This window comes from Collimonas sp. PA-H2 (assembly GCF_002564105.1).
GTDB lineage: Bacteria > Pseudomonadota > Gammaproteobacteria > Burkholderiales > Burkholderiaceae_D > Collimonas.
This window is the reverse complement of sequence record NZ_PDBX01000001.1, coordinates 3,325,141-3,382,811: the sequence shown is the minus strand read 5'-3', so window position 1 is coordinate 3,382,811 and position 57,671 is coordinate 3,325,141. Positions and strand designations below refer to the sequence as shown.

The following is a 57,671-nucleotide window of genomic DNA, read 5'->3' as shown; positions in this document are numbered from 1 at the left end:
AGGGCTACCTGTCTTGATAACACGATCTGGCAACAATCCTTCGCGTAACAGATATTCGCGGGCGATAGCGCTATAGGTAAGATTAATGTCGGCCGTGTGATCTACGATCTTGCGGTTAGTTTCTTCTGGCACCCGCTGATCAAAGCAGCGGTTGCCAGCCTCCATGTGAAAAATAGGAATCTTCCGGCGTTTGGCTGGAATCGCGGACAAACAACTATTCGTGTCTCCCAATATAAGCAGCGCATCGGGTTGCTCCTGAGCCAAAACAGCATCGACGGCAATAATTACCTTGCCGATGGTCTCTGCCGCATTGGCGCCCGCTGCGTTCAGGAAATGGTCCGGCTTGCGAACTTCCAGATCCTGGAAAAAGATCTCATTTAGTTCGTAGTCGTAATTTTGTCCGGTATGGGCGATCACATGCTCGCAATATTCATCCAGTTTCGCCATCACGCGGGACAAGCGAATAATTTCTGGCCGCGTTCCGACGACCGTCATGACTTTCAATTTCTTCATGGTTAAACCTTGTACGTAATCGTATCTGGATGCTGGCGATCAAATATCTCGTTCGCCCATAGCATGACAATCATTTCTTCATCGCCGATATTTGTAATGTCATGCGACCAACCGGGAATGGTTTCCACCACTTCCGGTGACTTGGCGCTGGTCCGATGCTCGTGAACCGCCCCGGTTTCAATATGGCGGAAACGGAAACATGCTTCGCCCTTGATGACCAGGAACTTCTCCGTTTTCGTATGATGATAGTGCCCGCCCCGGGTAATGCCGGGATGCGCAGTAAAGTAGGAGAACTGACCGGAATCGTGGGTTTTCAACATTTCAACGAACACGCCGCGCGGATCCTCATGCTTAGTCAAAGGATAAGAAAATTGTTCCGGCGTGAAATAGGTAATGAAGGTCGAATATAAGGCGCGCGTCAGCCCAACGCCGACGGGTTCTGTAACAAGCGATTTTCGGCTATCCTTGAATACACGCAAACGCTGGGCCAAATCGCCAACCGTAATACTATAAATCGGCTGAACTTCTCGGTATCCGCCACTTGGCGGGCATTTATCCAGGACACGTAAAAAATCGGCGACAACATCATCCACATACACCAATTGAATCTCCGCTGCGGGATCATTGATTTGAATTGGTATGTCATGAGCGATATTGTGGCAGAAAGTCGCAACAGCTGAATTGTAGTTTGGCCGGCACCATTTGCCGAAAACGTTCGGCAAACGATAAATAAAGACTGGCGCGCCAGTTGCAGTGCCTAGTTCGCGCAAGACATCCTCAGCTTTGAGTTTGCTGGCGCCGTACGCATTGTTTCGCTCGGCCTGGATAGAGGACGTATACAGGATAGGTATCTGGCGGCCACTGGATTGGACCGCCTCGCACAAGGTACGAGTCAAATCCTCATTTCCCATGGTGAACTCGGCTTCTGTCAACGGGCGGTTTACACCAGCCAGGTGAAAAATAAAATCAGCCCTGAGCACTTTCTCAGCCAATATCTGGAGCGACTCGCCTTTCAGGAAAGTAAGAACATCCACTCCTGCTCGCTCGCGCAGGTGAATCAGCAAATTTTTCCCAATGAAGCCATTCGCCCCGGTTACCAGTACTTTCATCGCATCACCCTTCCGCGACAGCGTTCTCGCCACGCTCTATAGAACGAATAAAGTCTAGTTTCATCAGCAAGGTTTTCATACCCTCAACATCCAAACGTTCTGTGTTGTGTGAATTGTAGTCATCGCAATTCGAGATTTTCTGCTCACCTTGTTCGACGAATTTACCGTAATTCAAGTCACGTAAATCCGGCGGCACTCGGAAATACCCGCCGCGATCCTCCGCAGCCGCCATTTCCTCCCGACTCAATAAGGTTTCATATAGCTTTTCACCATGACGGGTGCCTATGACATTCACCTGATGAGCCGGCGTCTTCAAAATGGCTAACAGCGCAGCAACCAGCGTTTCAACCGTAGCCGCGGGGGCCTTCTGCACAAAAATGTCGCCATTCGTACCATGTTCGAAAGCGTACAGCACTAAATCAACAGCGTCTTCGAGCGTCATCATGAAACGCGTCATCGCGGGATCGGTGATAGTAATCGGCTGTCCTGCCCGCACCTGATCCACGAACAAGGGAATCACGGAGCCGCGCGAGGCCATCACATTGCCGTAGCGCGTGCCGCAGATAACGGTCTTCGCATCATCGACGTTACGCGACTTTGCAACCATAACCTTTTCCATCATTGCTTTGGAAATACCCATGGCGTTGATAGGATACGCTGCCTTGTCCGTACTCAGGCAGACAACTCGCCGCACGCCATTCTGGATTGCCGCCTCGAGAAGATTATCGGTACCGATAATGTTGGTCTTCACTGCTTCCATCGGATGGAATTCACAGGATGGCACTTGTTTTAGGGCTGCCGCATGAAAAATGTAATCCACGCCGCGTGTTGCATTCAAGATGCTCGAATAATCGCGCACATCCCCAATATAAAACTTCAATTTTGGGTTGTTATACTTCTTGCGCATATCATCCTGCTTTTTTTCATCGCGGCTGAATATACGGATTTCTCTGATATCCGTATCCAAAAAACGTTTCAAGACAGCGTTTCCGAAAGAACCTGTACCGCCGGTAATTAATAGTAATTTATTTTTAAACATTTTTAATATATATTGGTATCGAACTATCGATGATCAATTAATTCACGAGAAAAGAAATATATATTTAAGAAAATTATATTTTCAAATATACAGATTTTCCCACCCAAGAAAATTCGGAGTTTATCGTTAATTGTGCAAAATAGTTGCATCAATTTTTCAAAAATGACAGGAAATAAAAACAATAAAAATTTAAATCCGTTACAATTTCCGACGGAGCAATTATTGGATTTTATATTTCCTCCAAAAATAATCGTTAGCCGCAAGAAGAAGATATAAAACAACAAAAAGCAAATACATATATCTAGCCATAAACAAACTAATAATAAACGAGGCTTGAAAGCAAACTATAGAAATTATAAAAACAATACAAGCAGCCCAAGAATTTCTTGAATTGAGAAGTTGATAAAAGAATCCGTGAATTATCAATCCAAGCACAAACATGAACAATAATGTTCCTACACCGCCAAAGTCATATATAAGCCCGCGGAATATCGTATAAAGATTAGTGGTAAATATTCCCCTATACGAAAAATATTCCTCATAAATTCCCGCGGGAAATGTTTTTTCGCTTCCTAAAAAATCGAATATGGACTGAAACGTATAATTTCCGTATGAATAAAATCCATCGGTATAACTCTGTTCAGAACTCCTGCCTAAATAATGAGAAAACCAATCCGAAAAGGCATACAAATGTCCAAATGTATAAGAAAAGAAAGAACTGGATATGCGATCCAGCATATCTTCATTACCAGACAACTCCCGCGACAAAAATGAAATTGCCAGAAGCGGCAGCAAAATCAAACCATATCCGACCAAGCGAATAAAAAGTGCATTATTGACAAATTTAAGCTGATTTGAATATATTTTCCTGACAAAAATAGATGCGTAGAAAAAAGCAATGGAAAGAAATAATATAAGCTTGGCGGATTGGGTTAGCATCACGAACAAAGAAGGTGCAAACGCCATCAAAACAAGAATAAATTTCCGAATTCCCTTCTTTTCGTTATAGCTTACAAATCCGCCTAGTACAGCCGTAGTATATGTAAAAATTATACTCAGCCGCCCCCACGCACCGTAATCCAGCTCGCCCTGTCCTCGCATGGCGGCATATTTTCCACTAGTATCCAGAAGATCGAATATCATCGAATACAGGCTGAAACCATTAGAAATTACGCTAGCTATTGTAGATATAATAGCTAAGAAGCAAGAAAAATAAAACATGCCATAAATGAATCGGCTATCGAATCTGGCCGCATCATTGTCATTTTTTTTCTTGTTATTTTTAAATGCCTTTTTCCAGTTAAATGGTACTGCACTCAAGGAAAAAGAAAAAACGCAAAGAACTATAAATAAAACGGATAGCGGCTCAACTGGCACGTTAAATAATATGACCAGCGGGAAAAAAGTGAACACAAACCAAGCCAAAGAAAACAAACAGGCCGGGAAGATCCATGTGCCAATTATTTTCCGAATGAAATAAGCCTGCGCAAAAATAAGTATGCTGAAGAAAATCGCAAATAACTTATCAAGATTTTCAAGCATAATGCACTTTCATAAAACCATCCTTTTCCAGTATTTATTTACACATTCCTTCATCAATAAAAAATATGAGTGAAAACAAATATTCAATTTAATATTGCAATGCGTTTATTTCACCAAGATTGATCTTCGTCGCGCGGTTTATATGTTGCATCTTCAAGATCCAAATTACGATTTCAATTTCAAAAATGCATCAATTCAATTATTTAGTCTCTGTTTTCAATATTTAACGAGAAAGAAGATAATTATTTTAATGAAGATCACACAAATTCAAATTTTCCACATATCTCTATTTTGTCTATAGCTCGAGAGATAGACTAGCAATCTGGAAAAATTTGCAAACCGATTCGGACCAAGAGTTCTCAAAATCAAGCGCATGCAAAAATTCACAATCGCAAATTTATCTTTATGCTGCCCTATGTCGTTAAAGCTGCTGGAGACGTAAGGCACAGGCTTCTTTTCGAGAAGAAAATTCTTTTTCGCAAACTTTCCGACAGGACCGTCTGAACTAAATGGATCACATCCCTGTTCCAGTTCAGCCGAAACGCAAGCATAAGCCCGACGGAGAGTCGGTGAAATGTAATCACCATTTGACATATAATCGAAACCATATTTCTGCTTGGACGCAGCGGTTGTATGTTTCAGCAGTGCTGCCTTATATGCCAGACTCAATTCCAGTAAAGCACCTTTGTTTTCACCTCTTTGGGGAAAAGGCCTTTTACTTAACAAATCAGGTTTTTTCTCATCAAACGAACTGAAGTGAAAAAATATCAATGGATATTTTTCATTCACAACATAATTCCCATTTCCGTCTTTTGACACATCTCTTTCCTGCATGTTCCAGAACGCAACGTTATATCCCAGATTGAATGAAACGTAGAGATGTTCAAAGAAACAAGGTGCAATACTTACCCATTTTTGGTCCGTAGATAAGCCAAACTGCGTTTCAAAATAACAAAAACGGAAACAACGATCACTCCACCATTTCAGGAAATCGATTCCCTCAGAAGATTTGTTAATGGCAAAAAAACCGAGGTTAAAAGATCCGAAACGCATCATGCCGACATCACTACCAGGCCAAGCATTATCATGCGGTTTCGTATAATGTGGTGTAAGCACAATAGGATGTGCCTCAAGATCCGCCAGTATTGGATCGAGAGATTGATAAACGCACGTATCAGGATCTAAAAAAATAACATTATCAAATTTCTCCAATAATTTCAACGCAAGGAATGGTTTTACAGAAGTACTAAATTCTGTAATATCATATTTAAATGCCAGATCATAAAGATTCGGCACTTCAGCATCTTCGATCCAAATAAACTCAGCCAGTGAATCCGGAAGTGCGACATCGCATCTTTTTTCAGTTAAATATATTTTTAATTTTTTTTGCTCATGCTTTAGCAAGGATTCCGCCAAAACCAACGCTTTCGGCAAATAGGCTAAATTGCAGACTGTAAACGCGGCATATTTTTTGCTATTAGAAACATTCATCATCAAACCTTCTCTTCACCTGCTGCATTAAAAAATCTGGCACATATTTGACTGGCAATATAAATCAAAAGAAGTTTACCTATATTCAGAGAAAATTTTATTTCCCCGGATGCCAATGCGGTAAATATCAATCTTATACTCGATATCGACACATCCGTTACCCGCGACAATGGATATGCTCTCATGACGTAGATTTTTCCAAAAATTTTGTAATTCTTGTCGGCCTGTTCGGTAACATGGTCAAATCCGGGAGTGCACGAATACTGGCCTATTAAAAAATTATTTATCTTTGATCTCAGGCAAAACTCATAATCGACACCGTCGACAAAATATTTTTCACTATGCCAGTTTATTTTTTTCAGATTTTTCAAATAAAACAAACTGCCACTATTGATTGCCAGCGACACGTTCTTAAAACATGCTTCATTATTTTTCTCTTCGCTTTTTTTTGCCTTAAAAACAATCGCGCTATGTGTAGTTGCCAGCTCAGGATGCTGCGAATTGTAATTCTCGACGCATTCCAGCGTGTCTTTATTAAAAATCGTATCTTGATCAAAAAAAATCAAAGCTGATTTATTTTCATAAAAAGCTTGGGCGCAAACAGAAGCAATACCTAATCCCAGACCAAGATTTTTTCCGACAGTAAAATATCGTATTTCTTTTTTGTTTTTACAAAATTCCCTGACAGTACTTTCCTTCGGAGAATTATCAAATATATAAACCTGATAATTCGACTCAATTGCCATTTGAACTCTGTCCAAAAAACTATTTTCCGGGTTATATATCACAAACCCAATTGCTATCTCACGAGTCATTTTTATCTTTTCAAAACATTTTTTGCAATCCCTTGCAGAATGAACCAGTCCATTCCGACTCGCAGCACCCATATCCCGGCAGCACCTTCCAGGCCGAAAAATTTCAGCGCAATAAGCAAAAGAGGGATATATGTAACTAATTCAAATATATGCACCAATGCAGTAGCCCTGACGTTCCCAGATGCCTGGATCACGGCAAACGGTACCTGCGCAATGCCATTGAAGAAGATTCCAAAAGCCAGAATGGAAGTCAACATCCATGATTTTTTGGCAAAATCAGCACCAAGCCACAGGGACAAGCCGAGGTATGAGCCCAATATAACTGTCAGACATACCGGGCCCATGACTTTTGCAATGATCAGGACTGATTTTGAGTATAAATTTTTTGCAGCAGGCACATCCGTTGAAATCAATGATGCCAGTCTAGGAAACAGCGCAGCTGTTAACGCACCAGGAATGATCAGCATTCTTATCAGGGAATCAAATGGCACTGTGTAGTATGCAACCGACGCCGCCCCGATAACCGAAGAAATCAAGAAGCGGTCTGCCGTAACCATCAAAGGGCTGATCACATTCGACACTGTCATCCACACCCCGAATTGCCATAGATCGCGGACGTGGGAATAGTTCAATTTTGCTGTTGCCCATGCCCAACCTAATTTCTCATTGATCGGGAAAATATGCAATAGCATGTTTAATAAACGAGCAACTACAAGGCTCGCAACAGCGATCTCAAGTACAGGCCCGAATATTATTATGCTAACTACGGGTAATCCAAAATTTGCGATACCCAATAATATTTTCAGAATATTTATTTTTTTAAAATCTTCAAATCCTTCCAGTACGCCTCGCAGACCTGTCGTAATCGTAGTTAGAGGTATGCCAAGCGCTGCAATCGCCAACGAATATACGGCGCTCTTTTGCAAGCCGGCACTCACATTTAACCAGGAATTGCCGAGAGGAGTAGCGAGTACTGCCAGGATGAATCCCCCGACTATCCCGGCAATTGCAGTAAACACCAGCCCCGCTTTAACCAACTGCGGGAGCTTGTCCAGCGCTCCCTGCGCCCGCTGCGATGCCACTTTTTGGGTAAGAGCGCGGCCAAGGCCAAAATCAAATAAGCTGAAATAACCGATCAGAGCCCATATCAACGTTAATATGCCGAAGGATTCAATTCCCAGTTTTCTCATTAAAAAGGGAATCGAAAAAACGCCAACTAAAAGCGGCGCTCCTGTGCCCAGCAAATTCCATAAAGTATTTCTCTTAAGAGACATTAATAAACCTGTAAAATGGCAAAAATAATACTTTTTTTATGTTCGTCTCTCTGGATGCCATAAAAATAGCTGATTGGCTTCATTCACTGCCCTAGGCCAGATAACCGTCTTTTGTTTATGAGCGGCATACAAATAAGATCAACAACAATCCCGACTCAAGCTCGAATCGAAATCATTGCTGACATAATTTGAGCGCTTGGTCCCAGGTCGGCAAATCACAGAATGCATTAATCAGGCGCTGGCAATTCAGCACGGAATTGCCAGGTCGTTTTGCGGGTAACGGATACTCTTGTGTTGCTATCGGGATAACTAATGGCTTTCTGGTGACCGATGGATGGTCAATAATGGTTTTGGTAAATCCATGCCAAGTGGTTTGGCCTCGAGCGGTCAGATGATATAAGCCGGATCTGCTTTGTAATTTATCAAGAAATTTATGCGCGCCTTCGCTCCGGAGTTGCGCGACGATGTGCGCCGTAGTATCGGCGATGGTACGTGACCATGTCGGCGAACCATGCTGATCAGCGACGATCCGCAACTCTTCGCGTTCTTGTGCCAACCGCAAGACAGTCAGCAAAAAATTCTTGCCATGCATCCCATAGACCCAGCTGGTGCGCAGTATCAGATATGGAATATCTGCTGCTTGAATAGCCTGCTCGCCGGCCAATTTTGTTTTTCCATACACATTGATCGGACACGTAGCGTCGTCTTCTGTGTATGGTGTAGTCTTGGCACCGTCGAATACATAATCTGTTGAATAGTGAATCATCCCAGCGCCAAGCTTCCTGGCTTCTTCTGCCATGACAGCCGGAGCGTCTGCGTTAATCCGCTGCGCCAGGTCAGGTTCGCTTTCAGCTTTATCGACAGCCGTATAGGCGGCCGGATTAATTATCAACGCCGGCTTGATTTCACGAATCACGTCGCGCACCTGAACCAGGTTGGCGAGATCCATCTGGCTGCGGTCAAGAGCAATGACTTCGCCCAGACCTTGCAGACTTCGTTCCAGTTCAAAACCTACCTGCCCGGTTTTTCCGGTAAGGAGTATCTTCATGCGAATATCTCCGCATCAGCCAGTAGCTTGCCAAGTTGATCTTTTCCCGAAAGCAAAGGCGCATCTTGGATCGGCCAGTTGATGGCAATGGCGGGATCATTCCACAGGATACTGCGCTCAAACTCCGGCGCCCAGTAATCCGTGGTCTTATAGAGAAATTCCGCCGACTCGCTGGTAACAACAAAACCGTGCGCAAACCCTTCCGGAATCCACAGCTGTCGCTTATTTTCAGCCGACAGCGTTACCCCAACCCATTGACCGAAAGTAGCTGAGCTTTTACGCACATCGACCGCTACATCGAAAACTTCTCCGGCAACCACACGTACCAACTTACCTTGCGGCTGACGAATTTGATAATGCAGTCCGCGAAGAACATTTTTAGCAGATTTGGAGTGATTGTCTTGGACGAAACTAGCGTTGATCCCAGTCAGTTCATTGAAACGACGTTCATTGAAACTCTCATAAAAAAAACCGCGATCATCGCCAAAAACCTTGGGCTCGAAAATCAATACTTCGGGAATACTCGTGGTTTGTACTTGCATAATTAAAATACCTTATCTTTTAACAGGCCCAGCAGATATTGGCCATATCCATTTTTCTTCAGCGGTTGCGCCAGTTGCTCCAGGTCCGCGACATTAATGTATCCCTTGCGATAGGCGATTTCTTCTGGACAAGCGACTTTCAAGCCTTGGCGATTCTCGATGGTGGCAATGAACTGACCTGCTTCCAGCAATGATTCGTGGGTACCGGTGTCCAGCCATGCCATACCGCGTCCCATCAACTCGACGTTCAGACGTTTGCGCTCCAGGTACACACGATTTACATCCGTTATTTCTAGTTCTCCGCGTGGCGAAGGTTTGATGCCAGCCGCGATGTCACAGACTTCGCAGTCATAAAAATACAAACCGGTTACGGCGTAATTGGATTTCGGCTGCAGGGGTTTTTCTTCAATACTGACCGCCCGGCGCTGAGCATCGAACTCAACCACGCCATAACGTTCCGGATCGTGCACATGATAGGCAAATACGGTGGAGCCCTCGGTACGCGCCGAAGCTGCACGCAACTGGCTTTCGAAATCATGACCGTAATAAATATTGTCGCCTAAAATCAAGGCAGAAGGCGCATCGCCGATAAACTCCCGACCAATGATAAACGCCTGTGCCAGGCCATCCGGCGTCGGCTGTACAGCGTAACTGAGCTCGATTCCCCATTGCCGTCCGTCCCCCAGCAATTCTTTAAAGCGCGGCGTGTCTTGCGGCGTCGAAATGATCAGAATCTCGCGTATCCCTGCCAGCATCAGCGTGGTCAAAGGATAGTAGATCATCGGCTTGTCATACACTGGCAGCAGCTGCTTGGAGACCGCCATGGTCACTGGATACAGTCGTGTGCCGGAACCACCAGCGAGAATAATTCCTTTACGGCTTTGGGAAGTCGGCCCGCTCATTGGACGCCCCCTGTCGAACTCTGGCGCTGATCGTAGTTTTGCTCGACCCACTTCAGATAATCGCCAGACTGGACATTTTTGACCCACTCCTGATTGTCCAGATACCAACGGACCGTCTTACGAATGCCTGTATCAAAGGTTTCTAGTGGCTTCCAGCCAAGTTCGCGTTCAATCTTTCGCGCATCAATGGCATATCGCCTGTCATGGCCAGGACGATCAGTAACGTAGGTGATCTGGTCACGATAGCTACCAGCCGCCTTGGGGTCGAGTTCATCCAGAATGTCGCACAGTGTGTGCACCACATCCAGATTGGCCATCTCGTTCCAGCCACCAACGTTATATACCTCACCGGGCTTGCCAGCTTCCAGCACACGGCGAATCGCGGCGCAATGATCGCTCACGTAGAGCCAGTCGCGCACCTGCTGCCCATCGCCATAGATAGGTAATGATTTGCCGGCGCGCGCGTTGGTGATGATCAAGGGGATCAGCTTTTCCGGAAAATGGTAGGACCCATAATTGTTGGAACAATTAGTGGTCAGCGTAGGCAGTCCGTAAGTATGATGATAGGAGCGAACCAGATGATCCGATGCAGCCTTCGATGCCGAATAAGGGCTATTAGGAGCGTACTGAGTCGTTTCAGTAAACGGCGCATCGTTCGGACCCAGTGTGCCATACACTTCGTCGGTCGAAACATGGAGGAAGCGGAATGCCGCTTTTTCAGCTTCCGGCAAAGTCCCCCAGTAAGCACGCGTTGCCTCCAGCAAGCCGAAAGTGCCATTGACATTGGTCTCGACAAAAGCGGCAGGCCCATGGATAGAACGGTCAACGTGACTTTCCGCCGCAAAATGCACAATTGCACGCGGCTTGTGCTTGGCTAGTAAAGCAGCCACCTGAGCCGTATCGCCAATATCTCCCTGTACAAAGATATGGCGCGAATCCTGGCGGACACTCGCTAGGTTATTTATATTTCCAGCGTAAGTCAGCTTATCGAAATTGATCACCGGCTCGTCATTCTGCGCCAGCCAGTCCAGTACGAAATTGGAGCCGATAAAGCCGGCTCCTCCAGTGATAAAAATCATGAGGTCATCCTAAATGCAATGCAAAAATTAAAAGCGATATTTTATATTGATTATATTTTTGCAATAAAAATATCCGAGCAGTTCGAGATTATCCCCCATTATTCGTAGAAATCCGACCTTTGCAGCACATTTCGGATTAGTCCGACCGGAAAATCGGTGGGATTTATATACATTCAGGCAAGTATTTTCTATCTAAATAACTGGAAATGATCACGATGGACCATTAGGACCACCATTGCGACGGAAAGTGCCAAAAATCAACTTATCTCAATTACACAACCGCCGTGTGGCCGGAAACCCTTCAAAACATCTATCTCTGCGCTGAAACCTGCTACCGATCTACAATGGCAACCGTCACCCCGCCAACTCATACTTCCATTTATGCCAATCGTTAGTCCATTGACATACGCCATCGGCGACCTGCAAGGCTGTTACCAAAGCCTGATAACCCTGATAGACAAGATCGAGGCTGCAACTCCCGACGCCACGTTCATTTTTGCCGGCGACTTGGTCAATCGCGGCCCGCAATCGCTACAGACCTTACGCCTGATACGTTCCTTGGGTGGGCGCGCCCAGGCTGTGCTTGGCAATCACGACCTGCATCTGCTGGCAGCCGCCCACGGCATCCGCAAACTCCATCGCAGCGATACCCTGGATGAAATTCTGAATGCCCCCGATCGGGGGGAGTTGCTTGATTGGCTAAGACGCCAACCGCTGGCTCTATATCAGCAAGATCATCTATTTGTACATGCCGGCGTGCTGCCGCAATGGTCGGCGACAAAAACATTGGCATTGGCACAGGAAGTAGCCAACGTGCTGCAAGGACCGGACTGGGTAGACTTCTTACGCGAGATGTACGGCAATCAACCCTTGCACTGGGACGATGAACTCAAAGGCAACGAACGCCTGCGCTGCATCGTCAATGCCCTGACCCGTCTGCGCTTTTGCGACAAAGACGGGACGATGGAACTGGCGGCGAAGGAAAGCACCGGAATTTCCCTGCCCGGCTACCTGCCGTGGTTCGATGCGCCGCAGCGCCAGACGGAGGATGTCACCGTGGTGTTCGGACACTGGTCGACGCTGGGATTGATACAAAGGCCCAACCTGATCGGGCTGGATACCGGCTGCGTCTGGGGCGGCAAACTGACTGCCGTGCGCCTGGCCGACCGGGCGCTGCTGCAAGTCAGCTGCCCGCAAGCGCAGCGGCCCGGTTAGTCAGAAGCGGAAATGGCATCATGCCGCGGCGCTGACCTGCTCGGCCTGAGGCTGTTCCAACGCATCGGCAATCAAGGCCTGCGCACTAGCGGCCAGCTGCCGCCGGTGTGCGCCTGCGGTTTCGATCGGCGCCAGCTGGATCAGCTCGGCTTTCATCGGCTCCCCCTGCAAGATCGCGATCATGCTCTGTGCAAAAGTCATGTCGCCGATAAAATCCGCCGCCGGATGCAGCGCTCCTTGCGCATCCAGGTAGCGCAGCGCATATGGCTGCACCGGCACCTTGGCATCCAGCGCGGCTTCAAACAGGTTGGCATGAAACGGCAGCAATGCACCTTGCGCTGCGGTAGTGCCTTCCGGGAAGAAAGCCACCCGCTCACCGGCCTGGATGCTGGTGACCAGCCCCTGGAATATGCGCCGCACGTCGCGCTGCTTGCCGCGCGCGATAAAGATGGTGCCGCCCTTCTCGCATAGCCAGCCAAGCAGCGGCCAGTCGCGGATATCCGATTTGCCGACGAAACTGCAGGTCTGGATCGAGTTGATGACGAAGATGTCGAGCCAGGATACGTGATTGGCGACAATCAGCGCCCGCACCGCGGCGACACTGTCGCCGGGATTGCGCAAGGTGACTTCTACCCGGCAGATCGCCAGCAGTTCGACCGACCATTGGCGGATGCGCCAGCGCCGGCCTGTAGCATCGGCAAACGGAAACACTACCGCGCAAGTCCACAAACCGACCACCAGGTGCAGCAGCACGCGTGTCAGGCGCCAGACAAATTGCAGCCGCTTTTGCAATCTCTTCATGCGCGTTCGAATGTAATGTGCCCGGCCACGATCGTGGTTTTAACGCGTCCACTGAGTTCATACCCGAGGAAAGGCGTGTGCTTGCCCTGGCTGGCCAGTTCTTTAGCGGCGACGGTCCAGCGCACCGCCGGATCGAACAGGCAGATATCGGCGATGCTGCCGACAGCCAGCTGGCCGGCCGGCAAGCCAGCCACGCGCGCAGCGTCGGTAGTGATTTTTGCCAGCGCGCGGCTGAGGCGCTGCGGCGCTGCGTCGACGCATTCCTCGGCCCATTTCAAGGCCAGCGACAGCAGTAGTTCCAACCCGGTGGCGCCGGGCGTCGCTTCGCCAAACGGCAGCAGTTTCTCATCGTCGTCGACCGGTGTGTGATCTGAGCAGATGGCATCGATGGTGCCATCCAGCAGCGCCTGGCGGATCGCGTCGCGGTCGCGTTGCGAACGGAACGGCGGCGTCATGCGGGCATTGGAATCGAAGAAACCGATGTCGACGTCGGTCATGTGGATGTGGTGGGCGCCGACGTCGCAGCTGATCGGCAGGCCTTCTTTCTTGGCGTTGCGTATCAGCTCCAAGCCTTCGGCGGAAGAAATCCGGCACAGGTGCACACGTGCGCCGGTAGAGCGCACCAGCTCGAAAATGGTCTGCAGCCGTATGGTCTCGGCCATGGTCGGCACGCCGGACAGGCCGAGGCGCGACGCGATCGGGCCGCTGTGGGCGATGCCGCCGGCGCCGAGGTAAGGATCTTGCGGACGCAGCCACACGGTGTACGAAAAGGTGCGCGCATATTGCAGCGCGCGCAGCAGCACCGTGGTGTCCAGTATCGGCTCATCGGCCTGGGCGAAGCCGATGCAGCCGGCGTCGGTCAGCTCGGCCATCTCAGTCAGCTCTTGGCCCTTCAGTCCTACCGTCAGTGCACCGAGCGGATAGACATGCGCCTGGTTCAGGTTCCTGGCGCGGTGCTTCAACATTTCCACCAGACCCGGTTCGTCCAGCACAGGATCTGTGTCCGGCGGGCAGACCAGGCTGGTGACGCCGCCCTGCATCGCCGCCTGCATTTCCGATTCCAGCGTCGCCTTGTATTCATAGCCTGGCTCACGCAGGCGCGCGCTCAGGTCCACCAGGCCGGGCGTCACCACCAGGCCGCTGGCGTCTATGGTTTTGTTGGCGGTGAAATCGGCGGGAGCGTTGCCGACGCCGACTATCTTGCCGGCGGCAATAAACAGATCTTGCTGTGCATCGATATTGTTTGCGGGGTCGATCAGACGGCCGTTTTTGATGTGAAGTTTCATCGGTAAATGGTAAGGCGATTCTATAAATGTTTATGTGCTGTAGATCCAGCCAGATGCGGCAGCCGGATGCGGCTTCGGCGCAGCCTTAATTCCCGGCCAGAATGCTCATGACCGCCATCCGCACTGCGATGCCGAAGGTCACCTGCGGCAGGATCACCGCTTGCGCGCCGTCGGCCACCGCCGAGTCGATCTCGACGCCGCGGTTCATCGGTCCCGGATGCATCACGATCGCATCCGGCTTGGCCAGCGCCAACCGCTCGGGCGTCAAGCCATAGCTCTTGAAGAATTCCTGCGCCGACGGCAGCAGCGCGCCGCTCATGCGTTCATTTTGCAAGCGCAGCATGATGATGACGTCGACGCCCTTCAAGCCTTCGTTCATGTCGGTGAATACGCGCACGCCCATTTGCTCCAGGCCGCTCGGCAGCAGGGTGCGCGGGCCGATGGCGCGCACTTCCGGCACGCCCAGCGTGGTCAGACCGTGGATGTCGGAACGCGCCACCCGGCTGTGCAGGATGTCGCCGACGATCGCCACCGTCAGGTTGCTGAAATCCTTCTTGTAATGCCGGATGGTATACATGTCCAGCAAGCCCTGGGTCGGGTGGGCGTGGCGGCCGTCGCCGGCGTTCACCACATGGACATGATGCTGCTTGGTGTCGGTCAGGTGCTTGGCGATCAGGTAGGGCGCGCCGGATTGCGCGTGGCGCACCACGAACATGTCCGCGTGCATGGCTGACAGATTGTCGATGGTGTCCAGCAGCGATTCGCCCTTGCTGGCGCTGGAGGCGGAGATGTTCAGGTTGATGACGTCGGCCGACAGACGCTTGGAAGCAATCTCAAACGTGGTGCGGGTACGGGTCGAATTTTCAAAGAACAGGTTGAACACGCTTTTGCCGCGCATCAGCGGCACCTTCTTGACATCGCGGTCGCTGACGCCGACAAATGAGGACGCCGTATCCAGGATGTGCGTGACAACAGAAGTCGGCAAACCTTCGATCGTCAGCAGATGCTGCAGTTCGCCATTTTTATTGAGTTGAGGATTAAGCATTGGGTTGGATGTCTAAAGTGAAGCTGCCGTCGTCGGCGCGTTGAAGTTGTAGGGACTGGCCAGGCTGCAAGGTGACTGCATCGGCGACAAAATCCGCCGCCACCGGCAAATCGCGCTCGCCGCGGTCGATCAGCGCCGCCAGCATGATCTTTGCCGGGCGGCCGTAGTCGAACAGTTCGTTGATGGCGGCACGCGTGGTGCGGCCGGTGTAAAGCACATCGTCCACCAGCAGGATGGTGGCGCCGTTGACGTCGAACGGAATCTGCGTCGGCTTGATATCGGTACGCAGGCCTTTTTCGGAAAAATCGTCGCGATAGAAGGAGACGTCGATAAAGCCGAGCCGTTGCGCCGGATTCAGGTGCAAGGCCGCCACCAGGCGTTCGGCGATCCAGGCGCCGCCGGAATAGATGCCGATGACCGCCACATTGTCGGTCTGCGCCAGCGCGGCTTTTACTTTTGCCTCAAGCACCTGGTACAGTGCTTCGGCATCGAATTGGGGGGTGATAGTAGTCATTGCGTCTTCATCACAAAATCGAACAGGATCATTCAGATAAATCGTCAAAATACTGCTGCAAGATAATCGCGGCGGCCTGGTCGTCGATCACTTCTCCGCGCTGCTGCTTGATCACCGCCGACGAGTAACGCTCATCCACGAGCACCGTGGCGACCGCATAGCGGCCGTGCAGCTGATTGGCAAAACGTTGGCAGCGCACGCTCATTTCATGCTCGGCGCCATCCGGATGCAGCGGCAGGCCGACCACGCACAGCACCGGTTGCCACTCCTTGATCAACAACGCGATTTCGGCGAACTTGCCGTCATTGGTGGCGGCGCTGATGACTTGCAGGGGTTGCGCCTGCTTCAACAGGGTATTGCCAACCGCCACGCCGATGCGCTTCAGGCCGAAATCGAAACCAAGCACAGTGCCTGTCAAACCGCTCATGTCAGGCTCCCGCCCATCTTGCCGTTCAACTCACGCACGACCGGATTCCGAAGTCAGCATATACGGGGAAATACCCAGCAGATTGACAGCGGCGGCAAAACGCTCGGCGATCGGCAGATCGAAAATAATCGCCGGATCAGCGGCTACCGTCAGCCAGCCGTTATGCACGATTTCGCTTTCCAGCTGGCCCGCGCTCCAGCCCGAACACCCCAGGCTGACCAGGATGCGCTGCGGTCCGCTGCCTTGGGCGACCTCTTCCAGCACATCCTTGGAAGTAGTCATGGCGATCTGTTCCGTCACTTTCAGCGTCGATGAGTAGCTCTTGCCCGGCGTATGCAGCACAAAGCCGCGCTCAACCTCTACCGGGCCGCCGAACATCACCGGCCGCTCGCCGATCGGATCGTCAAAGCCCGGCTCCGGATTGATTTCCAGCTTCAGGTCAATGCGCTCGAACAGCAGCTGCATGGTCATATCGGTAGGTTTATTGATCACTACGCCAAGGGCGCCGTTGGCATTATGCTCACACAAATACACCACGGTTCCGCCAAAAACCGGATCCAGCATGGAGGGCATTGCAATAAGGAAATGATTTGTCAGATTCAGAAAGGGAGAATCCGGGTCGCCCGACGCCTTCGCGGCGCTTTTGCGCGCGGGAGAATCGTCCGGAGTTGTATCTAGCTTGGCCATGGGCCGCATTTTATCAGTTTTAAACCGGCGCAAGCCGCTTTGCGTAGTGTAGCTTCTCGGGTAAAGTCGCTCGCAAGCCCGCCTCGGCGCTACCTCACGCGAATTTTTTATATAGACCGCCTCCATGCCCCAGTTTGAAAAATCCCTGGTCTGGTTTCGCCGCGACTTGCGCGTATTCGACCACGCGGCCCTGCATCACGCCTTAAAGGCCAGTAAAACCGTGTTCTGCGTGTTCGTCTTCGACACCGACATCCTCCAACCTTTGCTGGATGCCGGCCTGACGGCTGACCGTCGCGTCGAATTCATCCGCGGCAGCATCGTCGAACTGGATCTGGAACTGCGCAAGCTAGGCGGCGGCCTGATCGTGCGCCACGGCGCCGCTGCCGATGCGGTCCCGGCGCTGGCTGTCCAACTCGGCGTCGATGCCGTGTTCAGCAACCACGATTACGAACCGCAAGCTCGGCAACGCGATGCCAAGGTCGCCAGTATCCTGGCCGCTGCCGGCCGCAGCTGGCACAGCTTCAAGGACCAGGTGATTTTTGAGCAAGACGAAATCCTTACCCTGTCAGGCCGGCCGTTTTCAGTATTCACGCCTTACAAGAATGCCTGGATGAAGAGACTGGCTGAGGCAGATGGACCTTTCCTCCTGAAGCCCTACCCGATCGAAAAGTACGCGGCGCGGCTGGCGTCGCCTGTGCCGGAGCATGGCAAGATACCTGACTTGGCCGAGCTCGGCTTCCAGGAAACCAATCTGCGCGCCTTGAAAATCACACCCGGCATGTCAGGCGCAACCAGTCTGCTGGAAGATTTCCTGCCGCGTATCGGCCATTACGAAGACAGCCGTAATTTCCCCGCGCTCAAAGGGCCATCCTATCTCTCAGTGCATCTGCGTTTCGGCACCATATCGATCCGCACCCTGGCCCGTGTCGCTTATCAAGCTCTACACCATGGCAGCGCCAGCGGCGCCGCGACATGGTTGTCGGAACTGGTGTGGCGCGATTTTTATTTCATGATCCTGTACCACCATCCACATGCCGCACAACGCGCGTTCAAGCCGGACTACGACGCCATCCAGTGGGAAAGCGGTCCGCATGCGCAGGCGCTGTTCCAGGCCTGGTGCGACAGCCGCACCGGTTATCCACTGGTGGATGCGGCGATGCTGCAGCTCAAGCAGAGCGGCTACATGCATAACCGCCTGCGCATGCTGGTTGCGTCTTTCCTGATAAAAGACCTGGGTATCGACTGGCGTTGGGGAGAACGCTACTTTGCCGAGCAGCTGAATGACTTCGACCTGGCTGCCAACAATGGCGGCTGGCAGTGGGCGGCGTCATCGGGCTGCGATGCACAGCCTTATTTCCGCATTTTCAATCCGGTCACGCAATCCGAGAAATTCGATGCGGAGGGTAAATTCATCCGCCGCTACCTGCCACAGCTATCCGGTCTCGGTAACAAGCATATCCATGCGCCATGGCTGGCGCCGGCAAAAGACTTGCAGGATGCCAGCATCCGCCTGGGAGAAAATTATCCGCTGCCGCTGGTGCAGCACCATGAAGCGCGCAAGCTGACCTTGCAGCGTTATGCGGTGGTGAGGAAAGTGACTGAAGAGTGAGGAGAAAGTAACGAGGAGGAATTGCGGAGGCTGGTGAAAATTGTTCTTCCACCAGCCCCCGTAATTTTATTGCAGGGTGTTTGCTTCTTTTTTGATGAACGACTTGATGCTGCGGATCAGTTCATCTTCCTGGTACGGCTTGCCCAGGTATTCGTTGACGCCCAGCTCCATCGCATAGCTGCGATGCTTGGCCGCGGTACGCGAGGTAATCATGATGATCGGGATATGGCGGGTCCGGTCATCATTGCGGATATTGCGGCTCAAGTCGAAGCCGTCCATACGCGGCATTTCGATATCCACCAGCATCACGTCCGGTGTAATCGCCTGCAACTGCTCCAGCGCATCGACGCCGTCTTTCGCCAGCACCACCTGGTAGCCTTCGCGCGACAGCAGACGCTGGGTTACCCGGCGCACGGTCAAGGAATCGTCGACCACCATCACCACGCTTTGGCTACGCAAGCCCTGTACTGGCTGAGCCGTTGGCGGCGTTGCCGATTCAGGGCTGACGCTCATCTCGGCTACCGCGCCCATGACGTCGTGAGTTGCCAGATGCGACTGGCGCGGGGCGCGATGCTCGTGCGCCGAACGCTGCAGTTGCAGCTGCATCAAAGGCACTGGATTCAGGATCAGCACGATATCACCGGAACCCAGCACCGTGGCGCCGGCAATCCCGATCATCCGTGACAGTTGCGGACCGATATTCTTGACCACGACTTCTCGGTTGCCGACGATTTCGTCGACGTGCAAGGCTACCCGGTCATTACCGCTGCGCAAAATGATGATCGGCGAATACTGCTGCGCCACCGGCACCATCTCGGCATCGCCCAGCAAAGTAGACAGATATTGCAAAGGCACCTTGTGTCCTTGCCACATCAGCATGCCATCGTTGTAAGCGGCGGCCAAAGCCTTTGCCTTCAACTGCTGCACCTGTTCCACCAGCGCCGACGGCACGGCATAGGTGCTGCCGCCTGTGGTCAGCAGCACCACTTGGGTGACCGCCAGGGTCAGCGGCAAGTGAATCGTGAAATGCGTGCCCTGCCCGGGTTCGCTGGTCACCGCAACGCGCCCGCCCAGCGATGCTGCTTCCGAGCGCACCACGTCCATGCCGACGCCGCGTCCGGCCAGTTCCGTGACATCCGCCGCGGTAGAAAATCCGGGACGGAAAATCAGGTCGGTGGTTTCCAGGTCGGACAGCTGCTCATCGTTTTCCAGCAGACCGACGGAACGCGCCTTGTCGCGGATACGCGGCAGGTTCAGGCCCTGGCCGTCATCCGACAGCTGAATCAGAATTTCATTACCGTCCTGGCGAATTTCGATTTTCAGCTCGCCGGTTTCGTTCTTGCCGGCAGCACGCCGCGCTTCCCGCGACTCGATCCCGTGCACGATGGCGTTACGCAGCAGATGCTCGAACGGGGCGATCATCTTTTCCAGCACGCTACGGTCGATTTCCACGTGGCTGCCGCGGATATCCAGGTTGACGCGCTTGTCCAGTTCCTTGGCGACCTGGCGTGTCAGCCGGTACAGACGCTCGCCGATACTGGCAAACTGCACCATCCGCACATGCATCAGATCCTGTTGCAAATCGCGCGTCAGCCGGCGTTGCGTCAGCAAGTCGACGTTGGCGCCTTCGACCGTGTTGGTCAGATTCTTTTGCAGCGAGGCGACGTCGTTGACGCTCTCCGCCATCATCCGTGTCAGTTCCTGCAGCCGGGTGAAGCGGTCGAATTCGAGCGGGTCGAATTCGCGCTCGCCGGCCAGGGTCATACGCGAACTGATTTGCGCTTCGGCCTGGATCTCGATCTCACGCAACTGGCCGCGCAAGCGGTCAACGTTTTCCGTCAATTCAGACAAAGACAGCTGCAAGGTGCCGATGCCGGATTCAAGCCGTGAACGGGTGATCGAAACTTCACCGGCCTGGTTCACCAGCCGGTCGAGAATATCCGCATTGACGCGCACCTGCGACACCAGGCCGCTGGTGCTGGCAAGCGCCGGCGCCGCCACGCCAGCCGCCTGCGAAGGCATCACGCTCGGCAGGTTGACCGGCGTATGCGCTAGCGCCGCCACCTCAGCTGCGAGCGGTGCGGCAGGAGCGACAGGCTGCGCCGCTTGCGGATTACGCAGATTATCAAACATCTGCACGCCACGGTCATAGTGCGCCAGCAATTCGTCAACCGTATGGCGCGACGAACTACCTGATTGCAGGATCACCTCGATATGGCTTTCCATCTCGTGCATGTGCTGGCCAAGCACCATCGCGCCGGCCATGCGGGCGCTGCCCTTGATGGTGTGCAGATGGCGCAGGATAGCTTGCGGCACCGGATGCGCGCTGGTCGTGCCGACCGGATTTTCCTGCCAGCTGCGCAAGGCGCTGCCGATCTGCGGCAGCATGTCGCTGCCCTCTTCCAGGAAGATCGGCAGCAAGTCTGGATCCAGCTCATCGCGCACCGCCAGCAAAGGATCGATATCTTCCTTCGGCGCTTCGAACAGGTGTGGCACTTCCACCACCGCTGCCGGTTGATGCGGAGTCACGGCGGCAATCGCGATCGGCTGCACGTGCAATACTTCATCCCAGTTGTCGGCAGGTTCGGTTACCGCTGCGATCGGGGTTACAGGAAGCTCCTCCAGTTGCGGCGCGATTTCTGCGGCTATCGACTCAAGCTCGATGGCAGGCGCAACGATTTCCTGCGCCGGCGCTTCATCGCTGCCCTCTATTTCCGGCAATTCTTCCACTTCATGCGCGCGCGACTCTTGCCGCTGCCACAAACTATCCAGGCTGCTCACCAGCGCCGGCTCGTAATACGGCATGTCGCCCTGGGTGAACTGCTGCAGCATCCACTTGGCGCGCTCGACGCTCAATTGCAAGATATCGTAGTCGGCGCCGTGCAGGCTGCCTGGTTGCAACGCCATGCGCTGCAGAGCCATTTCCAGCGCATGCGCGACTTCCTGCAAAGGCTTGAAACCTACCGTGGCGGAACTGCCTGCCAGCGAATGGGCGGCGTGCACCGACTGCGTCATCACCGGCCGTTCAGGTTCATGCCGCCACTCGGCAAAATCATGCGCCAGGTGACGCACCAGCTGGTCGGTCTCGGCCAGATAGATGTTGTACAGCGGCAGGCTGATGGTCAGGTCGCCGATCTGCTTGGTGCTGTCGTCATGCCGGATTTCCTGCATGCCAGGAAAAGCGATGACCTCAGCGCTGACAGGGATTTCCCGCAACGCGGCGACCGGCACCGCTTCGGCAACCGGCTGCTCATGCACTTCCGCTGCCGAAGTCAGTTCTTCTTCAACGCCGGCTTCGTGCGCCGCGCCGTGAATGGAGACAACGGTTTCCGTGTGCTCAGCGTGGGTGACGCCGAACAAGGCCAGGTCGTCGTCGCTCAGCTGGATTTCCTCGGCTTGCGCCGGCATCTCCGGCAAATCGCTGAGTTCCACGGTTTCGCCTGCGGCTTCGGCCAGCACCGGTGCTGCAACTGCCGGAGCGGCGAAAGCACCGCCCTCGCGCACAGTTTCGGCAACTCCAGCCAGTGCATGCGGCGTCCGTTCCGAGTGTCCGTACAGCTGGATTTCCTTGACCCAGCCATCCAGCTCAGTCACGGCATGATCCAGCAACGCGCTCAGGTCGGCGCTCACAGTACGCGATTCCGACAACCACAGATTCAATACCTGTTCGATGCTCCAGGCGGCTTCGCCGAAAGCATTCAAGCCGATCATGCGGCCGCTGCCTTTGAGCGTATGGAATGCGCGGCGCAGCACCGTCAGCGGTTCTTGCTTATGCGGCGCGCCATGCAGTTGCAGAAGGGCTTGCCTGGCGTTAGTCAGGACCTCTTCTGCTTCGGACAAAAAAATCTCACGCAGTTCGGCATCGGCCTCCTCGTCAGTCACCGTCGCCACCGCCGCTATGGGCGGCGCCGCTTCCGCTGCATGCAGCGGCACGATGGTGGTCACGATGTCCGCCAGCGATTGCTGCAGGGATTGCTGTGATGCCGAGAAATCCGGATGATCGAGAATGTCGATCGCAGCCTGGGCGCGATCGGTCGCTTCCGGATTGTCGCTCAGGGCAGCATCAACCCGCATCTGCACCAGCGATTCTTTCAGTCTTTCCTGCAGTTCCGGATCGTGCGGCTGCGCTGTCAACGACAGCGCCAACTCGGCCGATTGCTGCTGGTGCTGCAGCAGCTCATCTTCCACGGTTGCCAGTTCCGGCAGCGTTGGCAGGCTATCACCGCCGGCGGCGCTTGCAGCCGCTGGATGATGGTCGCTGACTGTCGACGACACCACCGGATCAGGCTGCGGCGGGGCAACCATCGCGCGCCGCTCCAGTAGATTGATGCGGAATACGCCGGCCTCTTCATCGAAAGTGAAGTGGTTGTTTTGCGTATCCGACTGATGCTGCAGCGTTTCAATGAAAAAGCTCAGCGCGCCGATGTTTTGCGCAATCCGTTCAAACTCTTTTTGTTCCGGCGCTTCCGGCAACAGTTCGCCACCTTCCGCGGTAAAACGTTTCAAGGTGCTGCGCGTGTGTTCGACCACGCGGATGGCATCGCTCTGGTCCTGGATCGCCAGCGCGCCCTGGATCTGGTGCAGAACTTGTTCGATCTGGGTCAGCACTTCACGCCGCTCAGGTTCCTTGAAGAACTCATCCAGCATTTTTTCAACCTGGCGCAAGCTCGACAGCATTTCCGAAGCCAGCATCTTGACGGTCTGGCGCTGTTGCGCTTCGCGATAAATGTCGTCGATCCACTGTGCCGGCTTGCCCAAGGTCTCGCCTGAGACCACGGCCAGCAGGCGCGCAGTCATGGCATCGGCACGCTCGGAGAAATTCTGCGGCAGTCGGCTGATGTGGTTCAGCGTGTTTTCGATAAACAGCAGGCTGGTGGCGATTTCCATGCAGATCGCATCACCTGGCCGCGAATGCGCGGCGTGGCGGGCTATGCCGTTCAATTCGCGCAGCAGCTTGGACAAGGACGGCGCGTTGAGCTGGCCGCCGGCTTCGCTGAGGCCGTGCATTTCTTTTTCAAACGCAGCAGCCGGGCCGGCGTCGCCGCTGGCCAGGCGGTCCCACATATTCTTCGCTTGCCCCAGGCGTTCCTTGGCAGCGCCCAATGCATCCAGGCTGATCTGGCCGTAGTGGCGGGTGCTGTAGTCGGTCGGCACCAGGCCATTGAGACGGTAAGCGGCGCGAATCTGGGTGGTCAGCTTGGAAGCGTTTTCAATCCCGGCTATAAAGAACAAGGCATCGCGCAACAGCCTTTCCGAAATGCTGGAAGAACCCTGGCTCAGGCGGCGCAGTTGCAGGTTGATGCGGGCGAACAGCTGCTTGACATACAATTCGTTGGAAACCTGCGCCGTCGCAACCGCTTCGGAGAAGCCGTGCATGACCCACCAGAATGCCCGCGCCTGCTGGTTGCGCTGGGTCTGTTCGACTTCGCCGACCACTACTTGCATGACGCCGGCGTTTTCCAGTTCAATCGCCTTGTCGGCGCTTTTCAGGAACGGCAGCAGCGCGCGCTCAAAACGCTTGCGCAAAGGCAGATAGGCTTCAGCCTCGATCGCCACGGCATGCTCCGCGGCCGGAAAATGCGGGCGGATTGTCAGGTCGGGGAAAAACAGGTCGGCCGGATGGATTCTTTCAGCGCCGCGGATTTCCAGCAGCCCCTGGTAATAGGGGAACAAACGTACCGGCTGGTGGCTGCCGCCGGCCAGCACTTCGTCCAGGTATTCGATCAATGCCTGATAGGCGTTGCCGATGGTCTGCACATGCTGCGCGCTCAGTTCGGCCTGGCCGGATTCGGCACGCTCGAGCAGGTCTTCAACGGTTTCTGTGATGATGATGACGCCGTCGATGTCGACCATTTGCAGGGCGCCGTGCGCCTGGTGCAGATAGGTCTTGGCATGACGGATGGCGGTCGAATGATCGTCGCCGGCCTGCTGCTTGTCGCTTATTTGCAACAAGGCGTTGCCGGACTGGTTCAGCGCCTCGCGAATTTCGCTCATCACCCATGACAATGGTCCGGTATCAAGATGAGTCCGCGTTGAATCTTGCAAATGCGCCGCGGAACTGGAAAAATCGGTGGTCATGACTGCCTCATGGGTTCAGGGTGTGGTCAAACGAGTTGACCATGATGCATATCGGCCAAAACATCACCCATGATTGCGGCAGTAGCAGCGCAAACCCGGGCAAGCCTTGGCCGATACCGCGCTTGCTGACCTGACGGCAGGTCGGCAAGCGCAGGACTACACATTAATTGGTCACGCGGAAACGCGATACCGAACTCTTCAAATCTTCTGCCAGCTTCGACAGTTCGCGAATCGACAGCGCCGTCTGGCGTGTACCTTCCCGCGTCTTTTCCGTCACCGAAAGAATGTTCTGAATGTTGGTAGCCACGCCGTTTGCAGAATTAGCTTGCTGCTCGGTAGTAGAGGAAATGCTTTGAATCAGTTCCGCCAGGCGGTTCGAAACGCGCCGGATGTCCGACAGCGCCGCACCGGCCGCATCTGACAGCTTGGCACCCTCGACCACCCCTTGCGTCGAACGTTCCATAGCCACCACCGCATCGTGGGTGTCGGTCTGAATGGTACGCACCAGCGCGCCAATCTGCTTGGTCGCCGCGCCGGAACGTTCCGCCAGGCGCTGAACTTCTTCCGCAACCACCGAAAATCCGCGTCCTGCTTCACCTGCGGAAGCCGCCTGGATCGCCGCATTCAACGCCAGCACGTTGGTCTGTTCGGTAATGTCGGAAATCAGTTCGGTGATTTCACCAATTTCCTGGGACGATTCACCCAGCCGCTTGATGCGCTTGGAAGTTTCCTGGATGTGCTCGCGAATTTCGTTCATGCCTGAAATCGCGTTTTCCACCGCCTTGGAACCTTCTTCCGCGGCGCTAACCGACTGCCGCGCCACTTCAGCTGATTCACTAGCCGATTTGGAAACGTCGGTAATCTGGGTCGCCATGTCAAGAACCGCTTGCGTGGTTTCCTGAATATCGCGCGACTGCCGTTGCGACGCCGCCAACAGTTCGATCGAAATGCTTTGCGCCTGGTCCGACGCCACAGTAACCTGCTGCGCCGTTGCGGTAACCCGTCCGACCAGTCCGCGCAACTCTTCCACCGTATAGTTAACCGAGTCGGCGATCGCGCCGGTAATGTCTTCCGACACCGTCGCCTGCACTGTCAAGTCACCGTCCGCCACTTCCTGCAATTCATTCATCAGGCGCAAAATCGCGGCCTGGTTCTGGTCGTTGGCGTTACTTGCGTCTTCTTCCTGCTTGATCGCCTGCAGACGCTGTTCTTCCGCTTCCATCCGGCGTACGTCAGCTTCGTGGGTACGGTGACGACCGTCCTGCACCTGCACCCAGGCAATCGCGGCAGCCGCCAGCAGGGTCGCGAAGGCCGACAGCAGCATCAGCCAGAACCAGATGCTTTGCGTATCCTGTGCGCTACGATAGGTATCTTGCAAGGCGCCCAACCGTTGTTTGAGATTTTCGTTCTCGGTAAAGATCAATTGCTCGGACTGCTTGGCAGAAACGAAGTTCTGCATATTGCCCAGAATCGATGCAACCGATTCCTGGTATTCGGCAAAGCTCTTTTCCAGTTCGGTCAGCTTGCTGCGTTCTTCTTCGTTCTTGCTGGCCGGCAGGCGCAATACATCGCTGCCGTTCAGGAAGCCGCTGACGATATCGCGGAAAGTGTTGGTATCCTTACCCAGCAAGAACGCCGTTTCCGGGTTCACACCTTCAGAAGTCAGGAATTCATTGGCGCTACGGCCCAGACGCTGGGTCAACATGACCAGCTGCGAGGAAGCCGCGATTTCGCGCGGGGTGGCGCCGGTCTGGGTCTTCAGGGTCGCGATCTGTTCCGACAGATCGAGCAGGTTAGGCGAGATGCCGTTCAGTTTTTGCAGGGTCACACCGAAGCTGGTCAATTCCTTTTGCAGCTTCAGGATGGTGTCCGCGGCCTTGTCGGTATTCGACCAGACCTTGTTGACGTCGGTCAGCTTGGAATCCATGGCGACGCTCGGGGCACTGATATCGTGTCCTTTGAAATCGCCGCCTTTCGACAGGATGCCCAAATCCTGGTTGAATTCCTTGCGGCTGTCGGCCAGCTGCTTGAACGCCTCGGCATTACCCTGAATCGCATTCGGCGTCGCCTTACCGATACGTTGCGAGTGCATCAGCGCGTCGCCGGCGATCTGGGTCTGCGTCGAGCTCATCGTGGAACTCTTGGCGTTCAGCCACAGGAACAAGATAGTCAGCAGCAAACCCGCGCCGAGCATGATCAGCAGCAGGCGGACCTGTTTTTGCTGCGGCAGTTTGCCGATCAATGGCAAGGGCCGTGCATCCGGGCTGGCGAGTTCGACGGCAGCGCCGGTGAAAGCAGTAGCCGGGGCAGCTGCCGCGACAGCTTCCGGAGCGGTCGCAAAGCTTGGCGCCGCTACCGGCTCAGGCTTATAAACAGGGGCCGGCGCAGCAAGCGGCGCCACCGTAGGCGCCGCTGGCGGCTCAGGAATGAAACGTTCTTCCATGACAGTCTGTTCAGGATCGTGCATCAGCGCGTCCTGCATGAAACGATCGCCAGCCTCGCCTTGCTCTTCCTTGGCCGCCTTGGATAAAGACGGTAGTTTGAATGCCATTACAGAATCTCCTAATTGCTCGATGAAATCGCCATGCGCACGATGGTGTCACTGTGAGTGCCCAGCAAAAATCGCCGTGTGCCAATACGCTGCCACCGGACACCGCTGCTGTTGCAACGGTGCCTGGGACTCATAAACCTACTTGTAAAAAACGAGGGTCGTGCAAGATTTGGGCCATGCTCAGCTCGGTCCAGACCTGGGAATCGCTGTCCAGATAGCGCCGGGCGCCGGTCTGGTCCAGCGGATCAGGGGCTTGCAGGGTCATTTGAGCGACGTTGCGCAAGCCCATAACACGGGAAACCAGCAAGCCGCTGTTGAAAGAAAACGTCGGCGCGAAGGCGACAATCCGACATTCCTTGTCAATTTGCGTCAATCCCTGTCCCTGAAAGCGTGCAAAATCGATCACGCTGATCAGCGTGCCGCGCACATTGCTCAGGCCCAGATACCAGTCGTGGGTCAGCGGCACCCGCGAAATCTGGTCGACAGCGACGATTTCGCCAGCCTCTTGCAGATTCAACAACCACCGGCTCGATCCGATCAATAAACCAAGCTGGCTTTCCTGCGCCTCGCTGCCGCTGCGGGCAGCCTGCATCCGCTCCAACAAGTGCGACTGGAATTCGCGCAGCCGGCTGCGGCGCGAGTCGGCGTCAAGTGCGACCTTGTTGACAGGCTGCAGCGGTGACGATGGCGGCAATTCCGCCGTCAGAGGCGAGGTTGATTGGGTCATATTGATTGTGTACTGATGCCGTAGGTCAAACTTTAAATTCCAACTTCCGTACTCGATTAACCGAGCGCAGCGATTTTAGCCAGCAGTTCCTTCGGATCGATAGGTTTCACCAGGTAGTCGCGCGCGCCCTGGCGCAAGCCCCAGATACGGTCGGTTTCCAGGCCCTTGCTGCTGCAGATGATGATAGGGATATCCTTGGTGTCGTCGTCGCGCGTAATCGAGCGCGTCACCTGGAAGCCGTTCTGGCCAGGCATCACCACATCCATCAGGATCAGCTGCGGCTTGTCAGCCTTGATCTTGTCGAGGATGCCTTCGCCGTTTTCGGAAGTCGACACGGAGTAGCCAGCCTTCGCCAGGATATCGGTCAGGAAATAACGCTCGGTTGGGGAGTCGTCGACAATGAGAATTTTTTGTATGGCCATTTTCAACCTTTATTTACTTCAGTTACGCAAATTACTTACGTCAGTTATTCAATCGTTCAACCGCTGCGGCTCATGCCACAGCCGGTATTGCACCGTCCGCAGTCTGGGTATGCTGACGCACCGCCTTCAGCAGACTGTCCTTGGTGAACGGCTTGGTGAGGTACTCATCCGAACCTACCATGGCGCCGCGCGCACGGTCAAACAGGCCGTCCTTGGACGACAGCATGACCACCGGCGTTGCATGGAATTTGGCACTCTTTTTGATCAGGGCGCAGGTCTGATAGCCGTCCAGGCGAGGCATCAGGATGTCGCAAAAAATCAGCGCAGGCTTGTGATCGTTGACTTTCGCCAAGGCATCGAAGCCATCTTCGGCCAGTACTACCTGATAACCGGCCTGGCTCAGGAAAATCTCCGCAGAACGACGAATCGTGCTGCTATCGTCAATCACCATTACCTTCAGGTTGACGCCGCCAAGTGATGTTGTCATGAAATCGTCTCATTCAATCCAAATAAATCTACGGCGTCACTGTAACAAAGAAAGACATTCCTTAGGACAATGTTTATAGACAGAAGCCGGTAAAGTTCAATTTATTTTGTAACTGAGAACGATAACTTAATCTTCCTGCAACAAAAAAGAGCTAACTGGATTGTTAAATTGCAACCATTTCGAAATCTTCCTTGCGCGCGCCGCATTCCGGACAAGTCCAGTTCATCGGCACGTCATCCCACAGGGTGCCCGCAGCGATGCCTTCTTCCGGCAGACCGGCCTCTTCGTCATAGACCCAGCCGCAAATCAGACACATCCAGGTTTTGTACTTCGATTCAGGCTTCGATGTTGCGTTGCTTTCGTTATTGCTCACGGCAGTGACCCTTCAATCAAGTAAAATGCAAAGTCGGATATCTTAATCTACCCGCCGTGCAAAACCAAACTTCTCCCCTCATATTGACCTTCGGCGTGGCCGACCCAGTCGGCGCCGCCGGCATCCAGGCAGACCTGGCCACCTTTTCAGCTATGGGCTGTCATGGCCTGTCTGTCATCACGTCGATACTGATCGGCGACACCGCCCGCATCGAAGACACCCAGCAGATCGATGCAGACTGGGTCGCCGACCAGGCCCGCGTGCTGCTCGAAGACATGCCGGTGGCCGCCTTCAAGGTCGGCGCCGTCGGCAGCATCGAGAGCGTGTCGGTGATTGCCGAGATTGTCTCAGACTATCCGGAAATCCCGCTGATTCTAGACCCTTTTCTATCGGCCATGCCGGATCAGGGACAAGATAGCGAAGACTTGCTGACCGCCATCCGTGAACTGCTGATTCCACAAACCACTGTGATGGTGCTGTCGGCGGTGGAACTGGCGCGGCTGGCGGAAACCTGGCGCGAACCGTCGTCGGAAGACATGCTGAGCATCGATGCGATGCGCATCATCGAGCTCGGCTGCGAATATCTGTTCGTGACCGGCACCCCGACTCCCGCCGCTGAAATCGGCAATACCCTGTTCAGCGAAAGCGGCGTGGTGCGGCAGGATACCTGGCCGCGCGTCTCCGGCTCTTTCAGCGGCGCCGGCACCACTTTGTCGGCGGCGATCGCGGCCATGCTGGCCAATGGCCTGGACGTGCCGGAAGCCGTTTCCGAAGCCCAGGAATTCACGTTGGCTGCGGTCACCGCAGCGCAACGACTGGGGATGGGAAGGTTGATACCGGACCGCTATTTCTGGGCCCGCGAAGAGGGACTGGAGCGCGAAACGAAGGACGAGGACGGCGCCGGCGGTTCCTGATTTTTCACCTGTTTCAGGCAGCCGGAGAGGCGGCAATACAAGCGCTCCCCGGTATTCGATTCTTTTATTTAAACAGCTGGAGACAGAGTGAATCTGTCTCGCAATGAATAGATTTATTTATGACTTCCAATAACGACACCCTGTTCGCCCGCGCTCAACTGACCACTCCCGGCGGCGTCAATTCGCCGGTGCGCGCCTTCCGTTCGGTAGGCGGCACGCCACGCTTCATCACGCGCGCCGAAGGCCCTTATTTCTGGGACGCCGACGACCGCCGCTACATCGATTACATCGGCTCCTGGGGACCGGCGATTGTCGGCCACGCCCATCCGGTCGTGATAAAGGCGGTGCAGGACGCCGCCGCCCGCGGCCTCAGCTTTGGCGCGCCGACCCAGGGGGAAATCGAGATCGCCGAAGAAATCTGCAAGCTGGTGCCGTCGATCGAACAGGTGCGCCTGGTTTCCAGCGGCACCGAAGCCACCATGAGCGCGCTGCGCCTGGCGCGCGGCGCCACCGGCCGCGACAAGATCGTCAAGTTCGAAGGCTGCTATCACGGTCACGCCGATTCGCTGCTGGTCAAAGCCGGCAGCGGCTTGCTGACCTTCGGCAATCCGACTTCGGCCGGCGTGCCGGAAGATTTCGTCAAGCACACGCTGGTGCTCGACTACAACAATTGCGAACAACTGGAACAGGCTTTCAAGGACGTGGGCGACCAGATCGCCTGCGTCATCGTCGAGCCGGTGGCCGGCAACATGAACCTGGTGAGGGCGACGCCGGAATTCCTGCAAACCATGCGCCGCCTGTGCACGCAATACGGCGCCGTGCTGATTTTCGATGAAGTCATGTGCGGCTTCCGCGTGGCGCTGGGCGGCGCGCAAGCGCTATACAACATCAAGCCCGACATCACCGCGCTGGGCAAGGTCATCGGCGGCGGCTTGCCGGTGGCGGCTTTCGGCGGCCGCGCCGACCTGATGAAGCACATGGCGCCGCTCGGTTCGGTGTACCAGGCCGGTACACTGTCCGGCAATCCGGTGGCGGTAGCGGCGGGCATGAGCACCCTCAAACTGATCCAGGAAGCGGATTTCTACACCAGGCTGACGGCGCAAACCGCCAAGCTGGTGCAGGGCTTGAGCGGCGCCGCCAAGGACGCCGGCGTCACCTTCAGCGGCGACGCCATCGGCGGCATGTTCGGTTTGTATTTTGCAGCAGAAGTGCCTGGCACTTACGCCGCGGTGATGGCTTCCAACAAGGACTTGTTCAACAAATTCTTCCACGCCATGCTGGATGCCGGCGTTTACCTGGCGCCATCGGCATTTGAAGCCGGCTTCGTGTCAGCACAACATGACGACGCCATCATAGACGCTACCATTGCAGCTGCCCGCGTTGCCTTTGCGCAACTGGCTTAAAAATCCGCCACATACCGGTCTAGCCCCCCCGCCTCGTCAGCCACGTCTGGGTGGCTCCGTCTAGGCGACCCCAGCTACGCGCCCCGGTCATTCCCGCGAACGCGGGAATCCATTTTCACTGCCATCTTCAGCAACTTGGATTCCCGCGTTCGCGGGAATGACGACGGACGCAACCAGGCCCACCGACGTGGGTGCGCCCCATTCTTTTTTCAATTCAACCAGCCGCGCCGGCGGAAATACCAAAACGGCGTGATCGCCGAACACACCATCAGCACCAGCGCCAGCGGATAGCCGAGATGCCATTCGAACTCCGGCATGAAACGGAAATTCATGCCGTAGATGCTGGCGATCAGCGTCGGCGGCAGGAACGCCACCGAGGCGACCGAGAAGATCTTGATGATCTTGTTTTGATTGATGTTGATGAAGCCGACTGTCGCATCCATCAAAAAGTTGATCTTGTCGAACAGGAAGGCGGTGTGACCGTCCAGCGATTCAATGTCGCGCAAGATCTGGCGCGCATCTTCAAACTGATCTACGTTCAGCAAGCGTCCGCGCATCAGGAAACTGACGGCGCGACGCGTATCCATCATGTTGCGCCGGATCCGTCCGTTCAAGTCTTCCTCATGCGCCATGGCGCTCAGCGCTTCGGCCGCGGCCTGGTCGGTCAGCTTCTTTTGCAGCACGCGCTGGCTGACCTCGTCCAGCTTCTTGTAGACGCCCTCCAGGGCGTCGGCGGAGTACTCGGCATCTGTCTGGTACAGGTCGAGCAACACGTCCTTGTAATCGCCGATAGAGCCCGGTCGTGAACGCGCGCGCATGCGCACCAGGCGGAATACCGGCAAGTCTTCGCCATGTACTGAAAACAGGATGTTGCGCGCCAGAATGAAGGCGACGGTGACGGTGGACGACGGACCGTCGTCTTCTTCGAACAGGAAATCGGTACGCAGGTGGAGATCGCCGTTTTCCGCTTCGTAATAGCGGGCCGAGGCTTCGATATCCTTGACTTCGTCCTCGCCTGGCAGGGTAACGCCGTAGATGCTCTTGACCCAGGCACGCTCCTGGTCGTTCGGTTCGGTCAGGTCGACCCAGACCGGCTGGACCTGTTGCAGGTCGCTATGGCTCTCGATATTGACCTGGTTGAGCCGGCCGTTTTGCAATACGAATACATTGATCACGCTTACCTCGCAGACTGATTTTTCAGGGAAGTTGCCATGCAGTTTTTTTGCAGTCCGGCAATCCGAGCCTGCTGCAATTTAAACAACTTCCGTCAGGCCCGTATATTAAGGTAATTCCGCAGAACCCATGCGCCGCAAAATCAAACCGGTGCGCTGCGACAGATAAGCCGAGCCGCGATTCTTGTCGTAGAAACGCGGTCGTGGCAACATCACAGCAAGGCGCGCGGCCTGGCTGGCGCCGAGGTTGGTGGCCGAGGTTTTATAGTAGTGTTGGGAGGCCGCCTCGGCGCCGAACACGCCGTTGCCCCACTCCACCACGTTCAGGTAGATTTCGAATATGCGTTCCTTGTCCATCAGGAACTCCAACATATAGGTGATGACCAGCTCCTGCCCTTTGCGCAGATAGCTGCGCTCACCCGAGAGGAACAGGTTTTTCGCCAGTTGCTGGGTGATGGTGGAACCGCCGCGCACCACCTTGCCCTTCTTGGTGTTTTTCTCGTAAGCCTGTTGCAGCGCATCCCAGTCGACGCCGTCATGCTCGGAAAAATTGGCGTCTTCGGAAGCGATGATGGCGCGTTTCAGATTGTTCGAGATGCGCGCATACGGCAGCCATTTGAATTGCAGCTGGGCGTCCGGCACGGTTTCCTGCAGCTCGGACAGACGATGGCGCATGAAGCTGGTGGTGCTTGGATTGTGGTCGACCCACCACCAGATCTGCACGAAAAAATAAACCTGCAGCAGCAAGACCGCAGCGATCAGCAGCAAACATAAACGCAAAAAAATCTTGCCGACTGATTTCATTCTGATTTCCTGCAAATAAGTAATCTGGGCAGCTAGTTGTGCGCGCCTAAAGCTGGGCGCGCAAGGCGGCAAATACAGCATCGGTATGCGGGCGCACGCCGCGCCAGACAAAGAACGCTTCGGCGGCCTGCTCCACCAGCATCCCCAAGCCGTCGCGCACGCGCGCTCCATGCGCCGCGGCGAACTGCATGAAGACGGTAGGCTGGCTGCCATACATCATGTCATAAGCCAGCGTCGCCGGGCTGAATACGCTGGCAGCCAGCGGCGGCAGCTCGGCCTGCAAACTGGCCGAAGTGGCGTTGATCACCAGGTCGAACCCCTGCGTCGCTTGCGCGAAACTGCAGGCGCTCAGGATGCCTGGCTGCTCGCTGTACTGCTGGAACTGCTGCACCAGTTCTTCTGCCTTGGCCAGCGTGCGGTTGGCGATCACCAACTGCGCCGGCCGCTCTTCCAGCAACGGCAGCACCACGCCGCGCGCCGCGCCGCCGGCGCCCAACAGCAAGATTTTCTTGTGCGCCAGGTCAAAGCCGGCATTGCGTACGATGTCTCTGACCAGGCCAACGCCATCGGTGTTATCGCCAAGGATTACGCCATCGTCGAATTTCAGGGTGTTCACTGCACCGGCCGCCTTGGCGCGGGTAGTCAGCTGGTCGGCCAATGCGTAGGCTTCCAGCTTGAACGGCACGGTAACATTGGCGCCACGGCCGCCCTGGGCGATGAACTCCCGCACCGTGGCCGCAAAGCCGTCAAGCGGCGCCAGCAGGTGCGCATAGCGCATGTCCTGGGCGGTGTCGGCAGCAAAGCGGGCATGGATCTCCGGCGATTTGCTGTGGGCGATCGGATTGCCGATCACCGCGTAGGCTGCAAAGTCAGCTGTAAATCCGGCGCCGCTGGTCATTGCGCTCTTCATTGATTTACTCCGCTCATCAGTTGTGCTTCCAGCAGCCCTTCGCGGGTAAATTCGAAAGTGGAAATCACTTCCCACACATCGTCTTTACCGCTGCTTCGCATATTCTCGGGGAAGCGTCCGAACGGCGCCGAGCGCTCGATGATTTTCAAGGTAGCGGCATCGAGGTCGCGATTGCCGGAACCGCGTTCGATGCGGGCGCCGCCCTCTTTGGTATACAGAGAGCCATCCTGGTAAATTGGAATATAGACCACCAGCTTGCCGTACAGGTTCTTGCCATTCTTTTTCGGAAAATTCAAGGTGCCCAGTTTTTCGACACGGTCCTGGAACGCCTTGTAATAAGCCGCGTAGCCGACCGCACGGGTACTCGGCGTGATCTGGGTCTTTTTCGGCCGCTTGTTGTAATCGTCGATATTCTTCGAGATTTCCGCTTCCCTGCGGGCGATCGCCTTGGCGCTTTCGACCAGGTCCCTGCCGCTGGGCTGCGGCGTGTTGTCGCTGGTCTTGTCCTGCACATCCATGGCAGGCATCTTCAAAGGCGTCTGCTTGTTCATCTGCGCCAGCATCTGCTGTTGCTGCTGCTCCAGCTGCTCGATGCGGCGCTGAGCGGCCTGGACATTGTCGCCGTCTTCCGATTTGCGCATGTCCGGCAGCGGCGATTTGGCGCGGCCGGCGTCGGCATTGCCGCCGCCATCCAGGTTGGCTTGCGCCAGCGCCTCAGGCTTGACAGGCTTGGTGTTGTGCTTGGCGTTGACCAGGATCACTTCCAGCGCTGGATCGGTGGGCTTCAGCTTGAAGGCTTCAGGCGCAGCGAAACGCACCGCCAGCAGCGCCGCATGCGCCAATACCGATGCCGCGATGGCGCCGACCAGGATTCGATTTTGAAAAAAGGATTTCACGCGTGTGCCAAAGGTCGCTGTTAAAAGTGAAAAGAGAAACTCGGAGAGGAATTCCGCAAACGTAGAATTCTACAAGGGAAGCATTCTACGACAGAGAGATGCCCGCAGGAAATTTACTGCAGGTCTCCGCTGCCTGATGCTTTCATTCCGTTGCCGGTTTGCTCTCCTGAGTTGCACTCTCGTCATCAGCGGCCGGCGCCACAGCTTCACTCTCCAGCGCAGCTTCCAGCTCGGCTTCGGTGCTCTCGTGCGGCATGTCCATGGCGGCATCCAGTTCCGCAGCCATTTCCTCTTCCTCCTCCGGCTCGTCGAGCTGCTGGCCTTCCGGCGGCGCCGAGACTTCCAGCAAGCGCGCCTCAACCGTCAGGTCGACCTCGTCCCAGCGGATGATGTCCAGCTTGACCTGGGTGCCGCGCGCCAGTTGTTGCATGCCCGGCAATTTGATGATCAGCGGGATTTCGGCCAGCCGCAGGATTTCATCCTTCAGCACTGCGGCTTCAACCTGGCGCGCCTGTTCCTGGCCCAGCCAGCGCAAGCACCAGTAGCGCTCCATGTTCGACTGGAAGTCGCCGTAGCCGGAGTAAGCGGCGTCGAAGCCGGAGACGATCGCGAACAGATCGGCATCGCGCGGCTTGAACGGCGCCACCAGCGGCGCGGCGACGCCGCCTTCGACGCAAGCCAGTATCTGCCACTGGTTGACCAGGTCGGTGTAGCGGCGCAGAGGGGAAGTGCTCCACGCATATTGATCGACCCCCAGGCCCTGGTGGGGCGCGGCGTGCGTCACCATGCGCACCTGCATCTTGGCAGCCCAGCCGCCGCTGCCGCCGCCCTGGGCCCGATAGATGCCGGGCACGCCGTGGTCCGACATCAGCTTGCCCCAGCTGCTGTTGGCGAAGATCATCAGCTCGGCGACAATCTTGTCCAGCGGCGCACCGCGCTTGCGGCGCGCGATAGTAACGACATCGTCCTCGACGTAGAAATTGAAATCGACGCGGTTGTTCTGCTCTGGCCGCAAGCCGAAGCCTTCGCGCTTGGCCATGCGGCCTTGCTCCAAAACCTGTATCCATTTCCACAACACGGCGATATCGGCCTTGTGCGGATAGTCGCCGGCGTCGTTGGCCAGATTCTCTTCCGTCACCAGTTCGTCCAGCGTGTTGTGGCGGAGGTTGGCGGAAATCGGCACCAGCTCGGCCTTGGTTTCCGTTCCGATCAAGCTCCAGTCGGCCGGATTCAGCGTTGCGTACAACGACAGCGCCGGGCAGCTCTTGCCTTCCGCCAGTGTGAACGCTTCCACCAGTTCGTCCGGCAGCATGGTGATTTTGTCACCCGGCATGTAGACGGTCGACATGCGCGCCCGCGCGATCACGTCCAGAGGATCGCCGCGCTTGATGCCCAGGCCCGGTGCGGCGATATGGATGCCGATGCGGACATTGCCGTCAGCCAGCGTCTGCACCGACAAGGCATCGTCGATTTCCGTGGTGGTGACGTCATCGATGGAGAATGCCTGCACCTGCGCCAAGGGCAGATCGGCCACCGCCGGGATGGCGATCTTGGGAAAGCCCGCACCCTTGGGGAAAAATTCCAGCAAGAATTTGGACAGGTGCAGCTGCTTCGGCGAAGCAATGCCGCCGACCGCCAGCATCAAACGCTGCGGCGAAGTCTGCAATTCGTTGCAGGCCGCCTCCAACGCCTTGTATTCGAGGCTGTTCTTGTCCGGCTTGAACAACAGTTGCAGCGCCAGCGGCTTCATCACCTCCGGCAGCTGGCCGGCCTTGAGCTGGTCGACATAGCCGGCCTGGATCAGCGCTTGCTGCCGTTTCTTTTCGATCCCAGCCTGGGCCGCCCTCAGCGATGCTTCCGGCGCGGCCTTGTAACGGCCCTTGCCCTTTTTATAAAAGTAGATCGGCGCGGTGTGCAGGCTCAGCAGCAAACCGGCAGCTTCCGCCGGCAAGGGCGCATGGCCGAAATACTCGACGCCCAGTTCGGCAAAGCCGAATTCTTCCTGGCCCGCGACTTCCCACAGGAAATCGAGCTCCATGCCTTGCGCGATCTGCTTGGCTTCATCCAGCAGATCCTGCGGCGTCGGTGAAGTAAATTGCAACAGTACGTCCTTGGCTTTCACCTTGCTGCGTTTGCCCGTTGGCAGTTCGACCTGATAGGCCTCGCCTTGCTGCGACAGTACGGCACCTGCTTTAAAGTCGCCGGACTCTTCAAAAAATAGATTCATTGCATGCGCTTTACTTGTGAATTTCTGTGTGGATTTCTGATGATATCGCTGCCAGCACTGAGTGCTTACTATCTTGCAGCGCCAAAGGAAAGTAATTGATGGGCCGGATGGATATGCCGGGATAGATCGGAAGAAATGGAAAAACCAGCGGACAGCACCTTGATATCTGGCCGCGCTCGCCGCAATTCCTCGATCTCGGGGAAAAATACTTCTGTCACCAGCATGATGCCGGTCTTGCGCCGGAAGGCCGAACGCCTGGCCCACAGTGGATAAGCGAAACTGTCGACGCCGCTGGCAGCGGCCATTCGTTGCGCCAGCGGATGACCGCCATACAGGCGCGCATATTGCAACTGTCCGCGCATCACCAGCGGATCGCCAAACAGAGTCGAGCCAAGTGAGCGCTCACCCAGACTGCTGAAGAACGGCCATTCGGTGGTGGTCGCATCCAGCGCCAGCACCGTGTGGCCCAGCACCATGGGACGGCCGTCGCAACGCAGCAGCACATCGCGTTCCTGCACCTGCTGGCGGCGCGCCAAGCCGATCGCCTGCCATTCTTCGGCCAGCGGCAGCGCCCGCTGCTGGCGCAGGCGCTGCACCCGGAACTGCTGACAGTGCGCCATCAGCTTGTAGGTCAGCGAGACGCGATCGGTCAGCCAGTCGCGCATATTGACGGACGGCGCTACACCGTTGGCGTGGTCGTGCCATTTGGCATGGGGTGTCATCGTGTTCCCGATCCCGCCGCCATGCCGCAAAAAGCCAGCACCTCATCGGCATATGCGGCAAATTCGCTGATGCCATGATCGCTGCCCTGGATCACCAATTGCCGGGCTTGCGGGTAATGGCCAACCATTTCATGCCAGTCCAGCACTTCGTCGCCGGTGGCGGCAATCAGGAAATAGCGTTCTGGCTTGCTGATGACGTCAACCTGCAGTGCTTGCAATTCCGCCATGTATTCGCGCTTGAACTCGAACGGCTCATTGGAATGATATTGAGTGCTGACGCCGACATACTGCTCGAGGTCGCGCGGCGGCTTGACGGCCGGATTCAGCAGCACCGCGCGGCAGCCGCTCTGCTGCGCCAGCCAGGTGGCATAGTAGCCGCCCAGCGAAGAGCCGATCAGCGTCAGCCGCGCCGGGTCGACATCGCGCACCAGCTCCTGCGCCAGCGTGATCGCAGCCGCGGGCGAGGCCGGCAGCTGCGGACACAGGTATTCATCGGCCCGCCCCAGCAGCCGCATGCGTTCGGCCAGCAAGCGCGCCTTGAACGATTGCGGCGAAGAGCGGAAACCGTGCAGATACAGGATCATTGGGCAGCCAGCGCCGTCAGCAGTTTCTGGTGGACGCCGCCGAAGCCGCCATTGCTCATCACCAGCACCTGGTCGCCTGGCTGCGCAACCTTGACGATCGCCGCCACCAGCTGGTCCAGCTCATTGTAAGTACTCGCTTTGGCGCCAAGCGGCTGCAGCGCTTCGGCTAGGTTCCAATCCAGGGCATCCTTGCCGCTGCCCTTGGCGCCGTAGCCGAACACCAGGTCGGCTTCGTCCAGGCTACCCGGCAGCGCATCTTTCATGGCGCCCAGTTTCATCGTATTGGAACGTGGCTCCAGCACCGCCAGGATGCGGGCCAGGCCGGCTTTCTTGCGCAAGCCGGCGACGGTGGTGGCGATAGCGGTCGGATGGTGGGCGAAATCGTCGTACACGGAAATATCCCTCACGACGCCGCGCAACTCCATGCGCCGTTTGACATTCTCGAAGCGCGCCAGCGCGGCAATCGCCTGCGCCGGCGGCACGCCGACATGGCGCGCCGCGGCAATCGCCGCCAGCGCATTCATACGGTTATGCTCGCCGCTCAGCTCCCATTGCACACGGCCTTGCAGCTCACCATTGAAACGTACCTCGAAATGGCCGTTGTCCAGCGTCGTCAGCGACCAGCCTTGCTCACCGTCGCCGCCGAACAATTCCTTTTCGCTCCAGCAGCCGCGTTCCAGCACCCGCTGCAAGGCCGGTTCGCGAGCGTTCACCAGCAGGCGGCCGACGCCGGGCACGGTGCGCACCAGATGATGGAACTGGGTTTCTATGGCCGCCAGGTTGGGGAAAATATCGGCGTGATCGTATTCCAGGTTGTTCAGGATGGCCGTCTTGGCGTGGTAATGGACAAATTTGCTGCGCTTGTCGAAGAATGCCGTGTCGTACTCATCCGCTTCGATCACAAAGAACGGCGACGCGGCGGCGCCAGCCTGGCCCGACAGGCGTGCCGAAATTCCGAAATTCATCGGCACGCCGCCGATCAGGAAACCCGGATCGTAGCCGGCGTCTTCCAGGATCCAGGCCAGCATGGCCGATGTCGTGGTCTTGCCATGCGTGCCGGCAACTGCCAGCACCCATTTGTCGCGCAGGATATGCTCACCGATCCATTGCGGTCCGGAAATATAAGGCAAGCCGCGGTTCAGAATTTCTTCCATCAGCGGATTGCCGCGCACCACCACATTGCCGATCACGTACAGGTCGGGCTGCAAGGCGATCTGCTCGACGCCAAAGCCCTGGATCAGCGCGATTCCCTGGGCCTCAAGCTGGGTGCTCATCGGCGGGTACACATTGGCATCGCAGCCGGTGACTTTATGTCCGGCCTGTTTAGCCAAGACCGCCAAACCGCCCATAAAGGTGCCGCAGATGCCAAGGATATGAATGTGCATTCTTGAGTTTCACTATTCTGAAAAGAGGGAATACCGTGATTTTACCTGAGCGGCCGCTGCCGCCGTTAGCAGCGCGTTCAAAAAGTGGGGTGGGGTCGCGGATTTGCGCGGTTCGCCTGCATGCACCACATGCGCATCCATCACCCAGCAGGAGAAGCGACTATCAATAGGGATTTACACATTGAGATATCATGGCGATCATGGCATCCAATCTCTCACCCGAACTAGAACAGCTGCGCGCAGAAATCGCGGCGGCGGCGGCACGCATGATCGCCGAGGACGGCGCCGACTATGGCACCGCAAAACGCAAGGCGCTGGAACTGTGCGTCGGCAGCAATCGCGGCCGCAGCGGCAGTTTCATGCCAGATAACGCCCAGATTGAAGACGAAGTACGTTTATATAACGAACTGTTCTTCGCCGACACACAGCCGGCCCGGCTCTTGCACCTGCGCCGGCTGGCGGCGGAAATCATGGGCGAACTGGCGCAATTCAGGCCCTACCTGACCGGCGCGGTCCTGAATGGGACTGCCGGCGAACACTCTGACATTTACCTGCATTTGTTCGTAGATAGTCCGAAAGACGTGGAAATTTTTCTTTTTAACAAGAACGTGCAATTCGAACTGTCCTCCAGCCCCTCCCTTAAAAGTGGGGGTAATAACGACCCGGTGGAAACTGTGAGTTTCATGTATAAGAAAGAGGGTATCCATCTCACCCTATATGAAACTGACGATTTGCGCGGTAGTATCAGGGCCGCGTCCGGCAAACGGGCTGAACGCGCCGATCTGAATGCAGTGCTGGCGCTGATCAACAAAGAAGAAAATTAATGAAAAGAAATATTTTTATATTTGTGCCGATTGCGCTCTTATTTTGCGCGATCGGCGTGTATTTCGGCATACAGCGCAATACCCCGACCGCCCCCGAGAACGCCGCAGTGGCCGCGCTGTTTGCACAGGAAATACCGGATGCCGGCGGCAAAGCCAGCTCCCTCGCGCAATGGAAAGGCAAACCGCTGGTCGTCAATTTCTGGGCGACCTGGTGCGCACCCTGCGTGGAAGAAATGCCGGAACTGAATGCCTTGCAGGGCGAGATAGCCGCGAAAAATATTCAAATTATCGGGATCGGTGTCGATTCTGCTGATAACATCGCGAAATTCGCCGAGAAATACAAAATCTCCTACCCCCTGTATGTGGCCGGCACCGGCGCCACCGTACTGCTGCGGCAGTTCGGCAACCAATCCGGCGGCCTGCCCTTTACGGTCTTGATCGGGCGCGACGGCGAGGTGAAGAAGATGTATCTTGGCAGCATTAAATTCGATGAACTGCGGAAAGATTTGTCCCTGCTGTAAGAGCGAAGCTTATTCAAAAAAACAATTAACAATGCCGCGCTGAAATTTCACAGAAACAAATTTTCCCTTGCCAGTCAGCGTCATTTGACGGCAAAATGCGCCATCGTCGTCAAACGGAGCATCATCTCCATGGCAAAAAATATACTTCTACTCAACGGACCCAACCTGAATCTATTGGGAACAAGAGAGCCAGAAGTCTACGGTTCAACCTCGCTGAGCGATGTTGAACAAGCAGCTCGGGTCCAGGCTACCGCCGCTGGCGCCCGGCTTGTGCACTTCCAGAGCAATCACGAAGGTGCACTGATAGACCGCATCCATGCGGCCAAGGCAGAAGGCATCGACGCTATTGTCATCAACCCCGGCGGGCTGACGCATACCAGTGTGGCCTTGCGGGATGCGCTGAGCGGCGTGGCGATTCGTTTTGTCGAAGTCCACATCTCGAATATCCACCAGCGGGAAGCGTTCCGGCATCACTCATATTTATCCGATGTCGCTGTCGGTGTCATTTGCGGCCTGGGCGTGGATGGCTATCGCGCCGCAATTGATTTTGCCATTAAGAAACTCTAGTTGACATCCCAAAGCATTACAGTAATCTGACGTTTTTGCAAAATCACTGCAACTGCGTTGATCTGCATGTTAAAAAACGAAAAATAGCTTTTCATAATTTATATATTCTGAAGGATTGCACATGGATTTGAGAAAACTCAAAACGCTGATCGACCTGGTCGCGGAGTCAGACATCGAAGAACTTGAAGTCACGGAAGGCGAAAGCAAGGTCCGTATCGTCAAGTCGTCTGCATCCCAGCAGAACCAGGTTGTCATGATGCAACCACAGGCACAGCAGCACCCTGCCCAATACCAGGTCGCCGCGCCAGTCGCCGCGGCAGCGCCGGTGGAAGCAGTGGCCGCCGTACCGGAAGGCCATATTGTCAAGTCGCCTATGGTCGGCACCTTCTACCGCTCGTCGGCTCCCGGCTCGCCGGCATTCGTCGAAGTCGGTTCGGAAATCAAGGAAGGCGGCACCCTGTGCATTATCGAAGCCATGAAGCTGCTGAATGAAATCGAAGCCGACGCTTCCGGCGTAGTCAAGAAGATCCTGGTTGAAAACGGCCAGCCGGTCGAATTCGGCCAGCCATTGTTCATCATTGGATAACCCGGCAATCCCGAGTCATCCACAGTAAGACGTAATCTGCACGGCGACATCCGCTTCATCGGGGTTTCGCCGTTCTGGTTACCGGCGCAGGTCTGCCGCACTAGTCATCTGATGCTACGCGAGCCCCGCACCGGCAACCCAAAGTTTGATAACGCTTGACCCATAGCGACACATACCACCTATGTTTGAAAAAATCCTTATCGCCAATCGCGGCGAAATCGCCTTGCGCATCCAACGCGCCTGCCGTGAAATGGGCATCAAGACCGTGATGGTCCATTCCGAGGCTGACCGTGACGCCAAGTATGTAAAACTGGCGGATGAATCGGTCTGTATCGGCCCGGCGCCGTCCAGCCTGAGCTACCTCAACATGCCGGCCATCATCAGCGCCGCCGAGGTGACCGACGCCGAAGCGATCCATCCCGGCTACGGCTTCTTGTCGGAAAACGCCGATTTTGCTGAACGCGTGGAGCAATCCGGCTTTGTCTTCATCGGCCCACGGCCGGCGAACATTCGCCTGATGGGCGATAAAGTATCCGCCAAGCAAGCCATGATCCGCGCCGGCGTGCCTTGCGTTCCCGGTTCGGAAGGCGCGTTGCCGGACGATCCCAAGGAAATCGTCAAGATTGCCCGCAAGATCGGCTATCCGGTCATCATCAAGGCGGCCGGCGGCGGCGGCGGACGCGGCATGCGCGTGGTCCATACCGAAGCGGCCTTGGCCAACGCGGTCACCATGACCAAGACCGAAGCCGGCGCCGCTTTCGGCAATCCGGAAGTGTATATGGAGAAGTACCTGGAAAATCCGCGTCACGTGGAAATCCAGATCCTGGCCGACCAATTCAAGAACGCCGTCTGGCTGGGCGAGCGCGACTGCTCGATGCAGCGCCGCCACCAGAAAGTGATCGAGGAAGCGCCGGCGCCGGGCATTCCACGCAAGGTCATCGAAAAAATCGGCGACCGTTGCGCCGAAGCCTGCCGCAAGATGGATTACCGCGGCGCCGGCACTTTCGAATTCCTGTATGAAAACGGCGAGTTCTATTTCATCGAAATGAACACCCGCGTCCAGGTGGAACATCCGATCACGGAAATGATCACCGGTATCGACATCGTGCAGGAACAGATCCGCATCGCGGCCGGCGAAAAGCTGCGCTTCCGCCAGCGCGACATCCAGCTCACCGGCCACGCCATCGAATGCCGCATCAACGCCGAAGACCCGTTCAAGTTCACGCCGTCGCCGGGCAAGATCCTGTCGTGGCACGCTCCTGGCGGTCCTGGCATCCGCGTCGATTCGCATGCCTATGCCGGTTATTTCGTGCCGCCGCATTATGATTCGATGGTCGGCAAGGTGATTTCCTACGGCTCCACCCGCGAGCAAGCTATCAAGCGGATGCAGATTGCGCTGTCCGAAATGGTGGTCGAAGGCATCCAGACCAACATCCAGCTGCACCGCGAACTGATGATCGATGCCCGCTTCATCGAAGGCGGCACCAACATCCATTATCTGGAGCACAAATTGGCCGAACGGCCGGTAGTGGCCAAGGAAACAGATAAAGCAGTAAAGAAATAAGGATTTTTCACCGCAGGCAATCGGGGCGGTGAAAAATCCATCACACACTGTAAGGCATCTGATGAGCTGGACCGAAATTGTTATTGATGTAGCACTAAGCGACGCCGAGACCCTGTCGGACGCGTTGATGGAAGCTGGCGCCCTGTCGGTCTCGGTCGAAGATGCCGACCTCGGCACTCCCGACGAGCAGCCCTTGTTCGGCGAACCCGGCATGGAGCCGAAAGAAGCGGCCTGGCAGCGCAGCCGCGTGGTGGCCCTGGCCGAGGTCGACGCCGACCATGCCGCCATCGTCAGCAACGCTGCCGCAGCCTGCGGCGTAGCAGTGCCCCCCTACTCTCTGCGTCCGGTTGCGGCGCAGGATTGGGTGCGCCTGACGCAATCGCAATTCGAGCCTATCCATATCGGCAAGAACATCTGGGTAGTGCCAAGCTGGCACCATGGGCACGATGGGCCGGACACCAACAGCCTGATCCTGGAACTGGATCCGGGGCTCGCCTTCGGCACCGGCAGCCACCCGACCACCCGTTTGTGCATGGAGTGGCTGGAAACGAATGTACCTAAGGTGCCGCCGCAAAAACCGCAAACCGTGCTGGACTACGGCTGCGGTTCCGGCATCCTGGCCATGGTCGCCAAGAAGCTCGGCGCCGCCACCGTGATCGGCGTCGACATCGACCCGCACGCCATCGATGCCGCACGTTACAACAGCGAGCGCAATCATTGCGAGGTGGCCTACCATCTGCCGGAAGATTTCAGTAATCATGCAGGACCACAGGTCTACGACATCGTGGTAGCCAATATCCTCTCCGGTCCGCTCAAGCTGATGGCGCCGATGCTGTGCAGCCGTGTTGCGGCCGGCGGCAGCCTGACGCTGTCGGGCGTGCTGGCCGAACAGGCCAACGACGTCATCGCCGCCTATGCGCAATGGCTACCACTGACGGTGTGGGCCGAGCAGGACGGCTGGGTCGCGCTGTCCGGCACCCGCAACACTCCTAACTAAGCCGCACGCCATGGCGCTCGCGACCCAATGTCCACATTGTCAAACCACCTTCCGGGTCGCCAATGACCAGCTGAAGCTGCGCGGCGGCCTGGTCCGCTGCGGCAGCTGCCGCGAAGTATTCAACGGCATCGAACACCTGGTGCGGCCTGAACTGGCTGCCCCCGTGGCTGCACCGGGCGCGGCATCTTCTCCGGAGCAGGAACAGGCCGCAATTGCGCCAGCCGCTACCGCGGCAATTGCCACCCAGCCCCCCGTCAGTCACGCAGCAGTACAAACCCCGCAAGTTGCCAGCGAACCGGCTGCACCGGTTTACATGGAGCCTTTCGCTCCTGAGCCAGAGCCGGAACCGGAACCCCCGCAGGAAACCAGCGCGGCGATTGCCGTAGCGGCCGATCACCCGCTGCCGACCGCAAGCATCGCTGCGCCGGCCAGCGTCCCAGAAGCGAAAACCGCTAGCCCGAGCAGCACCCGGGTCGAAGCCGCCATCGACGGCCTCGAAGAAGACCTGCGCATCGCCGAGGAAACCAGCCAGTCCGCCCCTGCCGATGTCCATCACACGCCGTTCGGCCTGATCAAACCGTCCGCCAGCGAAAGCGGCGAGGAAAGCGCCGACACGCCGGCGCCTAACGTCTGGCATCGTCATGCCGACGACGAGCCGGAAGAACAGATGGCGCGTATGACCTTGATGCATGTCGCCGGACAGGACGACTATACGCTGGCAGCCAAGGAAAAAAATGGCGGGACAGCGGGCAACCACGACGACGACGAACTCGACCGCATCATCGATGAGCTGCAGCGCAAGCCATGGCGTGGCGAAAAGAACGCCGCCGCATCGACATCCGGCGCTGCCGACGGCGTGGAAAGCAGTGGCAAGAAAAAGAACCGCGAGAAGACAGTTGAAGCAGAAGAACCCTTGGCCGATGAACCTGACTTTGTGCTCAGCGCACGACGCCAGCAACGCATCGGCGGCGCCTTGCGCGGTGCCATGTGGGGCATCGGCGCCCTGCTGCTGGTCGGCCTGGTCGGCCAGTCCACCTATTTTTTCCGTGACCAGCTCGCCGCCCGCATGCCGCAGCTGAAGCCGGCGCTGACCAGCACCTGCGCAAAAATCGGCTGCAGCGTCGGCCTGCCCATGAAGATCGACAGCATTTCGTTTGAAGCCAACGAGTTGCAGGCCCTCGATCCGGCGCGCAACCTGTTTTCTCTGAACCTGCTGCTGCGCAACCACAGCGACACCGTGCAAGCCTGGCCCCACATCGAGCTGACCCTCAACGATGCCAACGAAAAGCCTATCGCTCGCCGGGTGTTTACGCCGCATGATTATCTGAATCCATCGGCCAATCTGGCGCAGGGCTTTGCCAGCGACCAGGAACAGCCGGTCAAGGTGACATTCGAGCTGTTGCAGCTCAAGGCTTCCGGTTATCGTGTATATCTGTTTTATCCTTGATTTTTCTGCGCAGGCTAAAGCGCCAACCAGCGAGTGTCCTAAGTCAGGACACTAACTACCTACTTACTTGATATGACCTCTCTCATCTGCGGTTCACTGGCTTTCGACGTCATCATGCAATATCCGGGCAAATTCTCGGATGCGCTGCTGGCAGACCAGTTGCACAAGATCAGCGTCTCCTTTCTGGTGCCGACCATGCGCCGCGAATACGGCGGCTGCGCCGGCAATATCGCCTATAACCTGAAGCTGCTGGGAGGCTCGCCGCAAATCATGGCGACCATCGGCCACGATGGCGGCGACTATCTGCAGCGGCTGGATCAGCAAGGCATTACACGCAAATCGATACGCACCATCGAGTCGATCTATACCGCCCAATGCTTCATCACCACCGACGCCGGCAATAACCAGATCACCGCCTTCCATCCGGGCGCGATGACTTATTCGCACGAAAACAAGGTGGCTGACGCAGGTCCGGTGAAGCTGGCGATCGTCGCTCCGGACGGCCGCGACGGCATGCTGCAGCACTCGGAAGACTGCGTGGCGCAAGGCATTCCGCTGATCTTCGATCCAGGCCAGGGCATGCCGATGTTCAACGGCGAAGAGCTGAAGCATTTCATCGAACTTGCCACCTATATCGCGATGAATGACTATGAAGCGGAGATGCTGGCTGCGCGCACCGGCCTGACGCTGACGCAAATCGCCGAGCGCGTTTCAGCGCTGGTCGTCACGCGCGGCGAACTCGGAGCCGAAATTTACACTGGCGGCAACAAGATCGACATCCCTTGCGTCCAGGCCGAACGGGTCCTGGATCCGACCGGCTGCGGCGACGCCTTCCGTGCCGGCATGCTGTACGGTCTCAGCAACGGCATGGACTGGGCCACTACCGGCCGCCTGTCGAGCTTGCTGGGCAGCATCAAGATTGCCCATCAGGGACCGCAAAACCATGCGCCCAGCCGTGCAGAAATCGATGAGCAATTCCACCGGGTATTTGGTTACCGTTTGTAAAAGTAGCACATGATTTACCATGCCCCGCCGACATACTAGGCGGGGTATGTGAAAAATCAACAGATCCAGCCCCTGCTTTACCTTTAGTCGCCACATACTCCCCTGATCAGCCATTCTGGCGTGATACAAGGCGCGCTTCCCACCCTGAACTTATCTGCTACCCTTAAATCGAACCTGCATTGGTTGCATGGACGGAGGGCATCATGAAAAAATTACTATTGGTCGGCGCAACAGCGCTGGGAGCCAGCCTGCTGCTCGGCGGCTGCGTTGCCGTGCCTTACGGCGGCAACGGCTACTACGGCGGCGATTATTACGGCGGTGGCTATTACGCACCAGCGCCGGTGTATGTGGCGCCTAGCGTCGACATCGGCTTTGGCTACTATGGCGGCCGCGGCTGGGGCGGCCGTGGTTGGGGAGGCAGGGGCTGGGGCGGCAGAGGCTGGCGCTAATAACGGCAACAGTCTGCAAGCTGTATTACCAGCTCGACATTCCGGGTTGAACATGTAATTGGACAACTCTCGCAACTCGCCGCATGATGGTGCTTATCTTTAACCAGGAGTCACCATGAAACGACTGATTGCCACTTTATTGATCTGTAGTTCTGTCGCAGCACCGGCCTTTGCCGCCCTCAAGGCCGGTGACCAGGCGCCCGCATTCACCACCCAGGCCTCGCTCGGCGGCAAGGTGTTCAGCTACTCGCTGGCTGACGAATTGAAAAAAGGGCCGGTAGTGCTGTATTTTTATCCTGCGGCATTCACTAAAGGCTGCACCATCGAAGCCCATATGTTTGCCGAGGCCGTCGACAAATACAAGGCGCTGGGCGCCACCGTGATCGGCGTTTCCGCCGACAATATCGACACCCTCAACAAGTTTTCAGTGAGCGAATGCCGCAGCAAATTCGCGGTGGCCGCGGACACCGATCAAAAAATCATGAAGTCCTACGATTCGGTGCTGCTTTCCAAAACCAGCTATGCCGACCGGGTTTCTTATGTGATCGCGCCGAACGGCAGCATCGTCTACGAATACAGCAGCATGGATCCGGACAAGCATGTCGCCAATACCTTGCAGGCGCTGGAACAGTGGACTGCAAAACAGAAGAAATAATGACTTTGAAATAAAAAAGCGCGCTGGCAACAGCGCGCTTTTTTCATGGCTCGACCTGATCCGCCGTCAGCCGGCCACCTTGCGCCGGTGACCCTCAAGATTAGGCAGGAACATCGCCAGCAAGCCGATCAGCGGCAGGAAAGAACATACCTGGTAAACGAAGCCGATGCTGGTCATGTCGGCCAGCTTGCCCAGCGCCGCGGCGCCTATGCCGCCCATGCCGAAGGCAAAGCCGAAGAACAGGCCGGACACCGTACCTACCTTGCCCGGCACCAGTTCCTGGGCGAACACCAGGATCGCCGAGAAGGCCGACGCCAGGATCACGCCGATGATCACGGTCAGGATGCCGGTCCAGAACAGGTTTGCATAGGGCAGCATCAGGGTGAACGGCGCCACACCCAGGATCGAAACCCAGATCACCAGCTTGCGGCCGATCTTGTCGCCGATCGGGCCGCCCAGCACGGTGCCGGCCGCCACCGCAAACAGGAATACGAACAGATGCAACTGCGCCGCCTGCACCGACAGCTGAAATTTATCGATCAGGTAAAACGTGAAGTAGCTGCTGAGGCTGGCCATGTAGAAATACTTGGAGAAGATCAGCAGCAGCAGGATGCCGATGGAAAACATGACCTTCTTGCGCGGCAGCGCCACGTAGTGATGCTGCGCCTTGGCCGGCTTGCCCTTGGCTTCCAGGCGCTTGCGCTTGTACCAGTTGCCGATCTGCCACAGCACCAGGATCGCCAGCAATGCCGCGCCGGAAAACCAGGCGATGCTGCTCTGGCCGTGCGGAATCACTACCCACGCCGCCAGCAACGGCCCCATCGAGCTGCCGGCATTGCCGCCGACCTGGAAAATCGACTGCGCCAGGCCATGGCGGCCGCCTGAGGCCATGCGCGCTACCCTGGACGATTCCGGATGGAAGATGGAAGAACCTGTGCCCACCAGCGCTGCCGCCAGCAACAGGATGCCGTAGCTGGGCGCGACCGATAGCAGCAGCAGCCCGACCAGCGTAAAGCCCATGCCGAGCGCCAGCGAATAAGGTTTCGGATGCTTGTCGGTGTACAGCCCCACCAGCGGCTGCAGGATCGATGCCGTAATCTGATAAGTCAGGGTGATCAGGCCGATCTGTGCAAAGCTGAGATTGAAGTTCCCTTTCAGCAGCGGATAGATCGACAGGATCAGCGACTGGATCATGTCGTTGAGGAAGTGGGCGAAACTGATGGCGCCGAGTACGCGGAAACCGGTTTTCTCGGCATCCTGCGACCCTAGCGCGGGGGAAATCTGCTTGGCAGCGGTTTGCATGGCGATGAACTGAATAGTTGGGAAGAAGCGCAAACAAAAAGAACAACAAAACGGCCAGGCTGCAGCCGGACTACTGCTTATCATTCGCAAGACTGAAGTGTAAGCAAAAAACGGAAGACTGTTTTAAGATAGGAAGACATAATTTGTCGCATTTCCGCCAACTTCATCTATCTCCATGCCTGCGAACATTCTGACCCACACCACCATAGGCTTGCTCGATGTAGTGCCCGACGCCCGCCATCCGGTGCGCCTGCGCGCCCGCGACCTGGGCGCCGCAAAGTTGCTGCCTTCGCATTCCCATCCCTGGGGTCAGGTCACCTACGCACCGGAAGGCGTGCTGCGGGTCACGGTCGGCAACAGCACCTGGATTGTGCCGCCGCTGCGGGCGATCTGGATTCCGCCGCAGCTGGAGCATGAAATCGCCACCATAGAAAAATCGCAATTGCGCGCCTTGTACATCCACGCCGACGCCAACCCGTTCGCCGGCCAGGAATGCATAGTGCTGGAAGTCTCGACCCTACTGCGCGAACTGATCGCCGCCCTGACCGAGGCCGACGTCGACAGCGTGCGCGAATCGCTGCTGACACAATTGATCCTGGACGAGCTGGTGGCGGCCAAGACACCGGGGATACGGGTCGCCTTGCCCACCGAGAAACGCTTGCAGGCCATCTGCCAGGCCTTGATCGAGGCGCCCGACTCCGGCCTGACGCTGGCCGCCTGGGCGGATCAGGCCGGGGCTTCGGAAAGGACGCTGGCGCGCCTGTTCGAGAAGGACCTCGGCATGACCTTCGGCCAATGGCGGCAGCAGGTGCGGCTGGCGCATGCCGCGCCGATGATCGCGCGCGGCATGCCGCTGTCGCTGGTCGCGGCCGAACTCGGCTACGCCAGCCAGTCGGCGTTTTCCGCCATGTTCAAGAAAACCTTCGGACAGTCGCCGTCGACTTTCTTTGCGCCGAAAAAAGCAGGGCCTTCCGCTTAATCAACGCTACGCGAACTGCTGCAGCTGCGCGCGCAAGGCCGGGCTCGCCCTGGTCATCGGCGCCCGCAGCTCGTCGCTGATCCAACCCTGCTGCGCCAGCAGGGCCTTCACCGGAGCCGGGCTGGCTTCGGCAAACATCAGGCGGATCAATGGCGCCAGTTCATGGAAGATGGCGCGCGCGTCATGCAGGCGCTGCTCGCTGACGGCGCGATATAAAGCGACAAAACGCTGCGGCTGCACATGCGCCGAGGCCGCGATCGCGCCGCTGCCGCCCATGCACAAGGTATTGAAAACGTTGCCGTCTTCGCCCGCCAGCACTTGCAGGCGGCCATCGGCAATCAGGGCCTGGGTAGTGGCAGGCGAGCCGGAACAGTCTTTCACCGCCTGGATTTGCGGATGCGCCGCCAGCGTCAGCAGGGTCTGCAGTTCGATCTGCACGCCGGTGCGGTAAGGGATGTCGTATAGCACCAGCGGCACGGGGCTGGCGTCGGCAAGGCTGCTGAAATGATCGAGCAGACCTTGCTGCGAGGGCCGCACATAGTAAGGCGCCGGGATCAGGAAGCCGGCGATGGCGGCCGCGCTGAGATGCAGCAGGTTTTCACGCAGCTGGCCGCTATGATTGCCGGCCAGGCCGACAACCACGGGCAAGCCGGCGGCGGCTTCGACGACGGTGGCGACTACGGCACGCTGTTCAAGCTGGTCCAGCGCCGCGGCTTCGCCGGTGGTGCCGAGCGCCACCAGGCCGCTCACGCCGGCCTCGGCGTAACGATGCACCAGCTTGCGCAAGGCGGCGTGATCCACCTGCCCGTGGCAAAACGGCGTCACCAGCGGCACCCAGATACCAGTAAAAATCGACATGACAAAACTCCTCAAGAAATTGACCGTTTAGGGTCCGTTCAGAGGTGCGAGGGAGTTTGCCTGCGGGATAATTTACCGAGAGCCTGCTGTTCCGTCGCCCATCTGACGGAACAGCGCGCTCCGGTCAGATGAGCTGCTGTTTTTTTGCTTTGACAACGCGGCACAATGCCGCTGCGCTGATAGCGGCAGCCTGGCATGTGGAAGGAAAACTCTGCGTTGTCATTGTTAATGATTGTAATGTTATGCCAGCTCAGCGCCAAGCGGCTTATTGCGGAACCGTATCCTTGAACGACTGCCGTTCGGACAGTTTCTCGAACAGCCTGGCCAACGTCGGATAATCTTCGCGCCAATTGATTTCCGGGAAGCGGAAACTGATCCAGCCCAGCGCGCAGCCCACCGCCACGTCAGCCAGCGAATAATGCGTACCCGAGCAAAACGGCTTTTCCGCCAGGCCGGCAGACATCGCTTTCAGGCCGGCGTCGATCTTGCGCTGCTGGCGGTCGACCCAAGCCTGGCTGCGCAACTCCTCCGGCCGTTGCGTGCCTTCCAGGCGAATCAGCACGCCGGCTTCCAGCACGCCGTCGGCGAGCGCTTCCCAGCATTTGACTTCGGAACGCTCACGGCTGTTGATCGGGATCAGCTTGCCGACCGGCGTCAAGGTATCGAGATACTCGACGATCACGTGCGAATCAAACATGGCGCCGCCATCTTCCATTACCAGGCAAGGCACCTTGCCCAGCGGGTTGGAAGCCTGGATCTTGGTATCAGGCGCCCACACATCCTCCAGCACAAAGTCGTAATCAAGCTTCTTCTCCGCCATCACGACGCGGACTTTGCGAACAAAAGGACTACCCAGGGAACCGATTAGCTTCATATGTCACTTATGGTAAAAAATGTTGGCTGATTATAGCATTCGACATTGGCGACTTTGTCCATTGCCAACCAGGCCCGTGCGCAAAGCGGCATATTTACCACGGTGCAAATGGTAAAATTCGGTTTCGCTTGTTTTTGCCTGGCGTTGTTTCATTTTGCATTATGGAAACTATCGCCGCGCCAGCCTTATCTTGATCCACCCGTCATCCACCTCTATAGCCGTCACTATCATGTCTCTTACCACGCTTTCCGCCCTGTCCCCGCTGGATGGCCGCTACGCTGCCAAAACCGACAAGTTGCGCCCGATCCTGTCCGAGGCCGGCTTCATGCACCACCGGGTCAAGGTTGAAATTGCCTGGCTGCAAGCATTATCCAATGCCGGCTTTGCCGAAATCAAGCCTTTCTCGGCCAGCGCCGGCGCCCTGCTCGACAAATTGGCAAGCGATTTCAGCGAAGCCGATGCGGAGCGCATCAAGGCCATCGAAGCCGTCACCAACCACGACGTCAAGGCCGTAGAGTACTGGCTCAAGGAACAGGTCAAGGACGTGCCGGAACTGGTGGCGGCGTCGGAATTCATCCACTTCGCCTGTACCTCGGAAGACATCAACAACACCTCGCACGGCATGATGCTGAAAGCGGCGCGCGACACCGTATTGTTGCCAGCCTTGCAGCAGCTGATCGCCAAGCTGACTGAGTTGGCGCATACCAATGCCGAACTGCCGATGATGTCGCGCACCCACGGCCAGCCGGCCAGCCCGACCACGCTCGGCAAGGAAATCGCCAATGTCGTGGCGCGCCTGCAACGCGCGGTCAAGCGTATCGCCGGGGTGGAAATCCTGGGCAAGATGAATGGCGCGGTCGGCAACTACAATGCCCACCTGTCCGCCTATCCTGACTTTGACTGGGAGAATTTCTCCAAGGACGTGATCGAACAGCGCCTGGGCCTGACATTCAATCCCTACACCATCCAGATCGAGCCGCATGACTACATGGCCGAGCTGTTCGACGCCATCAGCCGCAGCAACACCATCCTGCTCGACTTGAACCGCGACATCTGGGGTTATATCTCGCTGGGTTATTTCAAGCAGCGCACCAAGGCTGGCGAAATCGGTTCTTCAACCATGCCGCACAAGGTCAATCCGATCGACTTTGAAAACTCCGAAGGCAACCTGGGCATGGCCAACGCCGTGCTCAAGCATATGTCGGAAAAGCTGCCGCTGTCGCGCTGGCAGCGCGACCTGACCGATTCCACCGTGCTGCGCAATATCGGCGTCGGCCTCGGTTATGCCATCCTGGCTTACGACAGCTGCCTGCGCGGCCTGAACAAGCTGGAAGTGAATCCGGCGCGCCTGGGTGAAGACCTGGATGCAACCTGGGAAGTGCTGGCCGAGCCGGTGCAGACCGTGATGCGCCGCTACGGCATCGAGAATCCCTACGAGCAGCTGAAAGAACTGACCCGCGGCAAGGGCATTTCCAAGGATGCGCTGCGCGAGTTCATCCTCAAGCTGGAAATCCCGCAGGAAGCCAAGGATCATCTGCTGGCGATGACGCCGTCCAACTACATCGGACATGCGGCGCTGCTGGCGAAGAAGATCTAAGTAACCGCAACAAAAAAATGGCTGCCAGGCCGGCAGCCATTTTTTTTCCTGTAAAAAACCAGCCCGCAGGCTTAATGCTGTTCAGTTAGGGCAGAACGACATGGCGTAGGGTGGGCACTCCGTGCCCACGCAGTATCATGGATATTCGTGTCCCTGACATTCGTGCCCCGGCTATGCGCCCCGGCCCGTCCGCGTGGGCACGGAGTGCCCACCCTACGAGTTCCGCAAATAAAAATGCCGTTCAGTCTTAACTGAACGGCATTAAGCCCGCAGGCTGGTTTTCTTATTGCTGCAGGCGCTTAGACCACCGCGCCGTCGACGTCATCCTTTTCCTTGATCGGCTTGATCATGTCTTCACGCTTGACGCCCAGCCACATTGCCACCGCAGCCGCCACGAATACTGAAGAGTAGATGCCGAACAGAATACCGATGGTCAGGGCCAGTGCGAAATAGTGCAGCGCCGGACCGCCGAACACGAACATCGACAACACCATGATTTCAGTGCTGCCATGGGTGATGATGGTACGTGAAATGGTGCTGGTGATTGCATGGTTCATGACATCGGCCACCGCCAGCTTGCCGAAGCGGCGGTCGCGGAAGGTTTCACGCACGCGGTCGAACACCACCACCGATTCATTCACGGAGTAGCCCAGCACCGCCAGGATCGCCGCCAGTACCGTCAGCGAGAATTCCCACTGGAAGAAGGCGAAGAAACCGAGAATGATCACCACATCGTGCAAGTTGGCGATAATCGCCGCTACCGCATATTTCCATTCGAAGCGGATGGCCAGGTAGATCATGATCCCGATCACCACGAACAGCAGCGCCATCAAGCCGTCATGCGCCAGCTCGTCGCCCACCTGCGGGCCGACAAACTCAGTGCGCTTCAGGGTCACGTCGGCGTCCTGCTTTTGCAAGGCAGTCAGCACCGTGGCGCTTTGCGCAGCCGAGTCTTCACCCTTCTTGGCCGGCAAGCGGATCATGACGTCTTGCGCGGTGCCGAAGTTGGTGACCTGATTATCGGTATAACCGAGACCTTCGACCGTCTTGCGGATGCTCTCGATATTGGCCGGCTTGGAATAAGCGACCTCGATCACCGTACCGCCGGTGAATTCGATCGACAGATGCAAGCCTTTCGAGAACAGGAAAAATACGGCGAATACAAACGTCAGCGCCGAGATTGCATTGAATATCAATGCATGGCGCATGAACGGAATATCTTTTTTGATACGGAAAAGTTCCATCACATTCCTTTTGGTTCACACCACTGGTTCTTGCTGTGCCGCCGCGCTGATGAAGCGCAGCGGCAACGTTATTGAATATCTATCGCGGTCCCAATTCGAGGCTGCAGCTTAAGCGGTCGGTTTCCAGATCTGGCCGATCGACAAGCTGGTCAGTTTCTTCTTGCGGCCGTACCACAGATTGGCGAAACCGCGCGAGACGAACACCGCCGAGAAAATCGAAGTCAGGATACCCAGGCAGTGCACCACAGCAAAGCCTCGGATCGCGCCGGAACCGAAAATCAGCAATGCCAGACCGGCGATCAGGGTGGTGACGTTGGAGTCCAGGATGGTGGCCCAAGCGCGGTCGAAACCGATAGAGATCGCAGCCTGCGGCGAATTGCCGTTGCGCAGTTCTTCGCGGATACGTTCGTTCACCAGCACGTTGGAGTCGATCGCAATACCCAGGGTCAGCGCAATCGCGGCGATACCTGGCAAGGTCAGGGTGGCCTGCAAGGTCGACAGCACGGCGATCAGCAGCAGCAGGTTGACCGACAGGGCCAGCACGCTGAAGAAACCGAACAGCATGTAGTAGATGATCATGAACACGGCAATCACCGCAAAACCGTACATGGTCGAGTCAAAACCCTTCTTGATATTCTCGGCGCCCAATTGCGGTCCGATGGTGCGTTCTTCGATGATGGTCATCGGCGCCGCCAGCGAACCGGCGCGCAGCAGCAGCGCCAGGTCGGAGGCCGCTTCCGCCGAGCCCATGCCAGTGATCTGGAAGCGCGAACCGAGTTCGCTCTGGATCGTCGCCACGGTCAGGACTTCGCCCTTGCCTTTTTCAAACAGCACGATGGCCATCGCCTTGCCGACCTTGCCGCGGGTAGCATCGCGCATCTTGCGGCCGCCGTCGCCGTTGAGGTCGATGCTGACTGAAGGCTGCTGGTTCTGGTCAAAGCTGAGGGAAGCGCTGGAAATATAGTCGCCGGTCAGGACCGGGTCCTTGTACAGCACTACCGGCGCATTCTTGCCGACCTTGAACAGCTCGGAGCCGAACGGAACGGCAGCCGTGGCTTCAGTGCCGCGCGTGACCGACTCGTCCACCATGCGCACTTCCAGCGTCGCGGTGCGGCCGATGATGTCCTTGGCGCGCGAAACGTCTTGCACCCCAGGCATCTGCACCACGATGCGGTCCGCGCCCTGGCGCTGGATGATCGGTTCGCTCACGCCCAGCTCATTGACCCGCTTCGACAGCGTAGTGATGTTTTGCGTAACGCCGTTGTCGACGATCTGCTTGAGCGCTTCCGGTTTCAGCGAGGCGGTCAGCATCGGATCGCTGCCGGCAACCGGCGGCGCTACCTGGATCGACATTTCGGTCAACTGCGGTGTCAGGATATTGCGCGCCTTGTCGAGCGTATCCTGGTCGCGGAAACTGATTTCGATGGTGTCGCCATTGCGGTTGATGCCGCTGTAGCGGATATCCTTGTCGCGCAATTCGCTGCGGGCGCTGGCTTGCAAGCCTTGCAGGCGCTTGTTGATGACCGCCTTGGTGTCGACCTGCATCAGGAAGTGCACGCCGCCGCGCAAATCCAGGCCCAGGTACATCGGGAACGCATGGATGGCTTGC

Annotated in this window: 52 protein-coding genes (2 of these 52 only partly in view); 16 read left to right on the top strand and 36 right to left on the bottom strand. The window is 56.5% G+C overall.

The window, feature by feature from the left end; translation table 11 throughout:
* The 11 genes from wecB to rfbB form a co-directional block, all read right to left on the bottom strand.
* Positions 1-513, bottom strand: the start of a protein-coding gene (gene wecB / locus BCF11_RS15485; RefSeq protein ID WP_098495519.1) for a non-hydrolyzing UDP-N-acetylglucosamine 2-epimerase. 615 nt of this gene lie to the left of the window's left edge; only the first 513 of its 1,128 coding nucleotides appear in the window; it begins with the start codon at positions 511-513; its stop codon lies off the left edge, out of view.
* Positions 514-515: 2 nt separating this feature from the next.
* Entirely contained in the window at positions 516-1,622 is a 1,107-nt protein-coding gene (locus tag BCF11_RS15480; RefSeq protein ID WP_098495518.1) for a capsular polysaccharide biosynthesis protein CapF, read from the bottom strand.
* 4 nt (positions 1,623-1,626) lie between these two features.
* Positions 1,627-2,661: a polysaccharide biosynthesis protein gene (locus BCF11_RS15475; protein WP_098495517.1), complete on the bottom strand. Its 1,035-nt coding sequence runs from the start codon at positions 2,659-2,661 to the stop codon at positions 1,627-1,629.
* 219 nt (positions 2,662-2,880) lie between these two features.
* Positions 2,881-4,203: an O-antigen polymerase gene (locus BCF11_RS15470; protein WP_098495516.1), complete on the bottom strand. Its 1,323-nt coding sequence runs from the start codon at positions 4,201-4,203 to the stop codon at positions 2,881-2,883.
* Between the two features lie 267 nt (positions 4,204-4,470).
* Positions 4,471-5,697: a hypothetical protein gene (locus BCF11_RS15465; protein WP_098495515.1), complete on the bottom strand. Its 1,227-nt coding sequence runs from the start codon at positions 5,695-5,697 to the stop codon at positions 4,471-4,473.
* Positions 5,697-6,509, bottom strand: a complete 813-nt coding sequence (locus BCF11_RS15460) for a glycosyltransferase (RefSeq protein ID WP_158229205.1) — start codon at positions 6,507-6,509, stop codon at positions 5,697-5,699. The genes BCF11_RS15465 and BCF11_RS15460 overlap by 1 nt, the downstream gene beginning before the upstream one ends.
* Positions 6,510-6,511: 2 nt before the next feature.
* Positions 6,512-7,783 carry a flippase gene (locus BCF11_RS15455; RefSeq protein WP_098495513.1) on the bottom strand — a complete coding sequence of 424 codons (1,272 nt, stop codon included), beginning with the start codon at positions 7,781-7,783 and terminating at the stop codon, positions 6,512-6,514.
* A 172-nt stretch (positions 7,784-7,955) separates the two neighbouring features.
* A complete protein-coding gene (rfbD, locus tag BCF11_RS15450) occupies positions 7,956-8,831 on the bottom strand; it encodes a dTDP-4-dehydrorhamnose reductase (RefSeq protein WP_098495512.1) in 876 nt (291 codons plus the stop codon).
* The gene (gene rfbC, locus BCF11_RS15445; RefSeq protein WP_098495511.1) at positions 8,828-9,373 is read right to left on the bottom strand and encodes a dTDP-4-dehydrorhamnose 3,5-epimerase; all 546 of its coding nucleotides are present in this window, start codon (positions 9,371-9,373) and stop codon (positions 8,828-8,830) included. The genes rfbD and rfbC overlap by 4 nt, the downstream gene beginning before the upstream one ends.
* A gap of 2 nt (positions 9,374-9,375) precedes the next feature.
* Positions 9,376-10,275 (bottom strand): glucose-1-phosphate thymidylyltransferase RfbA, encoded by a 900-nt coding sequence (rfbA, locus tag BCF11_RS15440; protein WP_098495510.1) that lies wholly within the window; start codon positions 10,273-10,275, stop codon positions 9,376-9,378.
* Complete coding sequence (rfbB, locus tag BCF11_RS15435; protein ID WP_098495509.1) at positions 10,272-11,354, bottom strand: dTDP-glucose 4,6-dehydratase; 1,083 nt, start codon at positions 11,352-11,354, stop codon at positions 10,272-10,274. Before rfbB ends, rfbA begins: the two co-directional genes overlap by 4 nt.
* 381 nt (positions 11,355-11,735) lie before the next feature.
* Between rfbB and BCF11_RS15430 the strand changes: the two genes are divergently transcribed.
* Positions 11,736-12,569, top strand: coding sequence for a symmetrical bis(5'-nucleosyl)-tetraphosphatase (locus BCF11_RS15430; RefSeq protein WP_098495508.1), 834 nt, complete (start codon positions 11,736-11,738; stop codon positions 12,567-12,569).
* A gap of 18 nt (positions 12,570-12,587) precedes the next feature.
* On the opposite strand, the gene BCF11_RS15425 is transcribed toward BCF11_RS15430, so the two are convergent.
* The 6 genes from BCF11_RS15425 to BCF11_RS15400 form a co-directional block, all read right to left on the bottom strand.
* Positions 12,588-13,370, bottom strand: a complete 783-nt coding sequence (locus BCF11_RS15425) for a 1-acyl-sn-glycerol-3-phosphate acyltransferase (protein WP_098495507.1) — start codon at positions 13,368-13,370, stop codon at positions 12,588-12,590.
* Positions 13,367-14,656, bottom strand: a complete 1,290-nt coding sequence (locus BCF11_RS15420; protein WP_098495506.1) for a dihydroorotase — start codon at positions 14,654-14,656, stop codon at positions 13,367-13,369. Before BCF11_RS15420 ends, BCF11_RS15425 begins: the two co-directional genes overlap by 4 nt.
* A gap of 85 nt (positions 14,657-14,741) precedes the next feature.
* Entirely contained in the window at positions 14,742-15,701 is a 960-nt protein-coding gene (locus BCF11_RS15415) for an aspartate carbamoyltransferase catalytic subunit (RefSeq protein WP_092432752.1), read from the bottom strand.
* Positions 15,694-16,215, bottom strand: coding sequence for a bifunctional pyr operon transcriptional regulator/uracil phosphoribosyltransferase PyrR (gene pyrR, locus BCF11_RS15410; RefSeq protein ID WP_098495505.1), 522 nt, complete (start codon positions 16,213-16,215; stop codon positions 15,694-15,696). Before pyrR ends, BCF11_RS15415 begins: the two co-directional genes overlap by 8 nt.
* Before the next feature lie 28 nt (positions 16,216-16,243).
* Positions 16,244-16,642: a Holliday junction resolvase RuvX gene (ruvX, locus tag BCF11_RS15405; RefSeq protein WP_098495504.1), complete on the bottom strand. Its 399-nt coding sequence runs from the start codon at positions 16,640-16,642 to the stop codon at positions 16,244-16,246.
* A gap of 30 nt (positions 16,643-16,672) precedes the next feature.
* Positions 16,673-17,338: a YqgE/AlgH family protein gene (locus BCF11_RS15400; RefSeq protein ID WP_098495503.1), complete on the bottom strand. Its 666-nt coding sequence runs from the start codon at positions 17,336-17,338 to the stop codon at positions 16,673-16,675.
* Positions 17,339-17,453: 115 nt separating this feature from the next.
* Here BCF11_RS15400 and BCF11_RS15395 point away from each other — a divergent pair, with 115 nt between their 5' ends.
* Entirely contained in the window at positions 17,454-18,938 is a 1,485-nt protein-coding gene (locus BCF11_RS15395) for a deoxyribodipyrimidine photo-lyase (RefSeq protein WP_098495502.1), read from the top strand.
* 66 nt (positions 18,939-19,004) lie between these two features.
* On the opposite strand, the gene BCF11_RS15390 is transcribed toward BCF11_RS15395, so the two are convergent.
* The 6 genes from BCF11_RS15390 to BCF11_RS15365 all read right to left on the bottom strand — a co-directional run bounded on the left by BCF11_RS15390 (position 19,005) and on the right by BCF11_RS15365 (position 29,519).
* Positions 19,005-25,016 (bottom strand): Hpt domain-containing protein, encoded by a 6,012-nt coding sequence (locus BCF11_RS15390; protein WP_098495501.1) that lies wholly within the window; start codon positions 25,014-25,016, stop codon positions 19,005-19,007.
* Positions 25,017-25,179: 163 nt separating this feature from the next.
* Positions 25,180-27,567 (bottom strand): methyl-accepting chemotaxis protein, encoded by a 2,388-nt coding sequence (locus BCF11_RS15385; RefSeq protein ID WP_098495500.1) that lies wholly within the window; start codon positions 27,565-27,567, stop codon positions 25,180-25,182.
* A gap of 130 nt (positions 27,568-27,697) precedes the next feature.
* Entirely contained in the window at positions 27,698-28,294 is a 597-nt protein-coding gene (locus BCF11_RS15380) for a chemotaxis protein CheW (protein WP_098495499.1), read from the bottom strand.
* A 56-nt stretch (positions 28,295-28,350) separates the two neighbouring features.
* Complete coding sequence (locus tag BCF11_RS15375) at positions 28,351-28,716, bottom strand: PleD family two-component system response regulator (protein WP_038485766.1); 366 nt, start codon at positions 28,714-28,716, stop codon at positions 28,351-28,353.
* 70 nt (positions 28,717-28,786) lie between these two features.
* Positions 28,787-29,203: a PleD family two-component system response regulator gene (locus tag BCF11_RS15370; RefSeq protein ID WP_098495498.1), complete on the bottom strand. Its 417-nt coding sequence runs from the start codon at positions 29,201-29,203 to the stop codon at positions 28,787-28,789.
* Between the two features lie 163 nt (positions 29,204-29,366).
* Positions 29,367-29,519, bottom strand: a complete 153-nt coding sequence (locus BCF11_RS15365) for a rubredoxin (protein ID WP_098497522.1) — start codon at positions 29,517-29,519, stop codon at positions 29,367-29,369.
* A gap of 113 nt (positions 29,520-29,632) precedes the next feature.
* On the opposite strand from BCF11_RS15365, the gene BCF11_RS15360 reads away from it, so the two are divergent.
* Together BCF11_RS15360 and hemL are read left to right on the top strand one after the other, a co-directional pair.
* The gene (locus BCF11_RS15360; protein WP_098495497.1) at positions 29,633-30,490 is read left to right on the top strand and encodes a hydroxymethylpyrimidine/phosphomethylpyrimidine kinase; all 858 of its coding nucleotides are present in this window, start codon (positions 29,633-29,635) and stop codon (positions 30,488-30,490) included.
* 119 nt (positions 30,491-30,609) lie between these two features.
* A complete protein-coding gene (hemL, locus tag BCF11_RS15355) occupies positions 30,610-31,893 on the top strand; it encodes a glutamate-1-semialdehyde 2,1-aminomutase (RefSeq protein WP_098495496.1) in 1,284 nt (427 codons plus the stop codon).
* A 209-nt stretch (positions 31,894-32,102) separates the two neighbouring features.
* Here the strand turns inward: hemL and corA are convergent, their stop codons facing one another.
* The 8 genes from corA to mpl form a co-directional block, all read right to left on the bottom strand.
* Complete coding sequence (corA, locus tag BCF11_RS15350) at positions 32,103-33,068, bottom strand: magnesium/cobalt transporter CorA (RefSeq protein ID WP_061937375.1); 966 nt, start codon at positions 33,066-33,068, stop codon at positions 32,103-32,105.
* A gap of 105 nt (positions 33,069-33,173) precedes the next feature.
* Positions 33,174-33,869, bottom strand: coding sequence for a monofunctional biosynthetic peptidoglycan transglycosylase (gene mtgA / locus BCF11_RS15345; RefSeq protein WP_098495495.1), 696 nt, complete (start codon positions 33,867-33,869; stop codon positions 33,174-33,176).
* A gap of 46 nt (positions 33,870-33,915) precedes the next feature.
* A complete protein-coding gene (aroE, locus tag BCF11_RS15340) occupies positions 33,916-34,779 on the bottom strand; it encodes a shikimate dehydrogenase (protein ID WP_233212496.1) in 864 nt (287 codons plus the stop codon).
* Positions 34,776-35,675, bottom strand: coding sequence for a TonB C-terminal domain-containing protein (locus tag BCF11_RS15335; RefSeq protein ID WP_098495493.1), 900 nt, complete (start codon positions 35,673-35,675; stop codon positions 34,776-34,778). Before BCF11_RS15335 ends, aroE begins: the two co-directional genes overlap by 4 nt.
* Positions 35,676-35,817: 142 nt before the next feature.
* Positions 35,818-37,902, bottom strand: coding sequence for a ribonuclease catalytic domain-containing protein (locus BCF11_RS15330; RefSeq protein WP_098495492.1), 2,085 nt, complete (start codon positions 37,900-37,902; stop codon positions 35,818-35,820).
* 68 nt (positions 37,903-37,970) lie between these two features.
* Positions 37,971-38,624: a chorismate lyase gene (locus tag BCF11_RS15325; protein WP_098495491.1), complete on the bottom strand. Its 654-nt coding sequence runs from the start codon at positions 38,622-38,624 to the stop codon at positions 37,971-37,973.
* Entirely contained in the window at positions 38,621-39,208 is a 588-nt protein-coding gene (locus BCF11_RS15320; RefSeq protein WP_098495490.1) for a YqiA/YcfP family alpha/beta fold hydrolase, read from the bottom strand. The genes BCF11_RS15325 and BCF11_RS15320 overlap by 4 nt, the downstream gene beginning before the upstream one ends.
* Positions 39,205-40,593, bottom strand: a complete 1,389-nt coding sequence (gene mpl, locus BCF11_RS15315; RefSeq protein WP_098495489.1) for a UDP-N-acetylmuramate:L-alanyl-gamma-D-glutamyl-meso-diaminopimelate ligase — start codon at positions 40,591-40,593, stop codon at positions 39,205-39,207. Before mpl ends, BCF11_RS15320 begins: the two co-directional genes overlap by 4 nt.
* Positions 40,594-40,784: 191 nt before the next feature.
* Here mpl and BCF11_RS15310 point away from each other — a divergent pair, with 191 nt between their 5' ends.
* The 10 genes from BCF11_RS15310 (at position 40,785) to BCF11_RS15265 (ending at position 49,208) form a co-directional block, all read left to right on the top strand.
* Complete coding sequence (locus BCF11_RS15310; RefSeq protein WP_098495488.1) at positions 40,785-41,417, top strand: hypothetical protein; 633 nt, start codon at positions 40,785-40,787, stop codon at positions 41,415-41,417.
* Positions 41,417-41,938 (top strand): TlpA disulfide reductase family protein, encoded by a 522-nt coding sequence (locus BCF11_RS15305; protein WP_098495487.1) that lies wholly within the window; start codon positions 41,417-41,419, stop codon positions 41,936-41,938. Before BCF11_RS15310 ends, BCF11_RS15305 begins: the two co-directional genes overlap by 1 nt.
* A gap of 129 nt (positions 41,939-42,067) precedes the next feature.
* Positions 42,068-42,505, top strand: a complete 438-nt coding sequence (gene aroQ / locus BCF11_RS15300) for a type II 3-dehydroquinate dehydratase (protein ID WP_098495486.1) — start codon at positions 42,068-42,070, stop codon at positions 42,503-42,505.
* Positions 42,506-42,626: 121 nt separating this feature from the next.
* Positions 42,627-43,091, top strand: coding sequence for an acetyl-CoA carboxylase biotin carboxyl carrier protein (gene accB / locus BCF11_RS15295; protein WP_098495485.1), 465 nt, complete (start codon positions 42,627-42,629; stop codon positions 43,089-43,091).
* Positions 43,092-43,272: 181 nt separating this feature from the next.
* Entirely contained in the window at positions 43,273-44,655 is a 1,383-nt protein-coding gene (gene accC / locus BCF11_RS15290) for an acetyl-CoA carboxylase biotin carboxylase subunit (RefSeq protein ID WP_061937343.1), read from the top strand.
* A gap of 61 nt (positions 44,656-44,716) precedes the next feature.
* Positions 44,717-45,652 carry a 50S ribosomal protein L11 methyltransferase gene (gene prmA / locus BCF11_RS15285; RefSeq protein WP_098495484.1) on the top strand — a complete coding sequence of 312 codons (936 nt, stop codon included), beginning with the start codon at positions 44,717-44,719 and terminating at the stop codon, positions 45,650-45,652.
* A gap of 10 nt (positions 45,653-45,662) precedes the next feature.
* The gene (locus BCF11_RS15280) at positions 45,663-47,099 is read left to right on the top strand and encodes a DUF3426 domain-containing protein (protein ID WP_098495483.1); all 1,437 of its coding nucleotides are present in this window, start codon (positions 45,663-45,665) and stop codon (positions 47,097-47,099) included.
* A gap of 72 nt (positions 47,100-47,171) precedes the next feature.
* A complete protein-coding gene (locus BCF11_RS15275) occupies positions 47,172-48,104 on the top strand; it encodes a carbohydrate kinase family protein (protein ID WP_098495482.1) in 933 nt (310 codons plus the stop codon).
* Between the two features lie 203 nt (positions 48,105-48,307).
* Positions 48,308-48,553 carry a hypothetical protein gene (locus BCF11_RS15270; protein WP_098495481.1) on the top strand — a complete coding sequence of 82 codons (246 nt, stop codon included), beginning with the start codon at positions 48,308-48,310 and terminating at the stop codon, positions 48,551-48,553.
* A 115-nt stretch (positions 48,554-48,668) separates the two neighbouring features.
* Positions 48,669-49,208 (top strand): peroxiredoxin, encoded by a 540-nt coding sequence (locus BCF11_RS15265; protein ID WP_098495480.1) that lies wholly within the window; start codon positions 48,669-48,671, stop codon positions 49,206-49,208.
* Positions 49,209-49,274: 66 nt separating this feature from the next.
* On the opposite strand, the gene BCF11_RS15260 is transcribed toward BCF11_RS15265, so the two are convergent.
* The gene (locus tag BCF11_RS15260; RefSeq protein WP_098495479.1) at positions 49,275-50,510 is read right to left on the bottom strand and encodes an MFS transporter; all 1,236 of its coding nucleotides are present in this window, start codon (positions 50,508-50,510) and stop codon (positions 49,275-49,277) included.
* A gap of 175 nt (positions 50,511-50,685) precedes the next feature.
* Between BCF11_RS15260 and BCF11_RS15255 the strand changes: the two genes are divergently transcribed.
* The gene (locus BCF11_RS15255; RefSeq protein WP_098495478.1) at positions 50,686-51,489 is read left to right on the top strand and encodes a helix-turn-helix transcriptional regulator; all 804 of its coding nucleotides are present in this window, start codon (positions 50,686-50,688) and stop codon (positions 51,487-51,489) included.
* A gap of 6 nt (positions 51,490-51,495) precedes the next feature.
* Here the strand turns inward: BCF11_RS15255 and dapA are convergent, their stop codons facing one another.
* Together dapA and BCF11_RS15245 are read right to left on the bottom strand one after the other, a co-directional pair.
* Positions 51,496-52,347 (bottom strand): 4-hydroxy-tetrahydrodipicolinate synthase, encoded by an 852-nt coding sequence (gene dapA, locus BCF11_RS15250; RefSeq protein ID WP_098495477.1) that lies wholly within the window; start codon positions 52,345-52,347, stop codon positions 51,496-51,498.
* Between the two features lie 265 nt (positions 52,348-52,612).
* Complete coding sequence (locus BCF11_RS15245; protein ID WP_098495476.1) at positions 52,613-53,221, bottom strand: glutathione S-transferase N-terminal domain-containing protein; 609 nt, start codon at positions 53,219-53,221, stop codon at positions 52,613-52,615.
* Between the two features lie 229 nt (positions 53,222-53,450).
* Here BCF11_RS15245 and purB point away from each other — a divergent pair, with 229 nt between their 5' ends.
* On the top strand, positions 53,451-54,818 hold the full coding sequence (gene purB / locus BCF11_RS15240) for an adenylosuccinate lyase (RefSeq protein ID WP_098495475.1): 1,368 nt from the start codon (positions 53,451-53,453) through the stop codon (positions 54,816-54,818).
* Positions 54,819-55,117: 299 nt separating this feature from the next.
* Here the strand turns inward: purB and secF are convergent, their stop codons facing one another.
* Positions 55,118-56,062 (bottom strand): protein translocase subunit SecF, encoded by a 945-nt coding sequence (gene secF / locus BCF11_RS15235; protein ID WP_098495474.1) that lies wholly within the window; start codon positions 56,060-56,062, stop codon positions 55,118-55,120.
* 108 nt (positions 56,063-56,170) lie between these two features.
* On the bottom strand, positions 56,171-57,671 hold the 3' portion of the coding sequence (gene secD, locus BCF11_RS15230; protein WP_098495473.1) for a protein translocase subunit SecD. Its footprint extends 365 nt past the window's final position; only the last 1,501 of its 1,866 coding nucleotides appear in the window; the start codon falls outside the window, past its right edge; it ends in the stop codon at positions 56,171-56,173.

Bases quoted from the DNA above. Each gene is read 5' to 3' on its own strand.
- rfbD (WP_098495512.1), bottom strand. From the start codon at position 8,831: ATGAAGATACTCCTTACCGGAAAAACCGGGCAGGTAGGTTTTGAACTG.
- ruvX (WP_098495504.1), bottom strand. From the start codon at position 16,642: ATGAGCGGTTTGACAGGCACTGTGCTTGGTTTCGATTTCGGCCTGAAG.
- rfbC (WP_098495511.1), bottom strand. From the start codon at position 9,373: ATGCAAGTACAAACCACGAGTATTCCCGAAGTATTGATTTTCGAGCCC.
- BCF11_RS15270 (WP_098495481.1), top strand. From the start codon at position 48,308: ATGAAAAAATTACTATTGGTCGGCGCAACAGCGCTGGGAGCCAGCCTG.
- BCF11_RS15415 (WP_092432752.1), bottom strand. From the start codon at position 15,701: ATGCTTAATCCTCAACTCAATAAAAATGGCGAACTGCAGCATCTGCTG.
- hemL (WP_098495496.1), top strand. From the start codon at position 30,610: ATGACTTCCAATAACGACACCCTGTTCGCCCGCGCTCAACTGACCACT.
- BCF11_RS15325 (WP_098495491.1), bottom strand. From the start codon at position 38,624: ATGACACCCCATGCCAAATGGCACGACCACGCCAACGGTGTAGCGCCG.
- BCF11_RS15310 (WP_098495488.1), top strand. From the start codon at position 40,785: ATGGCGATCATGGCATCCAATCTCTCACCCGAACTAGAACAGCTGCGC.
- aroE (WP_233212496.1), bottom strand. From the start codon at position 34,779: ATGAAGAGCGCAATGACCAGCGGCGCCGGATTTACAGCTGACTTTGCA.
- BCF11_RS15385 (WP_098495500.1), bottom strand. From the start codon at position 27,567: ATGGCATTCAAACTACCGTCTTTATCCAAGGCGGCCAAGGAAGAGCAA.
- BCF11_RS15245 (WP_098495476.1), bottom strand. From the start codon at position 53,221: ATGAAGCTAATCGGTTCCCTGGGTAGTCCTTTTGTTCGCAAAGTCCGC.
- BCF11_RS15400 (WP_098495503.1), bottom strand. From the start codon at position 17,338: ATGCGGCCCATGGCCAAGCTAGATACAACTCCGGACGATTCTCCCGCG.
- pyrR (WP_098495505.1), bottom strand. From the start codon at position 16,215: ATGACTACTATCACCCCCCAATTCGATGCCGAAGCACTGTACCAGGTG.
- BCF11_RS15275 (WP_098495482.1), top strand. From the start codon at position 47,172: ATGACCTCTCTCATCTGCGGTTCACTGGCTTTCGACGTCATCATGCAA.
- BCF11_RS15305 (WP_098495487.1), top strand. From the start codon at position 41,417: ATGAAAAGAAATATTTTTATATTTGTGCCGATTGCGCTCTTATTTTGC.
- prmA (WP_098495484.1), top strand. From the start codon at position 44,717: ATGAGCTGGACCGAAATTGTTATTGATGTAGCACTAAGCGACGCCGAG.
- BCF11_RS15280 (WP_098495483.1), top strand. From the start codon at position 45,663: ATGGCGCTCGCGACCCAATGTCCACATTGTCAAACCACCTTCCGGGTC.
- BCF11_RS15420 (WP_098495506.1), bottom strand. From the start codon at position 14,656: ATGAAACTTCACATCAAAAACGGCCGTCTGATCGACCCCGCAAACAAT.
- mtgA (WP_098495495.1), bottom strand. From the start codon at position 33,869: ATGAAATCAGTCGGCAAGATTTTTTTGCGTTTATGTTTGCTGCTGATC.
- accB (WP_098495485.1), top strand. From the start codon at position 42,627: ATGGATTTGAGAAAACTCAAAACGCTGATCGACCTGGTCGCGGAGTCA.
- dapA (WP_098495477.1), bottom strand. From the start codon at position 52,347: ATGTCGATTTTTACTGGTATCTGGGTGCCGCTGGTGACGCCGTTTTGC.
- BCF11_RS15320 (WP_098495490.1), bottom strand. From the start codon at position 39,208: ATGATCCTGTATCTGCACGGTTTCCGCTCTTCGCCGCAATCGTTCAAG.
- BCF11_RS15470 (WP_098495516.1), bottom strand. From the start codon at position 4,203: ATGCTTGAAAATCTTGATAAGTTATTTGCGATTTTCTTCAGCATACTT.
- mpl (WP_098495489.1), bottom strand. From the start codon at position 40,593: ATGCACATTCATATCCTTGGCATCTGCGGCACCTTTATGGGCGGTTTG.
- BCF11_RS15460 (WP_158229205.1), bottom strand. From the start codon at position 6,509: ATGACTCGTGAGATAGCAATTGGGTTTGTGATATATAACCCGGAAAAT.
- BCF11_RS15430 (WP_098495508.1), top strand. From the start codon at position 11,736: ATGCCAATCGTTAGTCCATTGACATACGCCATCGGCGACCTGCAAGGC.
- secF (WP_098495474.1), bottom strand. From the start codon at position 56,062: ATGGAACTTTTCCGTATCAAAAAAGATATTCCGTTCATGCGCCATGCA.
- BCF11_RS15365 (WP_098497522.1), bottom strand. From the start codon at position 29,519: ATGTGTCTGATTTGCGGCTGGGTCTATGACGAAGAGGCCGGTCTGCCG.
- BCF11_RS15390 (WP_098495501.1), bottom strand. From the start codon at position 25,016: ATGACCACCGATTTTTCCAGTTCCGCGGCGCATTTGCAAGATTCAACG.
- BCF11_RS15265 (WP_098495480.1), top strand. From the start codon at position 48,669: ATGAAACGACTGATTGCCACTTTATTGATCTGTAGTTCTGTCGCAGCA.
- aroQ (WP_098495486.1), top strand. From the start codon at position 42,068: ATGGCAAAAAATATACTTCTACTCAACGGACCCAACCTGAATCTATTG.
- BCF11_RS15395 (WP_098495502.1), top strand. From the start codon at position 17,454: ATGCCCCAGTTTGAAAAATCCCTGGTCTGGTTTCGCCGCGACTTGCGC.
- accC (WP_061937343.1), top strand. From the start codon at position 43,273: ATGTTTGAAAAAATCCTTATCGCCAATCGCGGCGAAATCGCCTTGCGC.
- BCF11_RS15425 (WP_098495507.1), bottom strand. From the start codon at position 13,370: ATGAAGAGATTGCAAAAGCGGCTGCAATTTGTCTGGCGCCTGACACGC.
- BCF11_RS15475 (WP_098495517.1), bottom strand. From the start codon at position 2,661: ATGTTTAAAAATAAATTACTATTAATTACCGGCGGTACAGGTTCTTTC.
- BCF11_RS15480 (WP_098495518.1), bottom strand. From the start codon at position 1,622: ATGAAAGTACTGGTAACCGGGGCGAATGGCTTCATTGGGAAAAATTTG.
- BCF11_RS15455 (WP_098495513.1), bottom strand. From the start codon at position 7,783: ATGTCTCTTAAGAGAAATACTTTATGGAATTTGCTGGGCACAGGAGCG.
- BCF11_RS15255 (WP_098495478.1), top strand. From the start codon at position 50,686: ATGCCTGCGAACATTCTGACCCACACCACCATAGGCTTGCTCGATGTA.
- purB (WP_098495475.1), top strand. From the start codon at position 53,451: ATGTCTCTTACCACGCTTTCCGCCCTGTCCCCGCTGGATGGCCGCTAC.
- BCF11_RS15370 (WP_098495498.1), bottom strand. From the start codon at position 29,203: ATGACAACATCACTTGGCGGCGTCAACCTGAAGGTAATGGTGATTGAC.
- BCF11_RS15375 (WP_038485766.1), bottom strand. From the start codon at position 28,716: ATGGCCATACAAAAAATTCTCATTGTCGACGACTCCCCAACCGAGCGT.
- rfbB (WP_098495509.1), bottom strand. From the start codon at position 11,354: ATGATTTTTATCACTGGAGGAGCCGGCTTTATCGGCTCCAATTTCGTA.
- BCF11_RS15380 (WP_098495499.1), bottom strand. From the start codon at position 28,294: ATGACCCAATCAACCTCGCCTCTGACGGCGGAATTGCCGCCATCGTCA.
- BCF11_RS15260 (WP_098495479.1), bottom strand. From the start codon at position 50,510: ATGCAAACCGCTGCCAAGCAGATTTCCCCCGCGCTAGGGTCGCAGGAT.
- BCF11_RS15330 (WP_098495492.1), bottom strand. From the start codon at position 37,902: ATGAATCTATTTTTTGAAGAGTCCGGCGACTTTAAAGCAGGTGCCGTA.
- rfbA (WP_098495510.1), bottom strand. From the start codon at position 10,275: ATGAGCGGGCCGACTTCCCAAAGCCGTAAAGGAATTATTCTCGCTGGT.
- BCF11_RS15465 (WP_098495515.1), bottom strand. From the start codon at position 5,697: ATGATGAATGTTTCTAATAGCAAAAAATATGCCGCGTTTACAGTCTGC.